Source organism: Comamonas sp. C24C (assembly GCF_053345995.1).
Genome location: NZ_JBKFBC010000004.1, coordinates 192,179 through 249,849, shown reverse-complemented (window position 1 = coordinate 249,849; position 57,671 = coordinate 192,179). Strand labels below are relative to the sequence as shown.

Sequence of the window (57,671 nt, the reverse complement as noted above, 5' to 3'; positions counted from 1 at the left end):
ACTGACATCGTGTGGTGCCAGGATGAGCCTCAGAACCAGGGTGCCTGGTTCTTCATCCAGCACAACATCCACGAGAACATGCGTGAAGGCCAGAAGCTGGGCTACTCCGGTCGCGCTGCGTCCGCTTCGCCCGCCGTTGGCTACGCACATCTGCACCAAGAGCAACAAAAGGCACTGGTGGAAGGCGCATTCGCCAAGCTCAAGGGCTTTGTCCTGACCAAGTAATACAGGCGACACCCCCTGTCCGAGGACAGGGGGCACAAGAAACATCTTTGGAAAGAATTCAAAATGGCAATCGTTGAAGTTAAAGTCCCCCAGCTGTCCGAATCCATCACGGAAGCCACCATGCTGACTTGGAAGAAGAAGGTCGGCGAGGCAGTGGCCATCGATGAAATCCTCATCGAAATCGAAACCGACAAGGTTGTGCTGGAAGTGCCCGCTCCTTCGGCTGGCGTGATCACCGAAATCCTGCAAGGCGACGGCGCAACCGTGGCTGCCGAGCAAGTGATCGCCAAGATCGACTCCGAAGCTGTCGCCGGTGCTGCTGCTCCTGCAGCCGCCCCCGCTGCTGCTGCGACTCCTGCTGCTGCCCCCGTGGCCGCGGCTCCTGCCGGCGCCGACAAGAGCGGCGTGGCCATGCCTGCTGCCGCCAAGATCCTGGCCGACAACAACCTGTCCGCTGCCAACGTGGCTGGCACAGGCAAGGACGGCCGCGTGACCAAGGGTGATGCTCTGGGTGCCATCAAGGCCGGCGCAGCCATCCCCACCGGCGCACCCAAGGCAGCTCTGCCTCAGGTGGCAGCTCCTGTGACCAAGGAAAACCTGGGCGACCGCCCCGAGCAGCGCGTGCCCATGACACGTCTGCGCGCCCGTATTGCCGAGCGTCTGCTGCAATCCCAGGCGACCAACGCCATCCTGACCACGTTCAACGAAGTGAACATGGCTCCCGTGATGGAACTGCGCAAGAAGTTCCAGGACCAGTTCACCAAGGAACATGGCGTGAAGCTGGGCTTCATGTCCTTCTTCGTCAAGGCTGCAGTGCACGCCCTGAAGAAGTTCCCCGCAGTGAACGCCTCCATCGATGGCAACGACATCGTCTACCACGGCTACTTCGACATCGGTATCGCCGTGAGCTCGCCTCGCGGCCTGGTGGTGCCCATCCTGCGCAATGCAGACCAGATGAGCTTCGCCGACATCGAAAAGAAGATTGTCGAATTCGGTCAGAAGGCCAAGGAAGGCAAGCTGGGCATTGAAGAAATGACCGGCGGTACCTTCTCCATCTCCAATGGCGGTACCTTCGGCTCGATGATGTCCACCCCCATCATCAACCCCCCTCAGTCCGCCATTCTGGGCGTGCACGCCACCAAGGATCGCGCTGTGGTCGAGAACGGTCAGATCGTGATCCGTCCCATGAACTACCTGGCCATGTCCTATGACCACCGCATCATCGACGGCCGCGAAGCCGTGCTGAGCCTGGTGGCCATGAAGGACGCGCTGGAAGATCCTTCTCGCCTCCTGTTTGATCTGTAATTCAGCAGATCGAGCTTCTACAAAGCCCACCACCAAAAGCGGTGGGCTTTTTTCGAGTTAAACAGAGAAAAGATTCAAATCATGAGCAAGCAATTTGACGTCGTCGTGATCGGCGCAGGCCCCGGCGGCTACATCGCTGCCATCCGCGCTGCACAACTGGGTTTCAACGTCGCCTGTATCGACGAGTGGAAGAACGCTGCTGGCGGCGCTGCTCCCGGCGGCACCTGCACCAACGTGGGCTGCATTCCCTCCAAGGCGCTGCTGCAGTCTTCCGAGCATTTCGAGCATGCCAAGCTGCACTTTGCTGATCACGGCATCTCCACCGGCAAGGTCGAGATGGACGTGGCCAAAATGATCGCCCGTAAGGAAGCGATCGTGAAGCAGAACAACGACGGCATCCTGTACCTGTTCAAGAAGAACAAGGTCACTTTCTTCCACGGCCGCGGCTCCTTCGTCAAGGCTGTCGAGGGCGGCTATGAAATCAAGGTTGCCGGCAAGGAAGAAGAAGTCATCACCGGTAAGCAGATCGTGGTGGCCACTGGCTCCAACGCCCGTGCTCTGCCTGGCGTGGCTTTCGACGAAGAAAACATCCTGTCCAACGACGGCGCTCTGAGCCTGGGCAAGGCTCCCAAGAAGCTGGGCCTTATCGGTGCCGGTGTGATCGGCCTGGAAATGGGCTCGGTCTGGCGCCGTCTGGGCACGGAAGTGACCGTGCTCGAAGGCATGGACAAGTTCCTGCCCGTGGTGGACGAGCAGATCGCCAAGGAAGCCAAGAAGGCTTTCGACAAGCAAGGTCTGAAGATCGAGCTGGGCGTGAAGATCGGTGAAGTCAAGTCCGGCAAGAAGGGCGTGACCGTGGCCTACACCAATGCCAAGGGCGAGGCCCAGACGCTGGAAGTGGACAAGCTGATCGTGTCGATCGGCCGCACCGCCAACACGATCGGCCTGAACGCCGAAGCCGTGGGCCTGGCCCTGGACGAGCGCGGCGCCATCGTGGTGGACGATCTGTGCAAGACCAACCTGCCCGGCGTGTGGGCCGTGGGCGACGTGGTGCGCGGCCCCATGCTGGCTCACAAGGCTGAAGAGGAAGCCGTGGCCGTGGCCGAGCGCATTGCCGGCCAGCACGGTCACGTCAACTTCGCCACTCTGCCTTCGGTGATCTACACCAGCCCCGAAGTGGCATGGGTGGGTCGCACCGAGCAGCAGCTCAAGGCCGAAGGCGTCAAGTACAAGGCAGGCTCCTTCCCCTTCCTGGCCAACGGCCGCGCGCGCGCCCTGGGCGACACGACCGGCATGGTCAAGTTCCTGGCCGATGCCGAGACCGACGAGATCCTGGGCGTGCACATGGTGGGTCCGATGGTGTCCGAGCTGATTTCCGAAGCCGTGGTGGCCATGGAGTTCAAGGCATCGAGCGAAGACATCGCCCGTATCTGCCACGCTCACCCCTCGCTGTCCGAATCCACCAAGGAAGCGGCTCTGGCCGTGGATAAGCGCACGCTGAACTTCTAAGATTTTTTCAGTCTTGCGCGCAGGTTTTGACATGGCTGTGAAGTGCCCGCGCGCAGGCTGAGTTTCTTTTAGAATTCCGCACAAAATGGCTGCTAACGCTTATTGCATAAGCGGTAGCAGCTATTGTTTTTTGAGCATCTGGAGACAAGACGGTGAATGTAAGACAAGCCTACGAGGCGGAGCTGGCCGCCAAGGGTTTCAAAAGCGATCCCGCGCAGCTGCGTGCAGTCGACGCTTTGCAACGCTGCGCTGACGAGTGGACTGTGTACAAGGGCAAGCGCTCCAATGTTCTCAAGAAACTGATCAATCACCCCGACCTGCCCAAGGGCGTCTATATGTACGGTGGGGTGGGGCGCGGCAAGAGCTTTCTGATGGAATGCTTCTTCAACGCCGTGCCCCTCAAGCGCAAGGTGCGTCTGCACTTTCACGAATTCATGCGCGAGGTGCACCGCGAGATGCACCTGATGCAGGGTACGCAGAACCCGCTGGATGCACTCGGCGCCAAGATCTCCAAAAAGTACAAGCTGATCTGCTTTGACGAGTTTCATGTGGCCGACATCACCGACGCCATGATTCTCTACAAGCTGCTCGAGTCGCTATTTGCCAACGGCGTGGGCTTTGTGACGACCTCCAACTTCGAGCCCGACGGCCTCTATCCTGGCGGCCTGCACCGGGATCGCATCCTGCCTGCGATTGCCTTGCTCAAGGAGCGCATGGAAGTGGTGAACGTGGACAACGGCACCGACTATCGCCGCCGCACTCTCGAAGACGCCAAGCTCTATCATTGCCCGCTGGGTCCGGAGGCCGATGCTGCGATGCAGGAGACCTTCGATCGCCTGGCCGAAGCCCATGACGAAGAGCCCGTGATGCAGATCGAGACCCGCAAGATCGCGGCCAAGCGCCGTGCCGGCGGCGTCGTGTGGTTTGACTTTCGCGAACTCTGCGGCGGCCCGCGCTCGCAAAATGACTATCTTGAAATTGCCACGCAGTTCCACACCATCTTGCTGTCCGATGTGCCAGAGCTGCATGTGAACATGGCTTCGGCCGCGCGGCGCTTCACGCTGCTGGTGGACGTGCTCTACGATCGCCACGTCAAGCTCATTTTGTCGGCAGCCGTGCCGCCCGAGAAGATCTACACCGAAGGTCCGCTGTCCCACGAGTTCCCGCGCACCGTCTCGCGCCTGAACGAGATGCGCTCCAAGGAATATCTGGCGCTGGAGCGCCGCGTGGTGGACACCAGCTTGACCTGATCGCCAGCGGGCAACTGCCTGCGGCTTTAAGATGCCAGCCTGTACTTCGAGTTCCGAGTTGATGACGATGCCCACTATCTTTGCCCAGCTGATCCGCCGCCGCATTACAGGCCTTGCACTGGCGCCTCTGGCCGCGGTCTGCCTGGCCTGCGCGCCGGCCATGGCCCAGGCTCAGACGGATGCGGCGGCGCAGGCCGACAAGCAGGTGCAGAAGGAGGCTGCCGAGAAGGCGCGCCAGCATCTGCACAAGCAGCGCGAAGCCGAGCGTGCCGAAATTCTCAACAAGCGTGCCGTTATCGAACAAGAGCGCGTGGCCGATGAAAAGCTCTGCTACCAGAAGTTTGCAGTGGAGGGCTGTCTGGCCGAGGCCCGCAGGGCGGCCCGTGAGAAAGACGCGCCGCTGCGTGCGCGCGAACTGGAAATCAACGACGCCGAGCGCAAGGAAAAGGCCGCAGCCAAGCTGCAGGCCATCGAAGAGAAGAAAGCCGAGAACGCAGCCGTGCCCATGAAGTCGCAGCAGCGCGACAAGAACGGCAGCAGCCAGCCCAAGGGCTCGGGAGCCAAGCCTGCGGTTGACGAGCAGGCGGCGCAGGCCCAGCGCCAGACCGAGGCCCAGCAGCGTGCTGGCAAGCAGGCGGACTATGTGCGTCGTCACGAACAAAACCGCGCGCAGGCCGACAAGGGGCGCGCCGAGCGCGAGGCCAAGGCCAAGGCGGATTACGACGCCAAGCTCAAGGCTGCGGCGGAGCACAAGGCCAGGGCTTTGCAGCAGGCGAAGGAGCGCGGTCAGACATCGGCGCCGCTGCCTGCTCCTGCACCCTGATGGATGGCTGAATCAGGCGCGCAGGGCCTGCGGCCCGCCATCACCTGCATGGCCGCCAGGCATGGGCTGTCTTAACCGGGGCTTTCTTCAGACGCTGGCTTCAGCGACCGAGGTATCCAGCTTGAGTATGGCCAGCGAGAGATTATCCCCACTGCCTGCTGCGCGCCGCCTGGCTTTCTCGATCAGAAATTGGGAGGCTTCGCGTGGCGACAGGCCGTCGAGCACCGTGCCCAGCTCTTGTGTGGTGAAGTAATGCCATACCCCGTCCGAGCAGGCCATCAGGCTGTCACCGGGCTGCAGTTTTTCGATCACATGGTGGGCCATGGGCGGTGGCGGCTCGGCACCCAGGCAGCCCAACAGGATGTTGGATTGGGGATGATGCTGGGCTTCGGTCTCGGTGAGTTCGCCACGATCGACCAGTGCCTGCACATAGGAATGATCAAGCGAGCGGTGCACGAGGGCGGCGCCGCGAAAATGGTAGAGACGTGAATCGCCGGAGTGCATGAAGTGGCAGCGATTGTCGGGCAGCACCACGAAGACCGCGATGGTGCTGTGGGGCTCCTGCTCTGCCGCGATGGCCGTAAGGCGGATCACGGTGTGGGCATCCTGCACAATGGTGCGTAGCAGGCGCGTGCAGTCTTCCTTGGCGGGCTCAAAGCGCTCGAAAAGCTGACGGGCCGTGAGCATGACCTGGTCGGACGCCTTGCGGCCGCCGCTGCGCCCGCCCATGCCGTCGGCTACCACGCCAAGAATGCAGCCCTTGGCATAGGGGTGTGCCATGAGCAGGACCTGGTCCTGCTGATATTCCCGGTCGCCGCGGTGAATGCCGGTGGCCGCCTGAATGCGGTAGCTGGATGACATGAGTGTGTGCGAATGCGTTCGCGGAGCGCTGTTTAACGTTGCGTTACATTTTATCGGCCCGAGGCCAGGCCTTGGCGAATATTCGAGATCTTATGTGAGGTCGTACTGACCTGGCTTGTGAGAAGGTGAAACGGTTTTGACTCAATTGCAGGAGGCGGTTGCGCAGGTATTTGCGCCGCAGGGCGGGCTCGCGTTGGCCGAGCCTGCGTTTACGCCGCGTCCGGGCCAGACCCGCATGGCGCTGGCGGTCGCTGGCGCCATAGAGGAGGGCCAGGTGCTGGTGGTGGAGGCCGGCACGGGAGTGGGCAAGACCTATGCCTATCTGGTGCCGGCCTTGCTCAGCGGTCAGCGGGTGCTGGTGTCCACGGCCACCAAGGCGCTGCAGGACCAGCTGTTTGCCCGTGACCTGCCACGCCTGGTTCATGGCCTGGGCCTGCCGCTGCGCATGGCCAGGCTCAAGGGCCGGTCCTCCTATCTGTGTGTGGAGCGGCTGGAGCGCGTGCGCCAGGGGCGTACGGCTCCTCAGGATCCGCAGGTGCTGCGGGCTGTGGCGGAGGTGGAGCGTTGGGCCAGAGTCACGCGCTCCGGTGACCTGGCCGAGCTGACGGCGCTGGACGAGCGCTCTGCCGCCCTGCCGCTGGTGACCTCCACCAAGGACAACTGCCTGGGCTCCGACTGCCCGCACTGGCAGGGCTGTCATGTCAATCACGCTCGGCAGCAGGCGCTGGAAGCCGATGTGGTGGTGGTCAACCACCATCTGCTGTTTGCCGATCTCGATGTGCGCGACAGCGGCATGGCCCACCTTTTGCCCAATACCGGGGTGGTGGTGATAGACGAGGCCCATCAGCTCAACGACATCGGTGTGCAGTTTGCGGGCGAGGCCCTGTCGAGCCAGCAATTGGTGGGTTACGCCCGCGATGCCCTGCGCCTGACCCAGGAGCATGCACGCGGCATGGCCGACTGGCTGGTGCTCTGTGGCACGCTGGAACAAGCCATGCGTGAGTTGCGCCTGCAGGCCGGCAAGCCTCCGGTTGGCGGGCGGCTGGCATGGCAGGCCGTGACTCCTCAGGGGTTGGATCCTGTGAAATGGCGGGCAGCCCTGGTGCGCCTGGGGCAGAGTCTGCGCGCCCTGCTGGTTCCGCTTTCCGCCCTGGAGGGGGCTGCCACCGATTTGCAGCGCCTGTACGAGCGCGGTGCAGAGTTGCTGGCCAGGCTGGCGCGCTTTGCATCTGCCGCTGACGACGAGTGCGTGCGCTGGCTGGAGGTCGGCGCGCAGTATCTGCGCATGCTGGAGTCGCCGCTGTCGATTGCCCGCATCATGCAGCAGCGGCTGCTTCAGCGCTCGCTGGAGGATGCCGGCACGAGCCAGGGCGAGGAGCTCGATCCGTCAAGGAAGAAGGCCTGGATCTTCACCTCGGCCACCTTGGGCAATGATGCCCAGCTGAGCTGGTTTGTCGATTCCTGCGGCCTGCGTGGCGCAAAGGTGCTGCAGGTGGAAAGCCCGTTCGACTACCACCGGCAGGCCGGTATCTATGTGCCCCAGCCCTTTGCTGCGTCCGGCAGCGCGCAGCACAGTGAGCAGGTCGCCCAGCTGGTGCTGGATGCAGCTCAGCGCCTGGGTGGCCGAACCCTCGTGCTGACCACCACCATCAAGGCCTTGCAGGCCATCAGCGCATCGCTGCGCTCGAATCTGGGACTGTTTGCCGATCTTGATGTGCTGGTGCAGGGTGAAGCGCCCAAGCTGGCCCTGATCCAGCGCTTCATGGCTGCCGGAGCCGGAGTGGGGCGAGGCGCGATTCTGGTGGCTTCCGCCACCTTCTGGGAGGGAGTGGACCTTCCCGGCGATGTGCTGCAGCTGGTGGTGATCGACAAGCTGCCGTTTCCGCCTCCCGACGACCCGCTGGTCGAGGCCCGTTCCCGGCTGCTGGAGAGTGTGGGGCGCGCGGCGTTTCACGATTACATGCTGCCCGAGGCAGCCCTGGCCCTCAAGCAGGGGGCCGGGCGCCTGATTCGCAGCGAAACCGATCGTGGTGTGCTGGTCATCTGTGACAGCCGCCTGGTCACCATGGGCTATGGAGCGAAGCTGATGTCGGCATTGCCGCCCATGCGCGTGCTGACCGGCTCGCCGGAGTTCGATGAGGCGCTTCAACTGCTGAAGGTGCAAGCCGGCCGCAGCGACAGCGAGGCGGGGGCTACGGCGAACTCGGAAGCGCGGAAATGAAAAAGGATGCGCACAGGCGCATCCTTTTGTTTCTAGGCCCGGCGGGCTCTGTTTACCAGAGCTTCCACCAGGATTCGCTCTTCTTTTCCACGCCTTGCTCGGCATTCGCGCCGTAGCTTTGCTCCAGCACGCGCTTGGCATCGTCGCGCAGCTGTGTCATGCCCAGAGCGTCATAGGACTTGACGAGAATGACCATGGCTTCGCGCACCGAGGGCACGTTCTGGTAGTCCTTGATGGCAGTCTGAGCACGGGCGATGGCTGCGACATAGGCGCCGCGGCTGTAGTAGTAGCGCGCTACATGGACTTCGTACTGGGCCAGCGAGTTCACGATGTACTGCATGCGCTGGCGGGCGTCATCCGAGTACTTGGAGTCGGGGAAGCGGGTCACCAGCTCGCGGAAGGACTCGAAGGAGTCCTTGGCGGCCTTCTGGTCGCGCTCGGACAGGTCCTGGCGCGTCAGCCAGCCGAACATGCCCAGGTTGTCGTTGAAGTTGACCAGACCCTTGAGGTAGAGGGCGTAGTCCATGGCGGGGCTGGCCGGATGCAGCTTGGTGAAGCGGTCCAGCGTGGCCAGTGCCTGCACTTTTTCGCCGGCCTTGTACTGGGCATAGGCTTTTTCCAGCTGGGCCTGCTGGGCCAGAGGCGTGCCGGCGGCACGGCCTTCAAGCTTTTCGAACAGCGGCACGGCCTTGTCATAGGCACCCGAAGAAGATTCGTCGCGCGCTTCGGTATAGATGCGCTCGGGTGTCCACTTGGCCGTCGGGTCGTCCTTGGTGCTGGAGCATCCCGCCAGCGTGGCGGCGATTAACACGGCAGGGACTAGAGTCAGGGAAATACGCGGCATGGTGGACAGTTTTCTGACAATCATTAGCGGTGATGGGAGGCTGGCCCGTCGCATCTGGCGGAAAGGCGCAAAACCCACACCATACACCACCCGGCCCGGACCTTCCTGAAAAAGGATCGACGCATTGTAATGGGCCGCTGCCCCGCGCCGGCGAGTTGACCGCGTCTTTACGCTGCGGCAGCGAATCTAGTGGCATTGAGCCCGCAAGGACGAAGCGCTCTTTCTACAATAGCGGCCATGTTTGTCCATCTGCGCCTGCACACCGAATTTTCCGTCGTCGACGGAACCACCCGCGTCAATGCCATGATCAAGGCTGCTGCCGAAGACGGGCAGGTGGCGATGGCCATTACCGACTTCAACAATCTGTTTGGCGGCATCAAGTTCTACCGCGAAGGTCGCGGCAAGGGCGTCAAGCCCCTGCTGGGAGCCGAGATCGTGCTCGAAGGGCTGGGCGATGCGCCGCCTTCGCGGGTCATCGTTCTCGTCCAGAGCCGCCAGGGTTACCACAATATCGCCGAGCTGCTGGCACGAGGCTGGACGCGCAATGTGGTGCGCGACCAGGCGCAGCACAAATGGGAATGGCTGCAGGAGCTGGGCGAGGGACTGATCGTGCTGTCCGGCGCGCAGGCCGGTCCCGTGGGCATTGCCCTGACGCGTGGTGATGAAAAAGGTGCAGCCGAGATTGCCCAGCGCCTGGCCACCATGTTTCCGCACCGCTTCTATATCGAGCTGCAGCGCGCGGGCCGTCCCGATGACGAGTCGCATGTGCTCGCGGCCGTGAAGCTGGCCAGCCGTCTGAACCTGCCGGTGGTCGCGACCCACCCGATTCAGTATGCCAAGCCCGACGATTACGAGGCGCACGAGGCACGGGTCTGCATTGCCGAGGGCGAGATCCTGGGCAATGCCAAGCGGGTGCGCAAGTTCACCCGCGACCAGTATTTCAAGACCGCCGCCGAGATGGAGCAGCTGTTCTCCGACATTCCGAGCGCGATCGAGAACACGGTGGAAATTGCCCGCCGCTGCAGCCTGACGCTGGAGCTGGGCAACCCGCAGCTGCCCAATTTCCCCGTGCCGGCCGGCATGAGCATGGACGAGTTCTTCCGCCACGAGTCCTACCAGGGGCTGGAAGAGCGTCTGGTGCACCTCTATCCCGATGCGGTCAAGCGCGACGCCCAGCGTGCGCGCTATGTGGAGCGGCTGGAGTTCGAGCTTGGCACCATCATGAAGATGGGCTTTCCGGGCTACTTCCTCATCGTGTCGGACTTTATCAAGTGGGCCAAGGCCAACGGTTGTCCCGTGGGGCCGGGCCGTGGCTCGGGTGCCGGCTCGCTGGTGGCTTATGTGCTCAAGGTGACCGATCTCGACCCGCTGGAATACAACCTGCTGTTCGAGCGCTTCCTGAACCCCGAACGCGTATCCATGCCTGACTTTGACGTGGACTTCTGCCAGCAGAACCGCGACCGCGTGATCGACTATGTCAAGGATCGCTACGGCCGCGATGCCGTCAGCCAGATCGCCACCTTCGGCACCATGGCCGCGCGTGCGGCCATCCGCGATGTGGGCCGGGTGCTGGACATGAGCTACACCTTCTGCGACGGCATCTCCAAGCTGATCCCGAACAAGCCCGGCCTGCATGTCACGCTCAAGTACCCGCCCAATCCGCCCAAGGAAGGCGACAAGTACACCTACGCCATCAAGGAGGAGCCCATCCTGGCCGAGCGCATCGAGCGCGAGGAGGACGTCAAGACCCTGATCGAGATGGCGCAGAGCCTGGAGGGCATGACCCGCAACATCGGCATGCACGCCGGCGGCGTGGTGATTGCGCCGGGCCGGCTGGCCGATTTCTGTCCGCTCTACCAGCAGCCCGGCAGTACCTCGGCCGTGGCCATGTACGACAAGGACGACGTGGAAGCCGTGGGCCTGGTGAAGTTCGACTTCTTGGGCCTGGCCACGCTGACGATTCTGGAGATTGCGCGCGAATTCATCATGAAGCGCCACAAGGGCCAGGAGAACTTCCAGTTCGAGAACATTCCGCTGGACGACTACCCGACCTACAAGCTGTTCTCCGATGGCAAGACCGAAGCCGTCTTCCAGTTTGAATCGCGCGGCATGCAGCAGATGCTCAAGGAGGCCAAGCCCTCGCGCCTGGAAGACCTGATTGCGCTGAACGCCCTCTATCGTCCCGGCCCCATGGACCTGATTCCCACCTTCATTGCCCGCAAGCACGGGCAGGAAGTCGTGGAGTACCCGCATCCGCTGGTCGAGTCGGTGCTGGCCGAAACCTACGGCATCATGGTCTACCAGGAGCAGGTGATGCAGACCGCCCAGGTGCTTGGCGGCTACTCGCTGGGCGGCGCCGACTTGCTGCGCCGGGCCATGGGCAAGAAAAAAGTCGAGGAGATGGTCAAGCACCGGGGCATCTTCCGCGAGGGTGCGGCCAAGAACGGACTGTCCGAGGAAAAGGCCGACGAGGTCTTCGACCTGATGGAGAAGTTCGCGGGCTACGGCTTCAACAAGTCGCACGCGGCAGCCTACTCCCTGCTGGCCTATCACACGGGCTGGCTCAAGGTGCACTACACGGCCGAGTTCTACTGCGGCAATATGACCGTGGAAATGGACAACACCGACAAGCTCAAGGTGTTGTACGAAGATGCGCTCAAGATGGGCATCACCTTCGAGATGCCCGATGTGAACCGCGGCGTGCACCGCTTCGAGCCGGTGACCGACAAGGTCATACGCTACGGCCTCGGGGCCATCAAGGGGACAGGGCAGGCGGCCATCGAAGCCATAGTGGCCGCGCGCAACGGCGAGGGCACGGGCCCCAACGGCCACGAGACGGGTCCGTTCAAGAGCCTGTTCGACTTCTGCCTGCGCGTGGACCGCAGCCGCATCAACAAACGGACGGTGGAAGCGCTGATCAAGGGCGGTGCCTTTGATTCCATCGACATGAACCGCGCATCACTGATGGCGACGCTGGACACCGCCTTCGGCTTTGCCGCCACCTCGATCGCCAATGCCGATCAGGGCGGTCTGTTCGACATGATGGGCGATGACGCGCTGGGTTCGAGCACGGCGGAGCCGCCCATGGCCGATGTTCTGCCCTGGGGTGTCAAGGAGAAGCTGACGCTGGAGAAGACGGCCATCGGTTTCTATCTGACGGGCCATCTGTTCGACGAGGTCGAGGCTGAAGTGCGCCGCTTCGTGCGCACTCCGATCGGCGAGATGCGCGACAGCCGCGAGCCGCAGACCATGGCCGGCATCATTGGCGGGCTGCGGACCATCAACGGCCAGCGCGGCAGGCTCAGCATCTTCACGCTGGACGACAAATCGGCGGTGATCGAGGCCTCGGTCGACGAAAAAACCATGGCAGCCTGTGCCGATGTGCTCAAGGAAGATGAGTTTGTCGTGGTTTCGGGGCGGCTTCAGCCCGACCGCTTCAGCGGCGGCCTGCGCATGAAGGTGCAGCAGATGTGGAGCCTGGCCGATGCGCGCTGCCGTTTTGCGCGCTATCTGCAGGTCAGCGTGGGGGAGAAGATGCCCGATGTGCCGGCGCTGCTGCGCCAGTTCCCGGCCAAGGTCGAGGAAACCGAGAACGGCAATCTCAATCATGGCGTCAAGGTGCGTCTGGACCTGATCTGCCGCGACGAGCGTGGTTCGGCCAGCTGTGAGCTGGCGCTGGGCGAGAGCAGCCGCTTCTATCCCACCGATGCCGCACTGGCCGCCTGGTATGGCTCGGCCGCGGCAGGCCAGGTCAAAGTGGTCTATGAATAGCCGCCAAAGGCTGCCGCTTCGGCAGCGCAGCGGCAAATGTCGGACGGGAGCTTGATTTTTTGATAGCGCATGGCGCTTGCTGGGTAAGGGATTTCCATGGATTTCCCGTGGTTTTGTCAAATTTGCTTCCGGCCGCCTTGAAATCCCTAACAATGCTATGCATATGCCAGCGCAAAAACATTGCAACGGCTCGCTAGAATGGATTTCATGGCTACCCAACCCCCATCAATTCCCCCGGTCTCGCCAGCGATCAGAACGCCTGACGATGGTGATTCCTTGGTGCTTGAACGCCGCCGCCAGCGGCTGCAGCCGCCACGCATGTACCAGGTCGTGATGCTCAACGACGATTTCACGCCCATGGAGTTCGTGATTGCCGTGCTGCAGGAGCTGTTCGGCAAGGATCGTGAATCGGCCACGCAGATCATGCTCAAGATTCACCTGGACGGCCGCGGTGTCTGCGGCGTCTACAGTCAGGACGTGGCGGCGACCAAGGTCGAGCAGGTGCTGCAGGCGGCCCAGAAAGCGGGTCATCCGCTGCAGGCCACATTCGAGCCTGTTGAATAAGCGCCGACCGCCCTCAGATTAGTTAGCAGAGAGTCAACCAAGCAAGCCGAAAGGAGTCGCACATGATCGCTCAAGAACTGGAAGTCAGCTTGCACATGGCGTTTGTCGAGGCCCGGCAGCAGCGCCACGAGTTCATCACCGTGGAACATCTGCTGCTCGCCCTGCTGGACAACCCCAGTGCAGCTGAAGTGCTGCGCGCATGCGCGGCCAATATCGACGACCTGCGTTCATCGCTGTCCAACTTCATCAAGGACAACACGCCGCAGGTGGACGGCACCGAAGAGGTGGATACGCAGCCCACGCTGGGATTCCAGCGTGTGATTCAGCGCGCCATCATGCATGTGCAGTCCACGGGCAATGGCAAGAAGGAGGTAACGGGCGCCAATGTGCTCGTGGCCATCTTCGGCGAAAAGGACTCGCATGCCGTGTACTACCTGCACCAGCAGGGCGTCACACGCCTGGACGTGGTCAACTACATCGCCCATGGCATCAAGAAGGGCGAGCCGCCCGAGCCCGCCAAGGCCGAATTTCCTTCGGAAAGCGAAGAAGGCGCTGCGGGCGAGCGCAATGAAAAAGCATCGCCGCTGGAGCAGTTCACGCTGAACCTGAACCAGGCCGCCAAGGAAGGCAAGATCGATCCGCTGATCGGGCGCGAGTACGAGGTGGAGCGCACCATCCAGATCCTCTGCCGCCGCCGCAAGAACAACCCGCTGCTGGTGGGCGAAGCCGGCGTGGGCAAGACCGCGATTGCCGAGGGTCTGGCCTGGCGCATCACCGAAGGCACGGTGCCCGATGTGCTCAAGGAAGGCGTGGTCTATTCGCTGGACATGGGCGCGCTGCTGGCTGGCACCAAGTACCGCGGCGATTTCGAGCAGCGCCTCAAGGGCGTGCTCAAGTCGCTCAAGGACAAGCCGCACGCCATCCTGTTCATCGATGAAATCCACACGCTGATCGGCGCCGGCGCGGCCTCGGGCGGTACGCTGGATGCGTCCAATCTGCTCAAGCCCGCGCTGTCCAGCGGTCAGCTGCGCTGCATCGGTGCGACCACGTTCACGGAATACCGTGGCATCTTCGAAAAAGACGCGGCCCTGTCGCGCCGTTTCCAGAAGGTGGATGTGGTCGAGCCTACCGTGGCCGAGACGGTGGACATCCTCAAGGGCCTGAAGTCCCGCTTCGAGGAGCACCACAGCATCACCTACGAGCAGGAAGCCCTGCAGGCGGCGGCCGAGCTGTCGGCCAAGTACATCAACGACCGTCACCTGCCCGACAAGGCCATCGACGTGATCGACGAGGCGGGCGCTGCCCAGCGCATCGCTCCCGAAGCGCAGCGCAAGCAGACCATCGGCAAGGCCGAGATCGAAGCCATCGTGGCCAAGATCGCCCGCATTCCGCCGGCCAACGTCAGCAACGACGACCGCAGCAAGCTGCAGACGCTGGAGCGTGACTTGAAGAGCGTGGTCTTCGGCCAGGACAAGGCGCTGGAAGTGCTGTCGTCGGCCGTGAAGATGGCGCGCTCGGGTCTGGGCAAGCCGGACAAGCCGATCGGCTCCTTCCTGTTCTCCGGCCCCACGGGCGTCGGCAAGACGGAAGCGGCCAAGCAGCTGGCCTATATCCTGGGCGTGGACCTGATCCGCTTCGACATGTCCGAGTACATGGAGCGTCATGCCGTCAGCCGACTGATTGGCGCGCCTCCCGGCTATGTGGGCTTTGACCAGGGCGGTCTGCTGACCGAGGCCGTGACCAAGAAGCCGCATTCGGTGCTGCTGCTCGACGAAATCGAGAAGGCGCATCCGGACATCTTCAACGTGCTGCTGCAGGTCATGGATCACGGCACGCTGACCGACAACAACGGACGCAAGGCCGACTTCCGCAACGTGATCATCATCATGACCACGAATGCGGGCGCCGAGACCATGAACAAGGCCACCATCGGCTTCACGAATCCGCGTGAGGCTGGTGATGAAATGGGCGATATCAAGCGCCTGTTCACGCCCGAGTTCCGCAACCGTCTGGATGCCATCGTCAGCTTCAAGCCGCTGGACGAGCAGATCATTCTGCGCGTGGTCGACAAGTTCCTGCTGCAGCTGGAGCAGCAGCTGGCCGAGAAGAAGGTGGACGTCACCTTCAGCGACGAGCTGCGCAAGCATCTGGCCAAGAAGGGCTTCGATCCGCTCATGGGTGCACGCCCCATGCAGCGCCTGATCCAGGACACCATCCGCCGCTCGCTGGCCGATGAGCTGCTGTTCGGTCGCCTGACCAACGGCGGACGCCTGGAGGTGGACTGGGACGACGCGGGCAACGAAGGCAAGGGTGATGTCAAGCTCACCATTACCGAGCTGCCCAAGGACGCTCCCAAGGCTGAGCCCGAGCAGGCGGTTGCCGACTGAGGCGGGCTGATTCAGGCTTTCGCCGGCGCCCATGAGGGGTGCTGAAAACAAAAAACCGGCAGTGGAGACACCGCCGGTTTTTTATTGCGCGCCCGGCCAGGATTTGCCTTCTTTTGTCCCGCGGCCCGTGACAGGGCCCTGCATGAACGCCGGGGCAGCGCTGCCTGATCAGTCGCGCAGGTACAGAAGCAGCATGAAGACCGGTGTGCCGATCAGAACGCCGACGATGCAGAACAAGGGGCCGTAGACCAGCAGGCTTATCTCCAGGGCGCGCATGCACCCCGAGATGCCCTCATTCAGGCAGCTGACCCCGTCGGGCGGCAGAAAGATGCTGTGAAACGGCAGAAAAAGCGCCGCCACGGCGAGGCTGGCAAGCAGTGCCAGAAAGGCAGAGAGAACAAGTCGGCCCAGGGTTTTCATGATGTGCATCTCCGTTGCCACTATAGATGGTGGCGGGCTGCTGCGAGAAGACGGTGCTGGATCCGGCGCCTGCCTAAGGCTTGCCTGCGGTACCGCGCGCGACCATGCTGACGAAATTGAGCGCGGCGACGATGATGCCCTTGCTCAGCGGCAGCAGGGCAAAAAACAGAAAGAAGAGGTGGTTCACCTGCCACAGTGGCAGGGTCCGCATATGCGCAAGCAGGCGCTGGCCATGTCCGCCGGCCACGATGAAGGCGACGGCTGCTGCGATCAGGGCCAGGAAGAGCAGCGCTGCCGCCCGGGCAGGCACTGGCGCGCGCTGGAAGGCGACACTGAGAGGGCGGATCAGGCAGCAGCCAAAGATCAGGGCGCAGAGAAAGGGCACCAGATGCACGGCTTCGCCGCGCACGAGCCAGGGCAGGGCCATCGCATAGGACAGAACCAGCAGAGCGAGGCCGGTGGCTCCCATGAGTCGGGGTTGCTGCTGCTTCATGGACGCCTGCCGGTGCGCGGGGACTCCGCCGCGAAGTCAATGAAAAAAGGAGCTGCTATTGCTTGCTGCATAACGATTTCAGATACTTTTGTATTTGAAAGGCAATGCTGAAGAGCGCAAGCAGCTATCAACATTGCTGTCTTGCTTGATGCCGGTCACTTGACCTGGCGCTTTTCCAGCTTGCGTGCCAGCGTGCGCCGGTGCATGCCCAGGCGGCGTGCGGCCTCGGAGATATTGAAGCCGGACTCGGCCAGGGTCTCGTGAATATGCTCCCACTCCAGCGTCTTGATGGAGGTGGTCTGGCTGCTGACTTCCACATCGGTGCGGCCCTCGATGCGGCCGAAGGCAGCTTCGATATCGTCGGTGTTCGAGGGTTTGGCCAGGTAGTGGCAGGCGCCGAGCTTGACGGCTTCCACGGCCGTGGCAATGCTGGCGTAGCCGGTGAGCACGACGATCAGCGCGTCGGGGTTGTGCAGATGCAGCATCTGCACGCAGTTCAGGCCCGAGGCATTGCCGGCCAGCTTCAGGTCCATGACCGCATATTGCGGCCGGTGCTGGGTCAGCAGCAGCTGCACTTCTTCGCCGCTGGTGGCATGCAGCACGCGGTAGCCCCGGCGCTCGAACGAGCGCTTGAGCGTGCGTGCAAATGCCGCGTCATCTTCAACCAGCAGCAGTAAACGGTCTTCTTCCATGCAAACAACAATGTCTTAAATCGCGAGAGCGGACTGGGGCAGGCTGACCTCCACCAGAGCGCCTCCGCCTTGCTGAGCCGGCAGATTGCCGGCATGAACGCGGCCGCCCAGGGCGCGGGCCACGTTGGTGACAAGAAACAGGCCCAGACCGCGACCGGGACGCTCCTGCTTGGTGGAGACATGGCACTGGCCCAACTGCTGCAGCACGGCGGCATCGAAGCCCGGACCATGGTCGCGCACCTGGATGCGTATCTGGTCGTGATCGCTGCTCAGGGTTAGCTCCACCCAGTCGGGCGAGGCTTCGAGGGCATTGTCCAGCAAATTGCAAATCATTTGCTGCAATGCAGTATCCGAGAGCATGGCGAAGTCCTTCACGCCCTGCTGGTGCAGCGCAAAGTGCTGCAGGCTGTTGTGGGCCTGCCAGTGGCTGACCACGCCCTGCACAAAGCTGGCAAAGGTGGTGCTTTCCGTGCCTTCGGCCCGGGTCTCGCCGGCCGACAGCAGCACGCCCGAGACGATGGACTTGCAGCGCAGCAGCTGGCGCTGCATTTCCTGCAGGTCCTCGCGCAGATCCTCGTCCCGCATGAGTGCCGGCATATGCTGCCAGTCGCCCAGGATCACGGACATGGTGGCCATGGGCGTGCCCAGCTCGTGGGCCGCGCCGGTGGCCAGCAGGCCCAGGCGCACGATGTGCTCTTCCTCGCTGGCGCGCTGGCGCATATTGGAGATGCGTTTGTCGCGGCGGCGCGTGTTCTCGACGATGCGGGTCAGAAAGACGATGGTCAGGATGCTGGTCAGTGCAAAGCTGATGAGCACACCCACCACGTAGAGGCTGGGCAAGCCTTCCTGGCTCACGAACTGCACATGCAGGGGCTGGTGAAACAGGGTCAGGCCCATGACGCCGACAAAGGAGGCTGCGACCACGCACCAGGTGTAGTGGGCGGGCAGCAGCACGGCACTCAGAATGCCCTGCAGCAGATACAGATAGATAAAGGGATTGCTGGCGCCGCCGCTCAGGTACAGCTGAATGGTCAGGGCCAGCACATCGGCCAGCAGCGCATAGAAGACGCTGCGCGAGGTCACGGGCCGGTGCAGGCCCTGGCTCCAGTAGATATAGGCCAGGTTGGTGGCCACCAGGGCCACGAGCACCAGCGCCATGGGCAGCAGGGGCAGGGCAATCTGAAAGCCGTAGTGCACCAGCGAGATGGTGACGACCTGGCCGACCACGGCAATCCAGCGCAGCTGAATCAGCAGCTGCATGTTCTGCCGCTCGGTCAGGCGCTGTACGCGAAACAGGGAATCGGAAATTTGGCTCACCGCGCAATTGTCACCGAGCGCGGCTGCCACGGACGCCTCTGGGGCTATGCGTTGCTGATGTAGGAACAGTTTGAGCGGGCCGAAAAAAAGCGCTCCGGGGAGCGCTTTTCAGGGAGGCATCAGCTTTTGGCAACTGCCTTGTCATGCCGGCGTACCAGCCAGGCAGCTCCGATCACCATGATGGCCAGCCCATACCAGGTCAGGGCATAGACCAGGTGGCTGTTCGGAAAGCGGATGACCGTCATGCCGGGGCGCAGGACTTCGGTGCCGGCCTCTGCCTTGGCATAGGCCGGGTTGCTGGCGGGCACGCCCTGGTCTATGAAGTAGGGGGCGGGCCTACTCAGGCCCTGGGCCTGGGCGATGGCGGCGACATCGCGCGAGTACCACTGGTCGTTGGCGGGATCGTTCTTGCGCAGAAAGCCGCCGCCGGGCTCGCTCATGCGCATCAGGCCGATGACGGTGACGGTCTCGGTAGACGGGCCGGCTTCGGCAATCTGCTTGAGCCATTGGCTGCGCAGCTTCTCGGGCGTGAAGCCGCGGTTGACCAGAATCTGTGTGCCATCGGCCAGCTGTAGCGGCGTCATGAGCCAGAAGCCCGCGCCGGCCTCGGTCAAGGCCTTGGCCAGCACGCTTTGCTTGTCCAGCCATTGGCCCTGCGCCTTGACGGGCAGGTATTCGTGGCTGGCCGCATTGATCTGCGGCCACTGGCCGGGCTCGGGAACCGCTACGGGGGCGCTGTGCACGCGCTGCTCCACGCGCTCGATGAGGTCAAGCTTCCAGGCGCGGCGCTGCACCTGCCAGGTGCCCAGAGCCATGAACCCTAAAAACAAGGCGATGCCCACAAACGCGAGCATCGCCTTGGCGAAGGGAGAGCGCTGCCGCGCAGCGCTCTGGTTCTTCATGAGGTCAGTCAAGGTGTGACAGCTGCGGGAGCCGTGTGACCTGAGTGATCTGCATGGCCTGCGGCCTGGTGCATTTCATGACCGGGCATCATGTTGGTGTTCATGTGGAACATGACCCAAAGCGTGCCGGAGATCGCAATCGCCAGGAAGATCACCGTGAAGATGGTGGACAGCATGGTCCAGCCGCCCTGGATCTTGCCGTTCATGTGCAGGAAGTACACCATGTGCACGAGCACCTGGACCACCGCGAACAGGCCCAGCACGGCCACGGCCGTGGTGCGGTCGGTGATGACGTTGTTCATGACCAGGTAGAAGGGGATGGCTGTCAGGATGACGGCCAGGATGAAGCCCTTCACATAGTCGCCCATGGTGACGTGCAGGTCGTCGTGATCGTGGTGATCGTCATGACCGGCGTGGATATCGTGTGCGCTCATTTACAGCACCCCCATCAGATACACAAAGGTGAACACACCGATCCAGACCACGTCCAAGAAGTGCCAGAACATGGACAGGCAGTTGATACGGCGCACGTTCTCGTTGATCAGGCCGTGCTTCTTGATCTGGATCATCAGGGTGATCAGCCAGACCAGACCGAAGGTCACGTGGATACCGTGGGTACCCACCAGCGTGAAGAAGGACGACAGGAAGGCGCTGCTCTGAGGCGTCGCACCCTGATGGATCAGGTGGTGGAACTCATAGAGTTCCACGGCCAGGAAGGCCGCGCCCAGCAGACCGGTGACGGCCAGCCACAGCAGAGTGCCGTTCACGTTCTTCTTCTGCTTTTGCAGCATGGCAAAGCCGAAGGTGATGGACGACATCAGCAGGAAAGCCGTGTTGACGGCCACCAGCGACAGATCGAACAGATCCTTGCCCGAGGGGCCACCTGCATAGCTGCGGCCCAGCACGCCATAGGTGGCGAACAGTGCGGCAAAGATCAGGCAGTCGCTCATCAGGTAGAGCCAGAAGCCCAGCGAGGTGCCGTTTTCCGGATGGGGCTCGTGCGCGAGGTGGTACTCGCGAGTAGCCAGGGCGGCTGCGCCGCCAGCGTTGATATGTGTATTAGACATGGGCTGCTGCAAGCTGCTTGGTACGTGCTTCTTCCGTTGTGGCCACTTCGGCCGCAGGGATGTAGTAGTCACGCTTGTAGTTGAAGGTATGAATGATCGAAGCCAGGATGGTCGCGACGAACGAAGCGATCGTCAGAGGCCACATATGCCAGATCAGAGCAAAGCCCAGAACGGTGGACAGGCCGGCAATCACCACGCCAGCGCCGGTATTGGCGGGCATGTGGATGGGCTCGAAGCCGCTCAGCGGACGCTGATAGCCATGCTTCTTCATGTCGGTCCAGGCGTCGATGTCGTGCACCACGGGGGTGAAGGCGAAGTTGTACTGGGGAGGGGGCGAGGAAGTGGCCCATTCCAGAGTACGGCCTTCCCATGGGTCGCCGGTCACGTCACGCAGCTCGTCGCGCTTCCAGATGGACACGGCCAGCTGGATGAAGAAGCAGCCGATACCGGCAGCGATCAGGGCTGCACCGCAGGCAGCGATGATGAACCAGATCTGCAGAGAGGGATCGTCAAAGTGGTTGGCACGGCGAGTCACGCCCATCAGACCCAGGATGTACAGGGGAGTGAAGGCAACCCAGAAGCCGACCAGCCAGAACCAGAACGAAGCCTTGCCCCAGAACTCGTTGAGTCGGAAGCCGAAAGCCTTGGGGAACCAGTAGTTGATACCGGCAAACACGGCAAACACCACGCCGCCGATGATCACGTTGTGAAAGTGGGCGATCAGGAACAGCGAGTTGTGCAGCACGAAGTCTGCGGGAGGCACGGCCAGCAGCACGCCGGTCATGCCGCCGATGGCGAAGGTGACCATGAAGCCCACCGTCCACAGCATGGGCACCGAGAAGCGGATGCGGCCGCGGTACATGGTGAACAGCCAGTTGAAGATCTTCGCGCCCGTGGGGATGGAGATGATCATCGTGGTGATACCGAAGAAGGTATTCACGCTGGCACCCGAGCCCATGGTGAAGAAGTGGTGCAGCCACACCAGGTAGGACAAGATGGTGATACACACGGTGGCGTAAACCATCGAGGTGTAGCCGAACAGACGCTTGCGGCTGAACGTTGCCACGATTTCGGAGAACACGCCGAAGCAGGGCAGGATCAGGATGTAGACCTCGGGGTGGCCCCAGATCCAGATCAGGTTCACGTACAGCATGGGGTTGCCGCCCAGCTCGTTCGTGAAGAAGTTGGTGCCGACGTAGCGGTCCAGCGACATCAGCACCAGGGCTGCGGTCAGCACGGGGAAGGAGGCCACGATCAGGGCGTTGGTGCACAGGGCAGTCCAGGTGAAGACGGGCATCTTCATCAGGTTCATGCCGGGAGCGCGCATCTTGATGATGGTCACGATCAGGTTGATACCTGACAAGGTCGTGCCCACACCGGCGACCTGCAGGCCCCAGATGTAGTAATCAAGACCCGTGCTGCCGCTCTGGTGCCCCAGATTGGACAGTGCCAGCCAGCCGGAGGTGGAGAACTCGCCCAGGAACAGGGAGATCATCACCAGCACGGCGCCGCCAGTGGTCATCCAGAAGCTGAAGTTGTTCAGGAACGGGAAGGACACGTCACGTGCGCCGATCTGCAGAGGAACCAGGTAGTTCATCAGGCCGGTCACGAAGGGCATCGCCACGAAGAAGATCATGATCACGCCGTGGGCCGTGAAGATCTGGTCGTAGTGGTGAGGAGGCAGGTAGCCCATGTTGTCGCCGAAGGCCATGGACTGCTGCAGACGCATCATCACGGCATCGGCAAAGCCGCGCAGGAACATGACCAGACCGAGGATCATGTACATGATGCCGATCTTCTTGTGGTCGATGGAGGTGATCCAGTCGTTCCACAGCGGAGCCCAGAGGCGGAACTTGGTGATGCCGCCGACCACGACGAGGCCACCAAGCACCACGGCAATAAAGGTCAAGAGCACGATGGGCTCATGCGTCATGGGAATCTGGTCCCATGTGATACGGCCCAACAGCCAGTGGGAGGCCGGGGTTGTTGTTTCAGACATGTTGAGTCTCTTTTGTCGTATTGGAGCGGCTGAGCGGTGAGCGCATCCGCACCGTGAACTACTTATTGCTGTGCGACAGCTCCGGAGGCGGCGACTTCGTCGAGCAGGGCGACAACGCGGTCAGCGTCTTTGGAAGTGCAGACATCCAGGGGCAGGGTCACGCTGGAGGTCTTGCCGTGGTGTGCAGGTGGCTTGCCGCCGGCAGCGTCGATGGCCATCATTTCGTTCATGCACATCTTGCCGTCTTCCACGCAGCGGTTGAGGACCTTGTTGTACAGGCCTTCGTCCACGCTGGCGAAGCGTTCAACGGGGTTGCGCTCGCTGGGCTTGGCCAGGTCGAGGTAGGCGTCGCGCGTCAGGGTCTTGCCTTCGCTCTTGGCCTGGGCCACCCACTGGTCGAACTGCTGGTTTTCCAGACCGTGGAACTTGAAGGTCATGCCGGCAAAGCCAGCGCCGCTGTAATGGGAGGACTTGCCGCCATAGACACCGGGCTTGTTGATCACGGCATTCAGTTCGGTCTGCATGCCGGGCATGGTGTAGATCATGCCGGCCAGATCAGGAACGTAGAACGCGTTCATGGTGTTGGTGGAGGTCAGCTTGAAGCGGATGGGGCGGTCCACCGGGGCAGCCACTTCGTTGACGGTGGCGATGCCTTGCTCGGGGTAGAAGAACAGCCACTTCCAGTCCAGGGACACGACCTGAATCTCCAGGGGCTTGACGTTGGGGTCCAGCGCCTTGGTGGAGGAGATGCGGTCCAGAGGACGATAGGGGTCGAGCTTGTGGGTGCTGATCCAGGTAATGGCGCCCAAAGCGATGATGATGAGCAGGGGAACCGTCCAGATCACCAGCTCCAGCGCAGTGGAGTGGTGCCATTCGGGGTCGTACTTGGCTTCGGTGTTGGACTGGCGGTATTTCCAGGCAAACAGCAGCGTCAAAAAGATGACGGGGACGATGATGAGCAACATCAGCAAAGTGGCCGTAATGACCAGATCGCCTTGCTGCTTGGCGACATCGCCAGCTGGGTTGAGGACGACGGCCTTGCTGCAACCGGCGAGGGTTGCGGTCAAAGCGGCCGCTGAGAGCCACGCGGGCCCACGGATTTCCTTGATTTTTAACATGCTTTAGGCGTGACAAAGTCGCGCTTAGGTGTAAACGCGGATTACTGGATCTCGGCAAATGTAATACCAAACCGGGGGTTGTCCATTGGACATTTTGTCCAAGGTCAAGGGCCTGGTCTTGAAAATACGCTATGCGACAAGGGTTTAGCGCCTTTTAAAGGCGCGCAAACTTTGCGCTGACAGGGCTTGAAATTGTCAAATTTGCCCCATCAGGCCCCCTCTGCCGAGGGCTGGGCTGACAGGGTTCAGGGCAAAAACTCTATTGCAGCTGCACATGCTTGGGCGTAGAACGGAAAGCGTCCCCGGGACTGAAAAGTAAGACAAGGAGTTGTACCTTTATGACAAGCATGAACCCGTCCGTTGGTCTTACTCAGCAAGACTATGAGAACTCGGAAACCCTGGCCTATGCGGAAACCGATGAGGATGTGACCCCTGGCGAGATCGCGGTGGGCGTGATCATAGGGCGCTCTTCCGAGTACTTTGACTTCTTCGTGTTCGGCATCGCCTGCGTGCTGGTGTTTCCCTCGCTGCTGTTTCCCTATCTGTCCAAGCTCGACGGCACGCTGGCCGCGTTTGCCATCTTCTCGCTGGCCTTCGTGGCCCGCCCTGTAGGCACGGCGCTGTCGATGGCCGTGCAGCGGGTCTGGGGGCGTGCCACCAAACTGACATTGGCGCTGCTCCTGCTGGGCGTCTGCACGGTGGGCATGACCTTTTTGCCCAGCTATGAGGTCGCCGGCATGAAGGCCGTCTGGGCGCTGGTGGTCCTGCGCATCGGCCAGGGCCTGGCGCTGGGCGGCTCCTGGGACGGCTTGCCCTCGCTGCTGGCCATGTCCGCACCGCCGAACAAGCGCGGCTGGTACTCGATGATCGGCCAGCTCGGGGCGCCGCTGGGCTTCATCATTGCGGCAGCGCTGTTTGCCTATCTGTACTCCAGCCTGTCGGCGGACGAGTTCATGAGCTATGGCTGGCGCTATCCCTTCTGCGTGGCTTTTGCCATCAACGTGGTGGCGCTGTTTGCCCGCCTGCGTCTGGTCGTGGGGCAGTCCTATACCCAGCTTCTACAGGAGCGTGAGCTGGAGCCCATCAGCGTGACCAGTCTCATGGCCAACGAAGGCCGCAATGTGATGATCGGTGCTTTCGCCGCACTGGCCAGCTTTGCGCTGTTCCACTTGGTGACCGTGTTCCCGCTGTCCTGGATCTCCATGTACTCCGATCAGTCCATGACTGAAGTGCTGGTGGTGCAGATCATCGGCGCGCTGCTGGCTGGCGGGGCCATCATGCTGTCGGGCTGGCTGGCGGACCGGGTGGGTCGCCGCAACACCCTGGGCACTATGGCCTGCCTGATCGGTATCTTCAGCTTCCTGGCGCCCTGGCTGCTGGGCAGCGGCAGCACCGGCAACAATGTGTTCATCCTGGTGGGCTTTGTGCTGCTGGGCCTCTCCTACGGTCAGGCATCGGGCACGGTGACCTCCAACTTCTCGTCGCGCTATCGTTACACCGGCGCGGCCCTGTCCACGGACATGGCCTGGCTCATCGGTGCGGCGTTCGCTCCACTGGTCGCCCTGGGCGTCTCGGCCAAGTTCGGTCTGGTGGCTCTGGGTATCTATCTGCTGTCTGGCGCCTTGTGCACGCTGGCTGCCCTGGGCATCAACCGTGCCATCGAGGCCCGCGATCAATAAGAAGGTTGCTCGCTTCTCTGCAAAACGCCCGGTGCTGCGCATCGGGCGTTTTTTCTGATGCTGCAGCGCATGAAAAAGCCGCCTTCAAGAGGCGGCTTTTTCATTGGTAGGCGGGCTGGATCAGTCCAGAGCCAGACCGGCCTTCTTGATCACCTCGCCAAAGCGCTTGCTTTCGGAGGCCATGAAGGCCTTGAATTCGGCAGGCGTGGGGTTGAAGGACTCGTAGCCGAAGGCAGCGAACTTTTCCTTCACGTCCTGGCCGGTCAGCGCCTGGCGGACATCGGTGCGGATCTTCTCGACCACGGCCGCAGGGGTGCCGGGGCGCACGGCCAGGGCGTTCCAGCCGATGGCCGCGAAATCCTTGGGGCCACCCGATTCGGACACCGTGGGCACGTTCTCGAAGCCGGCAATGCGGCTGGGAGCAGCCACCGCCAGGAAGCGCAGCTTGCCGCCACGTACCAGAGGACCTGCAGTGCCCAGAGAGCCCAGGGCAAAGGTCAGCTCGCCATTGGCAACGCCCTGGTACAGCTGGCTGGTTTCCTTGTAGATCACGTGCTCCATCTTGGTGCCGGTCTGGTTTTCCAGCAGCGCCGAGCCCAGGTGCACGGGGTTGCCCACGGACCAGGAGCCGTAGTTCAGCTTGCCGGGATGCGCCTTGGCATCGGCGATCAGGTCACCGATGGTCTTGTAGGGGCTGTTGACGGGCACGCAGACAAAGAAATAGTTGCGGAACAAGGGCATCAGGATGTCGAAGTCCTTGTTCAGGTCGTAGGGCAGCTTCTTGAACAGGTGGGGGTAGGCCGCGATATGGACATTGTCCAGCTGGATCATGTCCGTGCCGTCGGTCGCGCCACGCTTGAATTCGTTGATGGCGATGAAGCCGTTGCCGCCGGGACGGTTTTCCACCACCACGGGCTGGCCCCAGGCACGGCCCAGCTTGTCGGCCACCAGGCGCGAGATGCCATCGGGACCGCCGCCTACGGGGAAGGGGTTGATGATGCGCGAGGACTTGGTGGGCCACTTGTCGCTCTGGGCGAACGAGGGGGCTGCCACGGCTGCGGCAATGGCGCCGAGTGCGAATGCAGCTTGGCGACGGCTCATGTTGAGCTTATGGGTCATTTTGTCTCCCTGGAAGGATGTCGATGATGAATTGCGTGTGGACCACGCATTGTTGATATCGTCGGCTGTTATTTTTAGATATTCAGGCCCAGTTAATTACATTGTGTCACTTGGGGCATAAACACCTAGGTCTAGCTGAGGCTAGCAGCTATAGCAAAATAGCATAGCTTGTTTTGAAAGGTGTGAGCATGAATCTGCAGCAGATAGAGACCTTTGTTCGGGTGGCCGAAGTGGGGAGCTTCAGCAAGGCTGCGGTACTGCTGGACACCGCCCAGCCGGCGCTCAGCCGTCAGGTACGGGCCCTGGAAACCGAGTTGCGCGAGACCTTGCTGATACGCACCGGGCGCGGTGTGACGCTGACCGATGCGGGGCGCCGCCTGCTCGAGCATGGGCACGCCATCATGCAGCGCGTGGCCATGGCCAAGGAGGATCTGGGCAGTCAGCGCGACGAGCCCGTCGGGCGCATCACCGTGGGCCTGCCGCCGAGTCTGGCGCGGCGCCTGACCCTGCCCCTGATCGACGGCTTCAGCCGGGAGATGCCCAAGGCCAGGCTGGCGGTGGTCGAGGGTTTTTCCATGAATATCTCGGAGTGGCTGACCTCGGGGCGCATGGATCTGGGTCTGGTCTACACGCCGGAGCCGCATCCGCAGATCGAGGTCTCGCCCGTGCTTGAAGAGCGTCTGTGCCTGATCGGCCCGGCCAGCACGCTGGCAGGGCGCACCAGCATTCCGTTCGAGCATCTGGCCGAATTCCCGCTGATCATGCCCCAGCACGGGCAGATTTTCCGCAAGCTGATGGAGGCCCAGGCCACGCTGTCGCAGGTCAAGCTCAATGTGGTCTGGGAGGTTTCCAGCGTGCCCGCCATTCTGGATCTGGTGCGCGGCGGCTATGGCTATGCGGCGTTGACCGACAGCGCCATGCACAGTCATGCCACAGATGCATCGCTGGTGGAGGTGCCCATCAAGTCGCCGCATATCGTCAGCACCTTGTGCCTGGTGCAGCCCGCCAAGAAGAAGTCCACGCCCCTGATGCGCCGCACGGCCGAGTTGCTGCGCCGTCTCAGCATGCAGGTCTGCTCGGTGGAAAGCGGCCATATCTGAACGACTGGCCTGTTCCGGGGCATGGCCGCTGCTGGTTCATGCTCCTGTTGGGGTAGCTGGTTGCGCTTGTTTAATAAGGATTTCAAAGTTATTTGTACCTGAAATCAATGAAGGGCAAGCGCAATAAGCTTTGATATTAATAGCGTCAAAGCTGGGGGCGCAAGGTTCTCGCGGCTTCCTGCAGCAGCGGCAGTATTTCCTGCTGCATGGTTTGCGGGCTCATGCGCTTGGCCGATGTCACCACATTCAGCGCTGCCACGGTGCGCCCGCGCATATTGCGCAAGGGCACGGCCACGGCCTGAATCGCCAGTTCATGCTCTTCGAGTGCCATGCAGTAGTCGAGGCGGCGCACCTCGTCGAGCAAGGTCTTCAGCGCCGCACCGTCGGAGACCGTGTGCGCCGTCAGCTTGGGCAGGTCATAGGTGGCCAGCCAGTCGTCGAGCTCCGGGCCCGAGAGCGAGGCCAGCAGCACCCGGCCCGTGGACGTGGCATGCGCCGGCAGGCGCGTGCCCAGATGCAGTCCGTGGGCCATCAGCCGCTCGCCCTTTTCATGCACGGCGCTGCGCGCGACGATGACGACTTCGCGCCCCTCGCGCACCACGCAGGAGTAGGACAGCCCGGTCTGCGCGGCCAGCCTATGCAGCACGGGCTGCACGATGCGCGGCAGCCGGGCCGAGGCCAGATAGCTGCCTGACAGGCGCAGCACCTTGGGCGCCAGCCAGAAATAGCTGCCATCGGACTCCAGATAGCCGAGATAGGCCAGAGTGAGTAGATGGCGCCTGGCGGCAGCGCGCGTGATGCCCGCGCGCTCGGCCGCCATGGTGGCGTTCAGGCGCTGGCGCTCGGTGTCGAAGCTCTCGAGCACGGCCAGGCCCTTGGCCAGGCCGGCAATGAAGTCCGCCGCAGCGATGGTAGGGGTGCCGGGTTCACTCATGCTCGGTTCCGTCGTTCTTGTTTTGCGCGATCATCGTTCTCATTGTGCGATTATCGCGCAAACATCGATTCTCTCCTTTGTCTTGATGCAGCACAAAACTTAGTCTTGCTGCACAGCGCAATCGGCGTCGTCACGCGCGCCGATCGACAGGTTTTTGAGCCATAACAAGGAGTCATATTCATGCGTACACAAGTCGCCATCATCGGTGCCGGTCCCTCGGGTCTGCTGCTGGGGCAGCTGCTCTACAAGGCGGGCATCGACAACATCATCATCGAGCAGCGCAGCGCCGACTATGTGCTGGGCCGCATCCGCGCCGGCGTGCTGGAGCAGGTGACGGTGGATCTGCTCAAGCAGGCGGGCGCCGACAAGCGCATGAATGAGGAAGGTCTGCCTCACGACGGCATCGAGCTGCTGTTCAAGGGCAAGCGTCACCGCATCGACCTCAACGGCCTGACCGGCGGCAAGCGCGTGATGGTCTACGGCCAGACCGAAGTCACCCGTGACCTGATGGAAGTGCGTGCCCAGGAGGGCCTGACCACGGTGTACGAGGCCAGCCACGTGCAGCCCGTGGACTTCGAGAGCGACAAGCCCAAGGTGCGTTACGAAAAAGACGGCCAGGTGCACGAGATCGAATGCGACTTCATCGCCGGTTGCGACGGCTTTCACGGCATCTGCCGCGCCAGCGCGCCTCAGGACAAGATCAAGACCTTCGAGAAGGTCTATCCCTTCGGCTGGCTGGGCCTGCTCTCCGATACGCCGCCCGTGTCGCACGAGCTGATCTATGCCAACACCGAACGCGGCTTTGCCCTGTGCAGCCAGCGCAGCGCCACGCGCAGCCGCTACTATCTGCAGGTACCGCTGACCGACAAGGTCGAGGACTGGAGCGACGAAGCGTTCTGGGAAGAGCTCAAGAAGCGCCTGGACCCCGAAGCGCGCGCCAATCTGGTGACCGGCCCCTCGCTGGAGAAAAGCATTGCGCCGCTGCGCAGCTTCGTGACCGAGCCCATGCGCTTCGGCCGCATGTTCCTGGCCGGCGACGCCGCCCACATCGTGCCTCCCACCGGTGCCAAGGGCCTGAACCTGGCGGCTTCTGACGTGGGCTATCTGTCGCAAGCCTTTGTCGAGTACTACCAGCAGCAGTCCGAAGCCGGTATTGATCGTTACTCCGAGCAGTGCCTGCGTCGGGTCTGGAAGGCCGAGCGCTTCTCCTGGTGGATGACCTCCATGCTGCACAACTTCCCCGAGGCTGGTGAATTCAACACCAAGGTGCAGGAAGCCGAGCTGGACTACATCGTCCACTCCGAGGCCGGCTCGACCTCGCTGGCCGAGAACTATGTGGGTCTGCCTCTGGTTTAAGCCCCAGACCGCCTGGCCTTCGTCACTGTGGTGATGAAGGCCAGGTGTTCGATCCCAGCGCCTTGCGCTCTGCCTGCCTTGTTGTGCGCGATGCAGGCATTTTTTCATCCATGCAATTTGGTTGATGCTGCCTTGCGTAAATTTTGATGCCGGGGCGCAAGCCGCAAGGGCCTGTGAGGAGTAAGCTTGCCGACCTTATGGCGCACATCATGTTTTCCCCTCCCTATATTGCCGCTGCCGAGGCAGCCCTGTCCTTGCGCACGCGCGGCTATGCCGTGCTGCAGCCTGAGGACTTCGCCCAGTGGATGGGCCTGAGTGTGAGCGATCTGCATGCCATGGATGCGGACTGGCAGGGCCTGCCGCCCGACGCCTTCCTCAAGGACGGCGGCCGTTATCGCCGCCGCCGCCATTCCTGCTTTGTCAGCGAAGGCGATCAGGTGCAGCAGGTGCCTCACCGCGCCCACTGGCAGCCCGTGGAATACAACGCGCTGCATGGCGGCATGCAGCGCATGTTCGAGCCCATGCTGGACAGCACGACGACGAGCGCGGCATGGCTGGAGATGATCAATGCTCTGGGGCAACTGGCCGATCAGGTGTTCTGCACCGACGAGCGGCATGAGCGCTGGTTTGTCGAGGCGCACCAGTTCCGCATCGACACCACGGACGGCATCGGACGTCCCACGCCCGAAGGCGCGCACCGCGACGGCGTCGATCTGGTCGCCGTGTTGCTGGTGGGGCGCAAGGGCGTCAAAGGGGGCGAGACCCGCGTGTTCGAAGCGACCGGCCCCAATGGCCAGCGCTTTACCTTGACCGAGCCCTGGTCCGTGATGCTGCTCGACGACGCACGCATGATTCATGAGACCACGCCGATTCAACCTGCCGAGCCCGGCGGTGTGCGCGACACGCTGGTGCTGACCTATCGCCGTGGCAACTTCCAGGGCGCCGAGCTTCAGGAGCAGCCGGCTCAGGCTTCCTGACGGACTCGGGCGAGCGTCGCTTCGGAAAATTTGGGCAAAACTGTAACGTTCTCAATGCATCAAAGTGACGCCCTGGACACTGCATGATGCGGGCTCGTCGCGACGAAGTTCTCACATCGCCGCGTAAGCTCTCCTCCAGGCAGCCAGGTCCACTGCCCCACACCACGCCCTGCAAGGCGTGGTTTTTTTATATGAATCGCTTCTACGCCCTTAGCATTTCCGTGCTGACCGCTCTTGCCACGATAGCGGCCTGCCAGCCCTTCGAGGATCGCCCTGCGCAGGCGGCCCAGATCAAGGAACCCACGATCTATTTTCGCAACGGGCTGGAAATCTCCCTTGGCGATATCTCGGTGCCGATTCACGGTGTTCAGGAATGTCCCTATGGCCTGGCGGCGCCCGCCGGAGCCGTCGTAGAGATGAATGATGCCAAGTGCATTCGCCTTTCCGACGACACCGAGCAGATCGTCGTGATGCTGGACATGCCGGGCGGCATCGTCCAGGAGGCTTGGACCGTGCGCCGCGATGCGCCCAGCAAGCCGCATGAGCCGGCCTTCAAGAACGTCTCCCTGCTGCGCCCCGACGGCACGCGCATCACGATCACCGACAAGTCCGACAGGCTGCTGGACAAGTGCTACGAATACGAGGCGGCGCATGTCTGCATCTGAGATGCGTTGAACTTTGGGGTTGATTCATGTCAACACGCTGAGGCATGATGAAGGCAGACTGCATGCTATTCCAAGAGCGGCATCTGCCCCGGGTCTCTGGCCTGAGGTTCATGTCGCCTGCAACTCGAAAGGAGAAACATATGTCCATGTTCAATCACATTCTGGTTCCGGTCGACGGCTCCAAGCCTTCCATGCTGGCGGCACGCAAGGCCGCCGAGCTCTCCAAGGTCTTTGGCAGCGCCGTGACGGCAGTGTATGTGGTCGATCCCTATCCTTTCACCGGCGTCGGTGCCGACTTTGCCTATGGGCAGTCGCAGTATCTGAGTGCTGCAACGGCCGAGGCCAACACTGCACTGGATGCGGTCAAGGCCATCATGGACGAGGCAGGTGTGCCGGTGAAGACCCTGGTGGGCGAGGGCCATGCCGTGCATGAAGGCATTGTGCGCACCATGGAAAGCGTGGGCGCCGACTTGGTCGTCATGGGCTCCCAGGGACGGCGCGGCCTTGAGAAACTGATGCTGGGCAGCGTCACCCAGCGCGTGCTGGGTGCCGTGCGTGTGCCGGTGCTGGTCGTGCGCGAGTGAGCGCAGGCGGCTGTCCACGTAGCAACGGCTCCCCAGGGAGCCGTTTTTCTTGTGGGTAAGCGTCGTGCTCAGCGATTGAGCAGCCGTGCCAGCCAGCCTTTCTTTCTGCGCTGCAATTCCAGCTCCTGCAGCACTTCGGCCTTGAGCTGCTCCTTCTGTGCGGAGTGTCCGCTTTCCTTGGACATCATGCGCAGATAGACCTTGGCCGAGTCCACATAGCCATGGTCTTCGTTGCGGATGTGGTTGAACAGCCAGCGCGAGAGCATGCCGTGCAGTTCTGCTGCGACATCCTCGCCCGCATCGAAGCGGGTCTGCATCTCGATCACACGGCGTGTGAACAGCTCGTGCACCTTTTTGTGGGGCCCGGCGAACATATAGCCGGCGCTCTCGATCAGGCTTTCCTCGAAGACGAAATGCGAGACGGTGTAGTCGATCATCTCGCCGATGACATCGCCCAGACCTTCGCGGTCGGGAGAGCTGCGCAGTTCGTAAAGCCGGTTGATGTAGTCGACGATGCGGCGGTGCTGCCGGTCGATCTCTGCAATCCCGGTGTCCAGCTCGGGGACCCAGACCAGCAATGCCATGATGTTCTCCAGAAATTCAAGGATTTCCGCAGAAGTATTCATGAGCTTGTCATATGCCGCATTGATGCAGATCAGGTCGATCCGCTGCGGTAGCGCGGAGGATGCCGATCCTCCGCGCATTGCGGCGTCACTCGATCTTGGCGCCCGAGGACTCCACGATCTGCTTGGACTGCTTGAAGTCGGCCTGGAACATCTTGTCGAAGTTGGCGACAGTCATGGACTGGGGCTCGGCGCCCTGGGTCAGAATGGCTTCGCGCACTTCGGGCATGGCCAGCAGCTTGTTCACTTCGAGATTGACCTTGGTCACGATGGACGAGGGCGTGCCTTTGGGCATGAACAGGCCGTACCAGGTGCTCACGTCAAAGCCCTTGAGGCCCGATTCGGCCAGCGTAGGTGTGTCCGGCAGCGAGCTGGAGCGGCTGGCCGAGGTGACGGCAATCGCGCGCAGCTTGCCGGACTTGATCTGGCCGATGGCCGATGGCACGGACGAGACCAGCAGGTCCACGTTGCCGGCCAGCGCATCCATCATCGCTGGGTTGGAGCCCTTGTAGGGCACGTGGGTCAGGTGAATGCCCGAGGCCTTTTCCAGCATCACGCCCGCGAGGTGGATGCTGGTGCCGTTGCCGGGCGAGCCATAGGTGATCTTGGACGGATTCTTCTTGGCTGCAGCCACCACGTCGGCCAGCGTCTTGTAGGGCGAGTTGGCGGCCGTGGCGATCACGATGGGGGTGTAGGCCACATGGGCCACGGGGATCAGGTCCCTGGTGGGGTTCCAGGGCAGGTTCTTGTAGAGATAGGGGCCGAGGACCACGTTGTCCTTCTGGCCCATCACCATGTCATAGCCCGTAGGGGCCGCTTTCACCGCTTCGGTGATGCCGATGGTGCCGCCTGCACCCGCACGGTTGTCGGGCACCACGGTCCACTTGCTGACTTCGGTGAGCTTGTTGGCAATCACGCGCGAGAGGATGTCGGTGCCGCCGCCGGGCGGGAAGGGCACGATCATGCGCACGGGCTTGTTGGGGTATTCGGCTGCGGGGTCTTGTGCAGCGGCGGAAAAGCTCAGGCCCGCGCTTGCGATCACGGCTGTGCTGATGAGGATTTGGCGAAACATGAAAAAGAAACTCCAGAGACGAACGGGGGAGCGCTGGCCCGCAGAAAAGGGCGGCGCAGTCGCGGCTGGTGTCTGAGTCTTGAACTCAGAAGCCAGAGTCACGGAAGGTGGGCTTTTCGATGATCGGGGAGGGTGGTTCCGCCATCAATGGGTATTTGTCTTTACCGGGGAGCGCGAGCCATGCTGTACGGACATGATCGCCATCCGCACGCGCTGCACCGCAGGGTTGCTGCAGTTGCTAGCACGGAGGCAGCGTACCGATCAGGTGTCGCTGCCGATGTGGCCCACGGGCGCGGATTGCGGCTCTGCGTACGGCGTTGAGGCGGTTGCAGAGCAGTCGAAACATTTTGCCACGCATGGCCGAGGTACGAAGGCTTGGTTCGTGAATAGGCCGGGCCTGTACCCCGGCTTTGCGGGGATTCGGCAGTGCAGCCAAGCTTTGGATGCCGACGGCTGCGAATGAAGGCTCAGGCCTGACGTACGTCGGCAATCACCTGGTCGCCGAAATCGGGCCGCGCCAGCCAGGCCAGCACGCGGTCTGCGGCATCGTCGGCCGAGGTCAGCTGGCCGTTGCTGTGCAGACTGGCAAAACGGGCCACATCCGGAAAATCGGCCGAGGCCGCGCTGCGCAGCTGCACCTGCATATCGGTGTCGATGACGCCGGGGGCCAGGGACACAATGCGCGCGCCGTTGGGTTTGGCCGCTTCTTCCAGCGCCACGCAGCTGCTGAATTGGTCCATGCCTGCCTTGGCCGTGCAGTAACTGGCTTGCGAAGCCATGGCGCGGCGGCCCAGACCCGAGGAAATATTGAGCACCTTGCGGGGAATTGCCCAGCTCTCGGTCGCGCCGAGAAAGGCTCCGGTCAGGGCCATGGGTGCTTCAAGACCCACGCGCAGCGCATGGATCATATCGGCCGCAGGCACTTGAGACAGCGGTGCAATCTGCGGAATGACACCGGCGTTGTTGATCAGGGTGATGCTGGCCCATGCGCTGTGGTCCTGCGTTTCCAGCCAGGTCGTGAGGCGTTGCGCGGCCGCGGCGCTTTGGGCCAGATCCTGCTCCCATTGCAATAGCAGTTCGGGCTTGCTGGCGCTGGAAGCGAGGGTGGTGCTGCTCTTGCGGGCAATGCTCAGCAACTGATGGCCTTGTTGCAGCAGCCGCTGTCCCATGGACAGGCCCATGCCACGGGAGCCGCCTGTCAGAATCGTTAAATGCTTGGTCATGCCGGGCATCTTACGGTCGATTCAAGGCCGAAAAGAACAAGCCCCGCAGGACTGGCGTCCGGCGGGGCCTGCTGCAGGGTTAACGGGCGATCAATGACCCAGGTAGGCCTTGCGCACCTCGTCATTGCTCAGCAGGTTGACGCCGCTGTCCTCCAGCACCACCTTGCCGGTTTCCAGCACGTAGCCGCGGTCGGCAATCTGCAGGGCGCGGTTGGCGTTCTGCTCGACCAGGAACACCGTCACACCTGCTGCGCGAATGGTCTGGATGATCTCGAAGATCTGCGCGATGATGAGCGGCGCCAGACCCAGCGTGGGCTCGTCCAGCAGCAGCAGGCGCGGCTTGCTCATCAGCGCACGGCCGATGGCCAGCATCTGCTGCTCGCCGCCCGACATGGTGCCTGAGCGCTGTGCGGCACGTTCCTTCAGGCGGGGGAAGAGCTTGAACACATGCTCGATGCCGTCGGCAATCTCGGTCTTGTTCAGGAAGAATCCGCCCATCTGCAGATTCTCGGTCACCGTCAGGTCCTTGAAGATGCGACGGCCTTCGGGCGAGATGGCGATGCCGCGGCGCATGATGTGGTGGGTGGACATCTGGGTGATGTCCTCGCCCTCGAACAGAATGCGTCCGCCGCTGGCGCGTGGATTGCCGCACACCGTCATCAGCAGCGATGTCTTGCCCGCGCCATTGCTGCCGATCAGGGTGACGATCTCGCCCTGATCGACATGCAGGCTGGCATGATTGACCGCGCAGATCGCGCCGTAATGGGTGGAGACCTGCTCCAGTTGCAACATATGCTGGCTCATCAGGCCTCTCCCAGATAGGCCTTGATGACCCGTTCATCATTGCGAATCGCCTCGGGCAGGCCCATGGCGATGGGCTTGCCGTATTCCATGACCAGAATGCGCTCGGACACGCCCATGACCAGGCCCATATCGTGCTCGATCAGCAGCACGGCGACGCCGTACTGTTTGCGCAGCTGGTCTATCAGATGCTGCAGGTCTTTCTTCTCCTGGGGGTTGAGGCCGGCAGCGGGTTCGTCCAGCATCAGCACGCGGGGCTTGGTGATCATGCAGCGCGCGATCTCCAGGCGGCGCTGGTGACCGTAGGCCAGATTGCCGGCTTCGCGGTTGGCGAACTGGCGCAGGCCCATCACGTCCAGCCACTGGAGTGCGTTGTCGATCTTTTCCTGCTCGGCGCGGCGATAGCCGGGGGTGTTGAAGAGGCCACCGAGCAAGCTGGCACGCGACTGGCGGTGCTGGGCGACGAGCAGGTTTTCCAGTGCCGTCATGCTCTTGAAGAGACGCACGTTCTGGAAGGTGCGCACCACGCCGTGGTTGGCGGCATGATGGCTGCTCTGGCCCGCAATGCTCTGGCCGTCCAGCACCACGGTGCCGCCCGAAGGCTGGTAGAAACCGCTGATGCAATTGAACACCGTGGTCTTGCCCGCGCCGTTGGGGCCGATGATGGCAAACACTTCCTGTGGGCGTACGTTAAAGCCCACGTTGTCCACGGCCAGCAGGCCGCCGAAGCGCATGCACAGGTCTTTGACTTCTAGCAAATACTCGCTCATGCGTTTGCCCTGCCTGTGGTTGTAGTTATTGAAATGATAGCGTTCAGGTGTGGTTTCATGACTTCACCTCCACCTGATGTCGCTTCATGGGCAGCAGGCCCTGGGGGCGCCAGATCATCATCAGAATCATGACCAGGCCGAAGATCAGCATGCGGTACTCGGAGAATTCGCGCGCCAGCTCGGGCAGCACGGTCAGGATGATGGCGGCGACGATCACGCCTAGCTGCGAGCCCATGCCGCCCAGCACCACGATGGCCAGGATCAGGGCCGACTCGATGAAGGTGAAGGACTCCGGATTGACAATGCCCTGGCGTGCGGCAAAGAAGGCACCGCCGAAACCCGCGAACATGGCGCCCAGCGTGAAGGCCGAGAGCTTGATCTTCATGGGGTTCAGACCCAGGGAGCGGCAGGCGATCTCGTCCTCGCGCAGGGCTTCCCAGGCGCGGCCAATGGGCATGCGGATCAGACGGTTGCTGATGAACAGCGTCACCATGGCCAGCAGCAGCGCCATCAGGTACAGCGCGATCACCATGTGCATGGAGTTGAACTCCATGCCGAAGAACTGGTGAAACGTGGTGCCGCCCTCGGTCAGCGGCGTGCGTGTCATTGGCAGGCCCAGCACCGAGGGCTTGGGGATGCTGGAGATGCCGTCGGGGCCGCCCGTGAAGCTGGTCAGGTTGACCAGCAGCAGGCGGATGATTTCTCCGAAGCCCAGCGTCACGATGGCCAGATAGTCGCCGCGCAGGCGCAGCACGGGAAAGCCCAGCACAAAGCCGAACAGCGCCGAGGCCGCGCCGGCCAGCGGCAGCGCTTCCCAGAACGTCCAGCCGGCCCAGTGGAACAGCAGCGCGTAGGTGTAGGCACCTACGGCGTAGAAGCCCACAAAGCCCAGATCCAGTAGGCCGGCAAAGCCGACCACCACATTCAGGCCCAGGCCCAGCATGACGTAGATCATGGCCAGGGTGGCGATGTCGACGGCATTGCGCCCGGCGAAGAAGGGCCAGGACGCGGCCATCATCAGCACCACGAAGATGACGACGTTGCGGGTGCCCGACTTCATCTGCGGCACGGCCGGCAGATTGAGCTTTGGCAGCTTGCCGGCGAACAGGGGCTTGAGCATCTGCACGACGAAGATGGCCAGGCAGGCCCAGCCGGTCATGCTCCAGTCGGGTGCAATGACGGTGCGCACACCGGCGCGCTCCAGGTGCAGGCTGAAGATGGGCGTGACGACGATGGCCGTCATCACGGTGGCGATCAGCGCATCGCGCAAAGCGGCAGAAAAGCTGTACTTCATCAGACTTTCTCCACTTCAGGTTTGCCCAGCAGGCCCGAGGGGCGGAACATCAGGATGGTCACCAGCAGGCCGAAGGCCACGATGTCCTTGTATTCCGACGAGATATAGGCGGCGGCAAAAGTCTCGGCCACGCCCAGAATCACGCCGCCCAGCATAGCGCCGGGGATGGAGCCGATGCCTCCAAGCACGGCAGCGGTGAAGGCCTTGATGCCGGCCAGAAAGCCGATGAAGGGATTGAGCTTGCCCACAGCCAGCGCAATCAGCACGCCGCCTACGGCGGCCAGCACGGCGCCCAGCACAAAGGTGAAGGAGATGACCTTGTTGGTGTCGATTCCCAGCAGATTGGCCATGTGCATATCCTGCGCGCAGGCACGAGAGGCCCGGCCCATGCGCGAATGCTTGATGTACATGGTCAGCGCGATCATCAGCACCACGGTCACGGCAATGATGAGCACGCGGGTGTAGGGGATGAAGACTTCGAAATCACCCATGTGGAAGTTGATGGCGCCGGGCAGCAGCGAAGGCACGGCCATGTCGCGTGCACCCTGGCCCAGGGCCACCCAGTTCTGCAGGAAGATGGACATGCCGATGGCAGAGATCAGCGCCACCAGGCGCGGGCTCTGGCGCACGGGCTTGTAGGCCACCTGTTCGACCACCAGGCCGTAGACGCCGGTGACGAAGACGGCCACGACCAGCATCAGGCCGATGATGGCCCAGACCGGCAGGCCGCTTTGCGTGCCTATGGCAGAAAGCGTGACCAGGCCTATATAGGCTCCGATCATGTAGATGTCGCCGTGTGCGAAATTGATCATGCCGATGATGCCGTAGACCATGGTGTAGCCAATGGCGATCAAGGCGTAAATGGCTCCGAGTGAGAGCCCGTTGAAAAGCTGTTGTATCAGCTGGGGGAGAATGTCTGACATGTAACGCCACCCTTGAAACAGGAAAAGGCCCGAGGGCCAGATAGCAAATATCCGGAGGCATGGCCCCTGCCATTGCCCCCGGAAGAAGGTGGTGGAATTACTTTGCGAGCGACTTGCTGCCGTCCTTGTGCCACTGGAAGACCTGGAAGTCGAAGGAGTTCAGGTCACCCTGCTTGTTCCAGGAGACGGGGCCCAGCACGGTGTCCACACCGGTGGACTTGTGCATCCAGTCCGCAACCTTGGCTGGGTTGTCGCCAGCGGCCTTGATGGCGGCCAGCAGAGACTGGGTGGCGGCAAACGAGGTCAGCTGGAAGGCGCCCGAAGCATTGCGCTTCTTGTCGGCGAAAGCCTTGACCACGGCGGCGTTCTTGGGGTTGGCGGCAAAGTCGGCGGGCAGGGTCACCAGCATGCCTTCGACGGCAGGGCCTGCGATGGCGTTGACTTCAGGATTGCCCACGCCCTCGGGGCCCATCATCTTGACCTTCAGGCCTTGCTCGGCAGCCTGACGCAGCAGCAGGCCCATTTCGGGGTGGTAGCCGCCGTAGTAGACAAAATCCACGCCTGCGCCCTTGAGCTTGGTGATGACGGCGGAGTAGTCGCTGTCGCCGGCGTTGATGCCCTCAAACAGGGCCACGTCGATCTTGGCCTTCTTCAGGTCGTCACGCACGGAGGAGGCAATGCCCTGTCCATAGGACTGCTTGTCGTGCAGCACGGCAACCTTCTTGGGCTTGAGCTTCTCGGCAATGAACTTGGCGGCTGCGGGGCCTTGCTGGTCATCACGGCCGATGGTGCGGAAGATGAAGTGGTAGTTCTTGCCGTCGGTCAGTGCGGGGGAGGTGGCCGAGGGAGTGACGACCACTACGCCTTCGTTGTTGTAGATGGGCGCTGCGGCAATCGAGGCACCCGAGCAGACGGGGCCGACCACATAGCCGATCTTGCTGTTGACCACGCGGTTGGCTGCAACAGGGCCTTGCTTGGGCTCGCAGGCATCGTCCACGGGCACCAGTTCGATCTTCTTGCCGTTGATGCCGCCAGAGGCGTTGGCCATTTCGACGGCGGTGGTCGCGCCTTCCTTGACCATGTCGCCGTACTGGGTCAGCGCACCGGTGGTGGGGATGACCAGGGCGATCTTGATTTGGGCATGCGCGGTGGAGACCAGGGCGGCACCAGCCAGGCCCAGGGCGGCAACAACGGTTTGCATGCGGAACGGAATGCTCATGAGGACTTCCTTAATCTCGAGAGATGTTCGAAAAGCGCGATTGCTGCCATAGCAGTTCGCGCAAAGAAGCACAGATTAATCGAGTGGTAAATGAAGGCAACAGGGTATGCAGGGGCTGGTGCAGGCTTTCGGTTTTTGCTACGTCGTGTATAGCAGCTATTACCCAGGGGCTATGGCTTGACCTTCATTTGTGATGTATAGGGACAGTCGAAGCTGGAACTGTGCTGCAAGTGTCTGTATCGGCGCTCTTTGGGGTCGATTTTTGGGTGTGCCGGGTGCGAGCTTGAAGGGTCTTTGTTGCAATGCAGCAACTATTGCCGCTTGACGGCTGCATCAGATTTGATGCAGCTTAAAAGCCAGGCTCGCTTTTAAGCATCAGCAAAGCACCGGTGACCGGATGTACCAGCTCCAGTGCCGTCGCATGCAGCAACAGCCTCGGGCTGGCGCTGGCCACCATGTCGTCGGCATAGAGCGCGTCGCCCAGGATGGCGTGGCCCGAGGCGGCCATATGCAGGCGCAATTGATGGGTGCGGCCCGTCAGCGGACTCAGCAGGACGCGGGTGCAGGTCATCTCCTGCTGCCTAGTCTGCTCCAGCACCTGCCATAGTGTCTGGCTGCTTTTGCCGGTTTCGTGGTTGATGACTCGCAGCGGACGGCGTTCCCAGTCGGCCGCGATCGGCAGATCGATCAGCTGCCAGCCCTTGGCATCTGCGGTTTCCGGACCCGCCTGCAGATTACCGGCCACCACGGCGATATAGCGTTTGTCGACCTGGCGTTCGGCAAAGGCCTGGCCGAGCTGCCGCTGTACGCCCGGATTGCGCGCCATGATGACCAGGCCCGAGGTGGCCTGATCGAGACGGTGCACCACCAGCGCATCGCCGAAATGCTGCAGGGCGCGCTGGCTCAGGCAATCTTGCTTGTCCGGGCCGCGACCGGGCACGCACAGCAGGCCCGAAGGCTTGTCCAGCACCAGCAGGTGCTCATCTTCATAGACACAGTTCAACGGACTCATTCAATCATCTGCCAGTGGTTTCAGGGGTTCAGCAACTCATGAACGGTGGCGCAGAACTCCTGCACGTCGTTGGGCTTGTGGATCAAGGCCCGGGCTCCGGCTGCAATCGCTGCCTGCTCGATCTCGGCCGTCACATAACCGGAGGCCAGCGCCACGGGCAGTTGCGGGCTGATCTGCAGTGCCTGTCTGAGCAGGTCCAGGCCGCTGAAACCAGGCATGTTGTAGTCGGTGACGATGAGGTCGAAGCGCTGGGGCTCGCTTTCCAGGGCAGCCATGGCCTCACGCGGGTCGGTGAAGCCCGAGACTTCATAGCCGCGACGGCGCAGCAGGCGCTGGAACAGAAAGACCAGGGCCTGGTCGTCATCCACATACATCACATGGCTGGCGCGCGTGGCCTGGACCGGCTCGGCCAGCGGCGCTTCGGGCTTGTCCGTGCGCAGCGGTGCCTGAGCCGGGTGACTGCCGCTCGGCTCGCCGAGGGGGAAGTACAGCGTGAAGCAGCTGCCCTGGCCCAGCTCGCTGTGCACGTCGACGGCCCCGCCATGGGTGCGCATCACGCCATGTACCACCGAAAGACCCAGGCCCGTGCCCTGACCCACCGGCTTGGTGGTGAAAAAAGGCTCGAAGATACGCCGCTGGGTCACGATGTCGATGCCGGGGCCCGAGTCCTGCACCATGAAGACCAGGTATTCGGCCACAGGCAGGCCCAGCCGCTCGCATTGGTAATGGTCGGGCGCGATGCGCATGGCACGCATCTGGATGAAGCCGCGCTGGTTGCCAATCGCCTGCATGGCGTTGTTGCAGAGATTGAACAGCGCCTGCTCCACCTGGGTGGGGTCGGCCATCAGTGGCGGCAGCTCCTCGCTCTCCTGTACCTGCAACTCTATGGAAGGCGGCAAGGTCACGCGCAGCAGGCGCGCCGTGTCCGACATGACCTCCTGCACCTGAACGGGGCGGCGCTCGGGCAGGTCGTTGCGGCTGAAGGTCAGAATCTGGCGAACCAGATCACGCGCACGGCGACCGGCTTTTTCGATCTCGCGCAGGCTTTCCATGGCAGCCGGGTTGTTGGCACTGTCGACTTTTGCGAGTTCCACATTGCCCAGAATGGCGCCCACGATGTTGTTGAAGTCATGGGCGATCCCGCCGGCCATGGTGCCCACGGCCTGCATCTTGTGAGATTCGCGCAGCTGGGTTTCCAGCGCATTGCGCTGGGCTTCGGCACGATTGCGGCTGGTCAGGTCGCGCGCAAAGATGGTGGTGGTGTCGCCGCTGCTGTGGTGCTCGAAGGAGACGCTGATTTCCATGGGGATCTCGCGTCCCGCCATGGTCAGTCCCGTCATCTCGCCCAGCACGGCCTGTGTGGTCAGCGAGGAAAAGGCCAGAGCCCGCGCAGCATCGGGCAGAAAGCGTTCCAGCGGACTGCCCAGTGCATCCTGGGGCGAGCACAGAAACAGGGCTGCCGCCGTGGGGTTGAAGACGGTGATGCGCTGGTACTGGTCGACGCAGATGATGGCATCCAGCGCAGAGTTGATGACCGACTCCAGCCGTCTTTCGCTGGCATAGAGCTGCTGGTTGCGTTCCTGCAAGGCCTTGCGCTCGGCCAGCAGCGGGCCCTGGTTGACCACGGCGCACAGATACTGCCAGGTGGCCGGGCCGCTTTGCTGTGGCACGACCACGCCCGCCACATGCAGGTCGCCGCAGAGTTCGAATTCGTCGGTGATCTGGAACAGCACCTCGTGGACTTCGGCACGCCCCAGCGCCTTGGCCTGCTCGAAGGCCGTGGTCACGCGCTCCGCATCCTTGAAGTGCACAAAGGGCCTGAAGTTGATCAGCAGCCGATCTTTCTCGGTGGGCTGAAATGCGCGGTGGGCCATGGCATTGGCCTGGACCACCATATCGTATTCATCGACGACCAGCAGCGGCAGCGGAATGCTGGCAAACAGCGTCTCGAAGCGTTCGGAGGCGCTTTCGGCCACGGCCTGGCTGTAGTTGAGCACCTCGTTCTGCAGCTCCAGCTCATGCTGGTAGTTGCGCAGCTCTGCCACCAGAGCCTGCAGCGGGTCCTCATCGTCGGGCACCAGGGGCTGGGTGCTGGCGTTCAGCCCCAGCGGGGCGGCGCCCGGGGCCAGCAGGGCATGCAGGGGCAGACCGCCGTCGATCACAGGCAGCAAGGGTGGGGGCGTGGGTTCGGAGGAGCTCATGAAACAGGCAGAATTCCCGGCAGTGTAAGCCGGTCCCGGCTCCTGCCCTAGAAAAAGCGGATCGTTGCTCATCATTGGCCCATTCAAGACCATGTCCCGCAGCAGCCCTGGAGAGGGCATGGACCTTGGGCGCTCGTTCACTGATGGCAGGGCGCGGCCTGTTGCCGGGTGCGTGGGCTTGAATCGGGATGAAAAAAGCCAGTGCGACGGCAGTGCACTGGCTTTGGCGGCGGAAGGCCGGTCTCGGGCTATCAGCTAGCGTAGGCATCCATGGGCACGCAGCTGCAAAACAGATTGCGGTCACCATAGACGTTGTCCACGCGGCCCACGGGGCTCCAGTACTTGGCGCGGCGCAGCGCCGGCAGAGGATAGGCAGCTGTCTCGCGGCTGTAGCCATGTTGCCAATCTGCTGTCAGCAAGGACTCTGCCGTGTGGGGGGCGTTCTTGAGCGGGTTGTCGTCCCGCGGTAGTCTGCCGGCCTCCACTTCGGCAATTTCGGCGCGGATGGCGATCATGGCCTCGACGAAGCGGTCCAGCTCATACAGGCTTTCGCTCTCGGTCGGCTCCACCATTAGCGTGTTGGGCACGGGAAAGGACAGCGTCGGTGCATGGAAGCCGTAGTCGATCAGGCGCTTGGCAACGTCCTCGGCCATCACGCCACAGCTGTCCTTGAAGTGGCGCAGATCCACGATGCACTCATGGGCCACGTGCCCGTATTCGCCCGCGTACAGCGTGGGGAAATGCTCCTTGAGCCGCGCGCTGATGTAGTTGGCATTGAGGATGGCGGTCTCGGTCGCCAGCTTCAGGCCCGGTTCGCCCATCATGCGGATATACATCCAGCTGATCGGAAGAACGGCTGCATTGCCCAAAGGCGCTGCGCTGACAGCCCCCACTTGGCGGACATCACCTGCGGTGGCATGCCCCGGCAGAAAAGGCACCAGATCCTCGACCACGCACACGGGGCCGACGCCGGGGCCGCCGCCGCCGTGGGGAATGCAGAAGGTCTTGTGCAGGTTCAGGTGGCTGACATCCCCGCCGAACTCGCCGGGCGCGGCAAGACCTACGAGGGCGTTCATATTGGCGCCGTCCACGTAGACGCGGCCGCCATGGCTGTGCACCAGCTGGCACAGCTCCTTCACCTCGGTCTCGAACACGCCGTGCGTGCTGGGGTAGGTGATCATGATGCAGGCCAGATTGGCGCTGTGCTTCTCGCAGGCCAGCTTCAGATCCGCCATGTCCACGTTGCCGTTGTCGTCGCACTTGGTGACCACGACCTGCAGGCCCACCATTTGCGCGCTGGCCGGGTTGGTGCCGTGGGCGCTGCTGGGAATCAGGCAGATATTGCGGTGTGCCTCGCCGCGTGATTCATGGAAGGCCTTGATGGCCAGCAGACCCGCGTATTCGCCCTGGCTGCCCGCATTGGGCTGCAGGCTGATGCCCGCGTAGCCCGTGGCCTGACACAGCCAGTCGCGCAGCTGCCGGTCCAGCTCGGCATAGCCTTGCAGCTGCTCGGAGGGCGCAAACGGGTGGATGTCGGCGAACGCTGGCCAGGTGATGGGAATCATCTCGCTGGTGGCGTTGAGCTTCATGGTGCAACTGCCCAGCGGGATCATGCTGCGGTCCAGTGCCAGGTCCTTGTCGCTGAGGCTGCGGATATAGCGCAGCATGGCGGTTTCGGAGTGGTGGGTGTTGAAGACCGGGTGGCTCAGATAGGCTGTGCTGCGCTGCAGGGATTCGGGGATCAGCGAGGTCGGGCCTTCGTCCATGGCCTCGATGGTGGGCAGAGCCTGGCCCTCCTGGGCAAAGATGCTCCAGAGCAGCTCGACATCGGCCCGGGTCGTGGTTTCGTCCAGGCTGATGCAGAGATATTCATCCCAGGCCTTGCGCAGATTGACGCCTCGGGATACGGCACGGGCTGCCAGGGCATCGGTTGCCTCCCGGGTATGCAGGCTCAGTGTGTCGAAAGCCGTGTCGTGGTGATGGGCGCTGAAGCCCAGCTGGGCCAGACCCCGGCTCAGGATCGCCGTCAGGCGTGCCACCCGCTGGGCGATGCGCTTCAGCCCCTTGGGGCCGTGGTAGACGGCATACATGCTGGCGATCACTGCCGGCAGGACCTGGGCCGTGCAGATATTGGAGGTCGCCTTTTCGCGGCGGATATGTTGTTCGCGCGTCTGCAGCGCGAGGCGGTAGGCGGGCTTGCCATGCACATCGACGCTGACGCCCACCAGGCGACCAGGCAGGCTGCGCTTGTATTCGTCGCGGCAGGCCATGAAGGCTGCGTGTGGGCCGCCTGCGCCCATGGGCATGCCGAAGCGCTGGCTGTTGCCAACGACAATATCGGCACCCCATTCTCCGGGAGGTGTCAGCAGGGTCAGGGCCAGCAGGTCGGTAGCCACGATGGCAGCCGCCTGCTTGGCGTGAATGGCCTGCACATCGGCCTTCCAGTCCACGATCCAGCCGCTGGACGCGGGGTACTGGATGACCGCGGCAAACAGATCGCCAGCCAGGGCCGTTTCCCACTCCTGCTGGCTGTTGGCGATCACCACTTCGATGCCGATCGGCCGGGCGCGTGTCTGGATGACTTCAATCGTCTGCGGGTGCAGATCGCCGGCGAGCACGATGCGATGGCTTCTGGATTTGACAGAGCGCCTGGCCAGCGTCATGGCCTCGGCGGCCGCCGTGGCTTCGTCCAGCATCGAGGCATTGGCGATAGGCATGCCGGTCAGGTCGGTCACCATGGTCTGGAAGTTGACCAGCGCTTCCATGCGCCCCTGAGAAATCTCGGCCTGGTAGGGGGTGTAGGCTGTGTACCAGGCGGGATTCTCGAGGATGTTGCGCAGGATGACGCCCGGCGTGTGCGTGCCGTAGTAGCCCTGGCCGATAAAGCTCTTCAGCACCTGGTTCTTGCTGGCGATGGCCTTGAGTTCGGCCAGCGCAGCGGCTTCGGTAATTGGCGCCGGAAGATCCATGGGCTTGGCGCGAGCGATGGAGTCTGGCATCACATCGCGAATCAAGGCGTCCAGCGTGGGCTTGCCGATGGCGGCCAGCATTTTTTGCTGCTCCTCGGTGTCCGGGCCTATATGGCGGGGGATGAATTCGTGGCTGTTTTCCAGCGCTTCCAGCGAAGCGACGGGGGCGGGAGGCGACATCAGCATGGGAGGGACCTATTCTCAAATACTGTGACTGACGGTTTGCATGCCAGGCATGCGTGAATGCCGTATGCCCGCAGGCATACAGCCGGTGCTTCAAGCAGCGCTGGCCTGTTCCAGCGCGGTGTTCATCAGGGCCAGGCGTTCGCTTTCCTGGTCGGCATATTCCCAATCGGGATATTTGCTGCGTGCCACGGTGTTCAGCCATTGCTGGCAGGCCAGGGCAAGCAGTGCCTGCTGGTGCAGATCGGCATCGATGCTGCCCGTGATCTTGAACTGGCCAAAGGCCGTGGCCACGTGGGCGCGGCAGACCGAGCGCAGATAGCTCTGGTTCATGTCGTCGCTGGCCAGCCATTGGGCCTTGGCCGCATCGTCATGAGCCAGCATGTCCTCGGGCACTGGCAGATCCCAGTCGCTCAGTTGCTGGTGCAAAAAACGCAGCGCCCTGGCGGGCTTGCCGCCCGTCTGCTCCTGGTACCACTCTTCAAGTGCGGCCAGTGTGTCGCTGCCCTCATCGTTGCCGAAGGGGCTGAAGTCGTCACCGCAGTCGTAGTAAAAGTCCTGGGTCGCGATGCGCACAAAGGCCGGGTGGCTGGTCTCGCGGGCGAGACCTACTTCCGGATCGTCGAAATACTGGATGGTGCTCATGGCTGCATGCAAAAACGGCCTTCGCAAAGCGAGGGCCGTTGATATGCTTAGTTGTCCTTGGCGAAGTCGTTGTAGGCGGTCTCTTCCATCAGACCTTCGAGCTCGCCCACATTGCTCATCTTGACCTTGAAGAACCAGCCTGCGGCCAGCGGATCGCTGTTGGCGAGCGACGGGTCATCGCGCAGGGCTTCGTTGACTTCGACGATCTCGCCGGTCACGGGCATGTAGACATCGGCGGCGGCCTTGACGGATTCGACCACGCCCGCGACATCGCCGGCCTTGAAGGTGGAACCCACGGCAGGCAGGTCCACAAACACCACATCGCCCAGCGCATCCTGTGCGTGTACGGTGATGCCGACGATGGCGGCATTGGTGTCAGCGGCGTTGATCCACTCGTGTTCTTTGGAATACTTGATGCTCATGAAAAGCTCCAGATGGGGGATTCAGGGGAATCGGGTGTTGTTTGAGAAAGGTCCAGCTCGCACTTTAGCGGTGTTCTGGCCGCTGTTCGGCAAACTGGCCCGTCTCATCCGCGGCGGCAGACCTAGCCGCGGTGATAGCGGGTGGGAACGAAGGGCGTGGCGACCACCTTCATGGGCACGGGCTTGCCGCGCACCATGGCGAAGATTTCCGTATCGATGGCGGCGTAGTCGGGCTCGACATAGGCCAGCGCCACGGGCTGGTTGAGCGTTGGGCTGAGCAGGCCGCTGGTGATGTGGCCGATATGCTGCCCGTCCATGTTCTCCAGCACGGCGGGCTCGCGCACGGGAATGCGCTCCAGCGCAATCAGGCCCACGCGCTTGCGGCGCAGCGATTGCGGGTTCTGCAATTGCTCCAGCACGATGGCTGCACCGGGAAAGCCGCCCTCGCGCTCTCCGCCGCTGCGGCGCACCTTCTGCATGGCCCAGTTCAGTGCGGCTTCGACGGGCGTGGTGCTGGTGTCGATGTCGTTGCCATACAGGCAAAGTCCGGCTTCAAGGCGCAGCGAGTTGCGCGCGCCCAGACCGATGGGTGCCACCTCGGGCAGGGCCAGCAAAGCCTCGGCAAAAGCTGTTGCCGCTTCGCCGGGCAGGGAGATTTCAAAGCCGTCCTCGCCCGTATATCCGCTGCGCGTGATGTAGAGCGCATGGCCTTGCCAGTCGAAGTGGTTGCCGGTCATGAAGACCAGAGCTGTCACACCGGAAATCAGGCGCGCGAGGGCTGTGGCGGCCTGCGGGCCTTGCAGGGCCAGCAGGGCGCGCTCGGGCAGAGGAATGACCTCGCAGCGGCTGGCGATGCGGCTCTGGATATGGGCGATATCGGCCTCTTTGCAGGCGCCGTTGACGATGAGGAACAGATCTTCGCCACGGTTGACGAACATCAGGTCGTCCAGAATGCCGCCTTGCTCATCGAGCAGCAGGCCGTAACGCTGTTTGTGCAGGCCCAGGTCCATGACATCGACGGGCATCAGCGATTCGAGCGCGGCGGCGGCGTCGGGGCCGCGCAAAAGCAGCTGGCCCATGTGCGAGACATCGAACAGGCCGGCGGCCTTGCGGGTGTGCAGGTGCTCGGCCATCAGGCCTTGAGGGTATTGCACGGGCATGGAATAGCCGGCAAAGGGCACCATGCGGGCACCCAGTTTCTGGTGCAGGGCAAACAGCGGTGTGGAACGCAGATCGGAAGAGGTGTCAGCAGCAGTCACAGGCAAGCGCTCCGGTGGTCAAACCAAAATGAGTGGCCATGCATCGCTGGGCCATGCGTGGCGGGCTTGCCCTGCTGTCCGCTTTACCTGAGAGATTCACTGCCCGCATTGCATCGGGCAGCTTGCTCCTTCGGTGGATGCCGGCGCGCATATGAAATGACGGCCTGCATCTCTCTCCAGCAAGGGACGCTGCAGGTTTGCACACCTGGCAGCGCTTGTCAGTCCTTTTGCCTGAGCGTTTTGACTCCGGGTGGGGGTCTGCGCCTTCGGCGGTGCAAGGCAGCTTCAGCTGCGGGCACTCTCTCCTGACGTTGGCGATTCTAGCGGTGGGCAAGGGGCTTGTTTCACCGAATCGGATGGATTTTGGGGTTTTCGAGCATGCATCATCCGCTCCGTGCTTGCGTCCTCACTGCGGAGCGGTGTTCAAGGCCGGCTTGGGCTCGGGATAGATCTCCTGCGCACTCGGAAACACCAGTTGGTAGCGCTGCTCGAAGCAGGCCGTCACGGGCTGACCCTGGCGCATGGCGGGCTTGAACTGCCAGCGTTCGAGCGAGCGCAGTATGGACTTCACGATGCGGGGATCGGTATCGGCGGGCTGGTAGGCCACACGGCCGAGCTGACCTTGAGCCGTGACTTCCAGGCGGAAGACCACCGTGGTCTCCAGCCCGTTCGGGAACCAGTGGTGACTGACGTGCGGCGTGGTGTGGCGGCGTGGCCGGGGTTGCTGGTCGAGCTGGGCAGGGGGCGTGCAATCTGCCTTGATCCAGGCAGGCCACTCCGTGCTCCGTGGCGGCTTGGACTGCGCATCCAGGGGGGCAACCGGAGCCGGCGACAGCTCGGGCTGCGCAGAAACGATAGCCGGTGCGTCGGCCGCCGGATCCGGTTTGAGTCGGCTGCCATCAAAGAGGTGGGTGCAGCCCCCGAGCAGCAAGCTGGTCAGAGCAGCGGCGCAGGCGGCGGCAAGGTGTGAGGTGCGCGAAATGTCCATGAGGCCATTGTCGGCCATGCGGGCTGCACCTTCAGGGTTGTGCCGGGCGCAGATCCAGTCTCTTGCTGTCTGCCTCGGCGCAGGCGCGCCACCAGGCCGAGCCCGCATGCGGAGCGCCCAGGTCCAGGCGCTCGCCCATCATGGGGGTGGCAATCTCTATGCCGTGCTGTCTGCCCAGGCTCAGAATCTGCTCGAACGGGTCCCACCAGGTATGCATGGCCAGGTTGAAAGTGCCGTTGTGTATGGGCAGCAGCCATTGGCCACCGAGATCCCGGTGAGCCTGCACGGTCTGCGCCGGGTGCATATGGACGTAGGGCCAGTGGGCGTCATAGGCGCCGGTTTCCATCAGCGTGACATCGAAGGGGCCGAAGCGCCTGCCGATTTCGGCAAAACCGTCGAAATAGCCGCCATCGCCGCTGAAGAAGACGCGCAGCGGCCTGTCGGCCTGACGGTCTTCTATGGTCCAGGACGCCCAGAGCGTACGGTTGCCGTCGCGCAGGCTGCGCCCCGAGAAATGCTGGGCTGGCGTGGCCGTGAAACGCAGGCCGTCGACCTCGCTGTCCTGCCACCAGTCGTGCTGCACGATCTTGTCGGCCGGAACGCCCCAGGCCGCCAGTCTGTCTCCCACTCCCAAGGGGCAGAGAAAAATGCCCACCTTGGGCGCAAGCACGCGGATGGTGGCGCGGTCCAGGTGATCGTAGTGATCATGCGATAGCAGCACGCCGCGCAAGGCGGGCAACTCGTCCAGGGCGATCGGCGGGGCATGAAAGCGCTTGGGGCCGGCAAACGACAGTGGGGAGGCACGCTCGGAAAACACGGGGTCCGTCAGCCACCAGCCGCCGCGCAGCTTCATCAGCAAGGTCGAATGGCCCAGGCGATACAGGCTGCGCTCGGGCGCGAGGTCCAGCTCGGCCGTGCTTAGCGGCAGAACGGGCAGTGCCTTGCCAGGCTCGGAATCGGCCGGTTTGTTGAAGAAGAACTTCCATAGCGTCCCGGCATCGGGCTTGGGGCTGTTGGCCGGACGTGGATGCGTGTTGCGAAAGCGCCCGCCCGAGTATTGAGGCGAGTCCTCGTAGTCGGCGATGGGGGTGGTGAGGCTTGGTTTGCTAAACAAGATCGGGCGCCTGAGTGAGACATTGGCTGCAGTTTGGGACGGTTTGCAGCGCTGCAAGAGCCGATTTGCAAGAGGCCGTATCGCGGCAGCGGCCATTCCCATGATCGGATGCGGCGAATGCGACACTCGCTGCCTGAGGAGCAAATACACATGAATCCCATGGTTCGCAATCTGGAGAGCATGCTGGCAGCCGGCAAGGACGGTGCGCTGCTGCGCTATACCCTGGGCAAGGCCTATGCCGACGAGGAGCAGATGGCCGTGGCGCGCGAGCATCTGCGCAAGGCCACGGCGCTGGATGCCGAATACTCCGTCGCCTGGAAGCAGCTGGGCAAGGTGGAGCTGGCGCTGGGCGATACACAGGCAGCGCGCGCTGCCTGGCAGCAAGGGCTGAGCTGCGCCCAGGCCAAGGGCGATGCCCAGGTCGTCAAGGAGCTGCAGGTTTTTTTGCGGCGCCTGGACAAGCAGTCTGCCGGCACGTAGAACTATCAAAAAAATAGCTGGAAGCGATTGTGGGTCAATCGCTTCCAGCCAATTCTGTCTGAGGTTTGTCAGTGTGCGCCGGCGGCCGCGTCGGAGGCTCCTGCGGCGGAGGCCGGGCGCTTGGTGAACCAGATCAGCACGATCAGGCTCAGGAACAGAAAGGACGACGCCAGAAAGATGTCGTCGGCGGCCCGCGTGAAGGCCTGCTGATCGATCAGCCGGTTGATCTGGGCATAGGCCTGCTCGGCACTCATGCCTGCTGCCTGCAGATTTCTGACCGTGCTGGCAAACGTGCCCTGGCCCTGCACCAGCAGCTCGGTCAGATGCGCATGGTGCATGGAAGCCCGGCTTTCCCAGAGCGTGGTGGCAATCGAGGTTCCCATGGCGCCCGCCGTGATCCGCACGAAGTTGGACAGACCTGCGGCGGCAGGAATGCGATCCGGCGTCAGCCCGCTCAGCGTGATGGTGGTCAGCGGAATGAAGAAGAAGGCCATGGCGCCCCCTTGGATCAGCGTGGGAATCAGGATGTGGGCGAAGTCGGTCTCCACGGTGAACTTCGAGCGCATCCACAGCACCATGGCAAACACGATGAAGGCAATCGTGGCCATCTTGCGCGGATCCCAGACACCGACCTTGCGACCCACCATGGGCGTGAGCAGGATGGCCAGCAGGCCCACCGGCGCCAGGGCCAGGCCGGCCGAGGTGGAGGTGTAGCCCATCCATTGCTGCAGCCACAGCGGCAGCAGCACCACATTGCCGAAGAACAGACCATAGGCGATGGACAGCGCGATCGAGCCGGCCGCAAAGTTGCGTCGCTTGAACAGGCGCAGATCGACGACGGGATGGGCGTCGGTCAGCTCCCAGACCACGAACACGGCAAAAGCCACGACAGCGATCACCGCAAAGGCGATGATTTCATTGGAGGCAAACCAGTCCAGTTCCTTGCCCTTGTCCAGCATCAGCTGCAGCGCCGCCACCCAGAGCACGAGCAGGGATAGGCCCACGGTGTCGATTGGCAGCTTGCGCGTGGGCGTTTCGCGGTTGCGGTAGATGCTCCAGGTCATGAGGGCCGAGAGCAGGCCCACGGGCACGTTGATGTAGAAGATCCAGGGCCAGGAAATATTGTCCGTGATCCAGCCGCCCAGCAGCGGTCCCACCACGGGTGCGACCAGCGTGGTCACGCCCCAGAGCGATAGCGCCACGCCGGCCTTGGCGGGCGGATAGCTGGACAGCAGCAGGGTCTGCGACAGCGGGATCATGGGACCGGCCACGGCGCCTTGCAGCACGCGGAACAGCACCAGCATCTCCAGCGAGGAGGCAAAGCCGCAGAGCCAGGAGGTCAGCACGAACAGCAGCACGCTCATGATGAACAGGCGCACGGCGCCGAAGCGCTGGGTGAGCCAGCCCGTCAGCGGTACGGAGATGGCATTGGCCACACCAAAACTGGTGATGACCCAGGTGCCCTGGCTGGGGCTGACGCCCACATCGCCGGAGATGGCCGGAATGGCCACGTTGGCGATGGAGGAGTCCAGCACGTTCATGAAGGTGGCCAGCGATAGTGCCAGCGTGCCCAGAGCGAGCTGCGCGCCCTTGAGCGGGGCGATGGCTGGCGGCATGGGGCGGGCCGGCGCAGCCGGTGGCGAGGCGCCCGCTCCGGGGTCGTCAGAGGTCGTGGAAGTCATGGCTGATTCCGCGTCTTATTGCGCAGCTTGGGCTGCGGACTGGGCGGGCTGAGCGGTTGCGGCCGGGGCGGGTAGATCGGCCAGCTGGGTCAGCGCCGGCAGCTTGTCGCCCGCGATGATGTGCTGGATGCGCTGCTCGGCCTGGGCCAGGCTGCCGTCATAGACGGTGGTCTGGGCCACGGGCTCTGTGCGCGGCGTGCTGGCCAGGGCCTGGCCGTCCTTGTCGCGGATATCGACCTTCACGTCCATGGACAGGCCCACACGCAGCGGGTGCTGCTTGAGCGCTTCGGGCTCGAGGCTGATGCGCACGGGAACGCGCTGCACCACCTTGATCCAGTTGCCGGTGGCGTTCTGCGCGGGCAGCAGCGCAAACGCCGCACCCGTGCCCGCGCCCAGGCCCACGACCTTGCCTTCATAGCTGGTCTTGTCGCCGTAGACATCGGCGGTCAGCTCCACCTTCTGGCCCATGCGCAGATCGGCCAGCTGGCTTTCCTTGAAGTTGGCATCCACCCAGAGCTTGTGCAGATCGACCACGGTCAGCAGCGGCGAGCCGGCGGCCACGCGCTGGCCCAGTTGCACGCCGCGCTTGGCCACAAAGCCGTCCACGGGTGCGATCAGTCGCGTGCGCTGCAGGGCCAGATAGGCCTCGCGCACCTTGGCTGCGGCCGCCATGACGGCGGGGAAGTCCTCGGCCGTCGTGCCCTTGGTCTGGGCTTCGGCGGCTGTCAGCTGGGCCTTGGCAGCACGCACGGCGGCTTCTGCGGCTGCCACGGCGTTGCTGGCGGCCGTGGCCAGGGCCTTGGCATGGTCAAACTCTTCCTTGCCCACGGCGCCGGTGGCCGTGAGCGGGCGGCGGCGTGCCACATCGTCGTTGGCCTTCGCGGCATCGGCCTTGAGGCGCAGCAGATCGGCTTCGCGCTGGGCCACCTGGGCGGCCAGCGGGGCGTTGTTGGCATACAGGGTGCGGGTCTGGCGCGCGGTCTGGGCCAGCTGAGACTCGGCCTGGGCCAGCTGCACCAGATAGTCGGCAGGGTCCAGTTGCACCAGCAGCTGGCCGGCCCGGACATAGTCGGTATCGTCGGCGCCGATGCTGATCACGGTGCCGCCGACCTGGGGCGTGATCTGCACCACATTGCCGGCCACATAGGCGTTGTCCGTGGTCTGGTAGTTGCGGGCCACCATCCAGTGCCAGCCGCCCCAGGCGATGGCGGCCACGGCGACAGCGGCCGCCACGATGGTCAGGCCCTTGCGGCGGCCCGCAGGGTTGGCGCTGGGCGTAGCTGCCGCAGGAGCTTGGGGAGCGTTCTGAGTAGGCTTGGTGTCGGTCATGATGTTGGCGCTTTGTTATCTGTGAAGCGGTTTTGCGCTATTGAAAAAGAGGAGCTGCTAGCGCCTGCCAATAAAAGAATTGAGAGTGTTTTTGCCTTGAATTTGATGGCAGTAAAGCGGTAGCAGCTATTGATTTTGTTGAACCCGATGTTTATTGCAGGGCAACAGCCGGGGTGTCGTCGCTCCAGCCGCCGCCCAGGGCTGCGGCCAGGGCCACGCGGGTGTCGAGCTCGCGCGCCTGCAGGTCCACGGCCAGACGGCGCTGGTTGATGAGCTGGGTTTCGGTGTTGAGCACGGTGATCTGGCTGCCCAGGCCGGCCTGATAGCGCTGCACGGCAAAGTCATAGGCGCGCTCGGCCTTGGACAGCGACTCGGTTTGCAGCTGCTGCTGGCGCTGTAGCGATTGCACGGAGGCAATCGCGTCGCCAGCCTGCTTGACGGCATCGAGCACGGCGCCGTTGTATTGGGCGATGGCGGTGTCGAGGTCGGCCTGTTTGCCGCGCAACTGGGCGCGCAGGCGCTTGCCGTCGAAGATGGGCAGGCGCAGCGCAGGCGTGATGCCCATCTGGCGCGAGCTGCCCTGCAGCAGATTGTCCAGACCCAGCGCGTTCAGGCCCACAAAGGCGGTCAGATTCACATCAGGGTAGAAGTCGGCCCTGGCGGATTCAATGCCTTGCGTGGCCGCTTCCACGCGCCAGCGCGCTGCCACCACATCGGGGCGGCGGCCCAGCAGATCCGCGCCCAGAGCCTGGGGAACGGGCTGGATGCGCAGCACCGACAGTCTGGGCGAGAGCGCATTCTGTGCATCGGGCGCCTGGGCGCAGAGCACGGCAATCGTGCGGCGCGCCAGCGTGATCTGCTCGCCGAGCATCTCGATCTGGGTTTGGGCATCGGGCATGCCGGCCTGGGCCTGGGTCAGTTCCACCTGGCTGTCGAGGCCGGCCCGGGTGCGCTGCTCGCTCAGGCTCAGCAATGACTGGCGCTGGCCCAGCGTGCGTTCTGCCACTTCCTTCTGGGCAATCAGCCGCGCCAGGGCGATATAGCTGCGCGCCACCTGTGCGGCCAGCTGGTTGGCGGCAGCAGCGCTGTCGGCCCTGGCGGCGCGCGCCTGGCCCAGCGCGGCCTGCAGGTCCGCGGCATGCTTGCCGAAGATGTCGGGCGACCAGGACAGGCCGGCCTGCAGATTGCCGCTGTTGTAGATATTGCCCGCGATGGGGGCGGGAATCATGCCGTTGGCCGTGTAGCGTTGGCGTGTGGCGTCGGCGCTCAGCGTCCCGCGCACATCGCTGGCCGTGCTGCTGGCGGTGGCCAGGGCTGCGGCTTTTTCAAAGCGGGCGTTGCTGGCGGCCAGGCTGGGGCTGCCGGCCAGGGCCTGATCGATGAGTTGATTGAGCTGGGCATCGCCCAGACCTGTCCACCATTGGGAGGAGGCGAGTGCCGTGGCATCTGCAGTGCTGAGGCCGGCCGAGTCGTTCAGGCCGACATCGGCCGAGCCCAGTCGCGCCAGCGGCTGGTGTGCCGGCCCTTGCGAGGCACAGCCTGCCAGTGTCAGCGCAGCGGCCAGTGCTGCGGTTGCCAGCAGCGGGCGGCCAGGGGCGCACTCGGTGGCGGGTTTGCGTGAAGGTCTAGAGGTCATGGAAAAGTGCCAGTGGTTTTTATTGAAATAGGGCGGTGAAAAAAGTAGGCAGCAGGCCAGCCTAGTCCCCGGGGGCGCGGCCTGCCTCGTTCGTTTGAATGGGGGGCTTGGCGGGCTCCTGGGTAAGGGCCTCGCGCAGCGCATCGCCATTGACCAGCATTCGCTGCAGCATGGACAGCATCAGCGTGCATTCGCTGTGGCTGAAGCCGCGCAGATGGCCGTTGAGCACCTTGGTCAGCACCTTGGGCACCTGGGTGGCGACGCTGCGTCCCTCCTCGGTGAGCACCAGATGCACCACGCGCCGGTCGGTGGTGGAGCGCTCGCGGCGCAGCAAGCCCTTGGCCTCGATGCGGTCCAGCGCACGCGTCACCGAAGCCGGGTCCATGCCCAGGTCCTTGGCCAGCGTGCTGCTATTGGTGTCGGCGCAGACCAGCAGCTTGTACAGCGGCAGCCACTGCACATAGGTCAGTCCTTGCTCGGCCAACTGGGCGTCGGCCAGCTGCAGGATGGAGCTGAGCACACGCCGCATGAGAAAGCCAATGCTTTTGTCTGGCGCGTAGACCCCTGCCTGGTAGAAGAAGCTGGATTCGTCCTGCGGGTCGATGATGGGGTCGGTCTGGTTTTGCAATGGCGCCACCAATATTTGCTTGGTCAATGATTGAGTCGGCAATTATTGTGCAGCTGCAAAAAAATGTCAGCAAGGTTTGAATGAGATGGGCGCTGCCTTTGCACCAGCTGATCTTTTTGCTATGAAAACAAAAGCAGTTTGCGCATTGTTGGTTTGTGCCAGAGCCTTGTCGGACCCATAAAAAAAGCCCGGTCATGAGGACCGGGCTCGCAGAAGGCGACAGCCGGCTCAGAGCGGTACGCGCAGCACGACCACGATCACCAGGCCCAGGGCCAGATTGAAGGAGACCCATTTGCGGATGCTCTCCAGCGCCTTGCCGCCTGCGGGCCAGTCCTTGAGCTGCACGGCCGCATTCAGGCGCTTGAACAGTGCGAAGCGGATATGAGCGAACACGGCCATCATCACCAGGCCCAGAATGCTCATCACGATCCAGTTGACCGGCATGTTGAACTGGCCGCCGGCCTGGGCGGCCATGGCATGAATGCTGCCAATCATGCCGATGCCGGTGGCCAGCACGACGACCACCAGCACCATGACCCAGGTAAAAAAGCGCTGCAGCACGCCATGCATCAGCGTCACGCGCTCGGGCGGCTGCAGACCCTGGACGGCAGGGCGCAGAAAGAAATGCGCGAAAAACATGCCGCCCACCCAGATGATGATGGCCAGAAGGTGCAGAAGTTTGAACAGGATGAAAAGCATGGTTGGTGGGGCTTTATTGGGAAACATCGCAAGCCTAACGGAGATCGGGAACACACAGGCTGAAATAGCAGGGCTTTCGCGAGCCCGGACCTGATCGGACTTGGCTGCAAGCCATAACCGTCAACAACAGCGAAGGAGTTCTGATGTCGGAACAAGCCACTGTCGTCGCCTTCAAGCAGTCTTCCGGACGGGGCGCCTTGCATACCGGCGATGGCTGTTTTGTGCTGGCCGAGCGGACGGATTCCTGCGCGCTGCGCGAAGGGCTGGGTCTGAGCGGCAGTATGAGCGAGCTCCGCCCCGAGGTCTGGAGCGATGAC

50 protein-coding genes and 2 riboswitches (1 of these 52 cut by a window edge) are annotated in these 57,671 nt (G+C 62.9%); of the genes, 16 read left to right on the top strand and 34 right to left on the bottom strand.

Translation table 11 applies throughout. From position 1 onward, the window contains the following. The 5 genes from ACLBXN_RS09970 to ACLBXN_RS09950 form a co-directional block, all read left to right on the top strand. Positions 1–225, top strand: partial view of a 2-oxoglutarate dehydrogenase E1 component gene (locus ACLBXN_RS09970; RefSeq protein WP_447612009.1) — the final stretch only. It extends 2,655 nt beyond the left edge of the window; only the last 225 of its 2,880 coding nucleotides appear in the window; its start codon lies off the left edge, out of view; it ends in the stop codon at positions 223–225. 63 nt (positions 226–288) lie between these two features. Beyond that, the gene (gene odhB / locus ACLBXN_RS09965) at positions 289–1,530 is read left to right on the top strand and encodes a 2-oxoglutarate dehydrogenase complex dihydrolipoyllysine-residue succinyltransferase (protein ID WP_003079542.1); all 1,242 of its coding nucleotides are present in this window, start codon (positions 289–291) and stop codon (positions 1,528–1,530) included. Positions 1,531–1,611: 81 nt separating this feature from the next. Further along, positions 1,612–3,039 (top strand): dihydrolipoyl dehydrogenase, encoded by a 1,428-nt coding sequence (gene lpdA, locus ACLBXN_RS09960; protein WP_034352346.1) that lies wholly within the window; start codon positions 1,612–1,614, stop codon positions 3,037–3,039. 152 nt (positions 3,040–3,191) lie between these two features. Further along, positions 3,192–4,289 (top strand): cell division protein ZapE, encoded by a 1,098-nt coding sequence (zapE, locus tag ACLBXN_RS09955; protein WP_447612008.1) that lies wholly within the window; start codon positions 3,192–3,194, stop codon positions 4,287–4,289. A 67-nt stretch (positions 4,290–4,356) separates the two neighbouring features. Next, complete coding sequence (locus ACLBXN_RS09950; RefSeq protein WP_447612007.1) at positions 4,357–5,112, top strand: hypothetical protein; 756 nt, start codon at positions 4,357–4,359, stop codon at positions 5,110–5,112. 87 nt (positions 5,113–5,199) lie between these two features. Here the strand turns inward: ACLBXN_RS09950 and ACLBXN_RS09945 are convergent, their stop codons facing one another. Next, entirely contained in the window at positions 5,200–5,973 is a 774-nt protein-coding gene (locus ACLBXN_RS09945) for a PP2C family protein-serine/threonine phosphatase (protein WP_343678570.1), read from the bottom strand. A 136-nt stretch (positions 5,974–6,109) separates the two neighbouring features. Here ACLBXN_RS09945 and ACLBXN_RS09940 point away from each other — a divergent pair, with 136 nt between their 5' ends. Next, positions 6,110–8,194: an ATP-dependent DNA helicase gene (locus tag ACLBXN_RS09940; protein WP_447612006.1), complete on the top strand. Its 2,085-nt coding sequence runs from the start codon at positions 6,110–6,112 to the stop codon at positions 8,192–8,194. Between the two features lie 52 nt (positions 8,195–8,246). On the opposite strand, the gene ACLBXN_RS09935 is transcribed toward ACLBXN_RS09940, so the two are convergent. Further along, on the bottom strand, positions 8,247–9,038 hold the full coding sequence (locus tag ACLBXN_RS09935; protein ID WP_029158697.1) for an outer membrane protein assembly factor BamD: 792 nt from the start codon (positions 9,036–9,038) through the stop codon (positions 8,247–8,249). A 237-nt stretch (positions 9,039–9,275) separates the two neighbouring features. Here ACLBXN_RS09935 and dnaE point away from each other — a divergent pair, with 237 nt between their 5' ends. From dnaE to clpA, 3 genes are all read left to right on the top strand, one after another. Then, entirely contained in the window at positions 9,276–12,809 is a 3,534-nt protein-coding gene (dnaE, locus tag ACLBXN_RS09930; protein ID WP_447612005.1) for a DNA polymerase III subunit alpha, read from the top strand. Positions 12,810–13,007: 198 nt separating this feature from the next. Next, a complete protein-coding gene (gene clpS, locus ACLBXN_RS09925; protein ID WP_029158698.1) occupies positions 13,008–13,373 on the top strand; it encodes an ATP-dependent Clp protease adapter ClpS in 366 nt (121 codons plus the stop codon). A 62-nt stretch (positions 13,374–13,435) separates the two neighbouring features. Then, positions 13,436–15,760, top strand: a complete 2,325-nt coding sequence (gene clpA, locus ACLBXN_RS09920; RefSeq protein WP_447612004.1) for an ATP-dependent Clp protease ATP-binding subunit ClpA — start codon at positions 13,436–13,438, stop codon at positions 15,758–15,760. A 168-nt stretch (positions 15,761–15,928) separates the two neighbouring features. On the opposite strand, the gene ACLBXN_RS09915 is transcribed toward clpA, so the two are convergent. From ACLBXN_RS09915 to cyoA, 9 genes are all read right to left on the bottom strand, one after another. Next, positions 15,929–16,180: a hypothetical protein gene (locus tag ACLBXN_RS09915; RefSeq protein ID WP_447612003.1), complete on the bottom strand. Its 252-nt coding sequence runs from the start codon at positions 16,178–16,180 to the stop codon at positions 15,929–15,931. A 73-nt stretch (positions 16,181–16,253) separates the two neighbouring features. Next, complete coding sequence (locus ACLBXN_RS09910; protein ID WP_447612002.1) at positions 16,254–16,673, bottom strand: polymerase; 420 nt, start codon at positions 16,671–16,673, stop codon at positions 16,254–16,256. A gap of 155 nt (positions 16,674–16,828) precedes the next feature. Then, positions 16,829–17,365, bottom strand: coding sequence for a response regulator transcription factor (locus ACLBXN_RS09905; protein WP_003055506.1), 537 nt, complete (start codon positions 17,363–17,365; stop codon positions 16,829–16,831). 15 nt (positions 17,366–17,380) lie between these two features. After that, on the bottom strand, positions 17,381–18,682 hold the full coding sequence (locus ACLBXN_RS09900; RefSeq protein ID WP_343678576.1) for an ATP-binding protein: 1,302 nt from the start codon (positions 18,680–18,682) through the stop codon (positions 17,381–17,383). 119 nt (positions 18,683–18,801) lie between these two features. Then, the gene (locus ACLBXN_RS09895; protein WP_447612001.1) at positions 18,802–19,584 is read right to left on the bottom strand and encodes an SURF1 family protein; all 783 of its coding nucleotides are present in this window, start codon (positions 19,582–19,584) and stop codon (positions 18,802–18,804) included. 8 nt (positions 19,585–19,592) lie between these two features. Beyond that, a complete protein-coding gene (cyoD, locus tag ACLBXN_RS09890) occupies positions 19,593–20,018 on the bottom strand; it encodes a cytochrome o ubiquinol oxidase subunit IV (RefSeq protein WP_447612000.1) in 426 nt (141 codons plus the stop codon). Beyond that, on the bottom strand, positions 20,019–20,651 hold the full coding sequence (gene cyoC, locus ACLBXN_RS09885; protein ID WP_003055501.1) for a cytochrome o ubiquinol oxidase subunit III: 633 nt from the start codon (positions 20,649–20,651) through the stop codon (positions 20,019–20,021). It abuts the gene before it with no gap. After that, a complete protein-coding gene (gene cyoB / locus ACLBXN_RS09880) occupies positions 20,644–22,650 on the bottom strand; it encodes a cytochrome o ubiquinol oxidase subunit I (protein ID WP_003055500.1) in 2,007 nt (668 codons plus the stop codon). The genes cyoC and cyoB overlap by 8 nt, the downstream gene beginning before the upstream one ends. 62 nt (positions 22,651–22,712) lie before the next feature. Beyond that, positions 22,713–23,768 carry a ubiquinol oxidase subunit II gene (gene cyoA, locus ACLBXN_RS09875; protein WP_148729290.1) on the bottom strand — a complete coding sequence of 352 codons (1,056 nt, stop codon included), beginning with the start codon at positions 23,766–23,768 and terminating at the stop codon, positions 22,713–22,715. Positions 23,769–24,115: 347 nt separating this feature from the next. Between cyoA and ACLBXN_RS09870 the strand changes: the two genes are divergently transcribed. Then, complete coding sequence (locus ACLBXN_RS09870) at positions 24,116–25,447, top strand: MFS transporter (protein WP_447611999.1); 1,332 nt, start codon at positions 24,116–24,118, stop codon at positions 25,445–25,447. A 120-nt stretch (positions 25,448–25,567) separates the two neighbouring features. On the opposite strand, the gene ACLBXN_RS09865 is transcribed toward ACLBXN_RS09870, so the two are convergent. Further along, positions 25,568–26,566, bottom strand: coding sequence for a Bug family tripartite tricarboxylate transporter substrate binding protein (locus tag ACLBXN_RS09865; protein WP_003055494.1), 999 nt, complete (start codon positions 26,564–26,566; stop codon positions 25,568–25,570). A 188-nt stretch (positions 26,567–26,754) separates the two neighbouring features. Between ACLBXN_RS09865 and ACLBXN_RS09860 the strand changes: the two genes are divergently transcribed. Continuing rightward, complete coding sequence (locus ACLBXN_RS09860; protein WP_003055493.1) at positions 26,755–27,666, top strand: LysR family transcriptional regulator; 912 nt, start codon at positions 26,755–26,757, stop codon at positions 27,664–27,666. Positions 27,667–27,811: 145 nt separating this feature from the next. On the opposite strand, the gene ACLBXN_RS09855 is transcribed toward ACLBXN_RS09860, so the two are convergent. Beyond that, a complete protein-coding gene (locus tag ACLBXN_RS09855) occupies positions 27,812–28,600 on the bottom strand; it encodes an IclR family transcriptional regulator domain-containing protein (RefSeq protein WP_211456149.1) in 789 nt (262 codons plus the stop codon). 180 nt (positions 28,601–28,780) lie between these two features. Between ACLBXN_RS09855 and pobA the strand changes: the two genes are divergently transcribed. The 4 genes from pobA (at position 28,781) to ACLBXN_RS09835 (ending at position 32,182) form a co-directional block, all read left to right on the top strand. Continuing rightward, positions 28,781–29,956: a 4-hydroxybenzoate 3-monooxygenase gene (pobA, locus tag ACLBXN_RS09850; protein ID WP_211456150.1), complete on the top strand. Its 1,176-nt coding sequence runs from the start codon at positions 28,781–28,783 to the stop codon at positions 29,954–29,956. Between the two features lie 197 nt (positions 29,957–30,153). Continuing rightward, positions 30,154–30,933, top strand: coding sequence for a 2OG-Fe dioxygenase family protein (locus tag ACLBXN_RS09845; protein WP_167001813.1), 780 nt, complete (start codon positions 30,154–30,156; stop codon positions 30,931–30,933). Between the two features lie 191 nt (positions 30,934–31,124). Further along, positions 31,125–31,598 carry a hypothetical protein gene (locus ACLBXN_RS09840; protein WP_211456151.1) on the top strand — a complete coding sequence of 158 codons (474 nt, stop codon included), beginning with the start codon at positions 31,125–31,127 and terminating at the stop codon, positions 31,596–31,598. Positions 31,599–31,744: 146 nt separating this feature from the next. Then, the gene (locus ACLBXN_RS09835; protein WP_029158699.1) at positions 31,745–32,182 is read left to right on the top strand and encodes a universal stress protein; all 438 of its coding nucleotides are present in this window, start codon (positions 31,745–31,747) and stop codon (positions 32,180–32,182) included. 68 nt (positions 32,183–32,250) lie between these two features. On the opposite strand, the gene ACLBXN_RS09830 is transcribed toward ACLBXN_RS09835, so the two are convergent. From ACLBXN_RS09830 to ACLBXN_RS09755, 16 genes are all read right to left on the bottom strand, one after another. Then, positions 32,251–32,808: a bacteriohemerythrin gene (locus tag ACLBXN_RS09830; RefSeq protein ID WP_085960130.1), complete on the bottom strand. Its 558-nt coding sequence runs from the start codon at positions 32,806–32,808 to the stop codon at positions 32,251–32,253. Positions 32,809–32,893: 85 nt separating this feature from the next. After that, entirely contained in the window at positions 32,894–33,877 is a 984-nt protein-coding gene (locus ACLBXN_RS09825; RefSeq protein ID WP_043002945.1) for a Bug family tripartite tricarboxylate transporter substrate binding protein, read from the bottom strand. A gap of 467 nt (positions 33,878–34,344) precedes the next feature. Then, positions 34,345–35,109, bottom strand: a complete 765-nt coding sequence (locus ACLBXN_RS09820) for an SDR family NAD(P)-dependent oxidoreductase (RefSeq protein WP_447611998.1) — start codon at positions 35,107–35,109, stop codon at positions 34,345–34,347. A gap of 81 nt (positions 35,110–35,190) precedes the next feature. Then, the gene (locus ACLBXN_RS09815) at positions 35,191–35,904 is read right to left on the bottom strand and encodes an ABC transporter ATP-binding protein (protein ID WP_447611997.1); all 714 of its coding nucleotides are present in this window, start codon (positions 35,902–35,904) and stop codon (positions 35,191–35,193) included. Then, positions 35,904–36,671, bottom strand: coding sequence for a high-affinity branched-chain amino acid ABC transporter ATP-binding protein LivG (livG, locus tag ACLBXN_RS09810; RefSeq protein ID WP_447611996.1), 768 nt, complete (start codon positions 36,669–36,671; stop codon positions 35,904–35,906). The genes ACLBXN_RS09815 and livG overlap by 1 nt, the downstream gene beginning before the upstream one ends. Before the next feature lie 55 nt (positions 36,672–36,726). Continuing rightward, complete coding sequence (locus tag ACLBXN_RS09805; protein ID WP_447611995.1) at positions 36,727–37,965, bottom strand: high-affinity branched-chain amino acid ABC transporter permease LivM; 1,239 nt, start codon at positions 37,963–37,965, stop codon at positions 36,727–36,729. After that, entirely contained in the window at positions 37,965–38,888 is a 924-nt protein-coding gene (livH, locus tag ACLBXN_RS09800; RefSeq protein WP_003055478.1) for a high-affinity branched-chain amino acid ABC transporter permease LivH, read from the bottom strand. Before livH ends, ACLBXN_RS09805 begins: the two co-directional genes overlap by 1 nt. A 97-nt stretch (positions 38,889–38,985) precedes the next feature. Beyond that, entirely contained in the window at positions 38,986–40,107 is a 1,122-nt protein-coding gene (locus tag ACLBXN_RS09795; RefSeq protein WP_003055476.1) for a high-affinity branched-chain amino acid ABC transporter substrate-binding protein, read from the bottom strand. Positions 40,108–40,456: 349 nt separating this feature from the next. After that, positions 40,457–41,119 carry an RluA family pseudouridine synthase gene (locus ACLBXN_RS09790; RefSeq protein ID WP_447611994.1) on the bottom strand — a complete coding sequence of 221 codons (663 nt, stop codon included), beginning with the start codon at positions 41,117–41,119 and terminating at the stop codon, positions 40,457–40,459. Between the two features lie 20 nt (positions 41,120–41,139). Next, a complete protein-coding gene (locus tag ACLBXN_RS09785) occupies positions 41,140–43,320 on the bottom strand; it encodes a PAS domain-containing hybrid sensor histidine kinase/response regulator (RefSeq protein WP_447611993.1) in 2,181 nt (726 codons plus the stop codon). A 251-nt stretch (positions 43,321–43,571) separates the two neighbouring features. Then, entirely contained in the window at positions 43,572–46,475 is a 2,904-nt protein-coding gene (gene gcvP / locus ACLBXN_RS09780; RefSeq protein ID WP_447611992.1) for an aminomethyl-transferring glycine dehydrogenase, read from the bottom strand. Between the two features lie 90 nt (positions 46,476–46,565). Next, positions 46,566–47,117, bottom strand: coding sequence for a MolR family transcriptional regulator (locus ACLBXN_RS09775; RefSeq protein WP_447611991.1), 552 nt, complete (start codon positions 47,115–47,117; stop codon positions 46,566–46,568). Positions 47,118–47,164: 47 nt separating this feature from the next. Continuing rightward, positions 47,165–47,539, bottom strand: coding sequence for a glycine cleavage system protein GcvH (gcvH, locus tag ACLBXN_RS09770; RefSeq protein ID WP_043002936.1), 375 nt, complete (start codon positions 47,537–47,539; stop codon positions 47,165–47,167). Between the two features lie 122 nt (positions 47,540–47,661). Beyond that, positions 47,662–48,798, bottom strand: a complete 1,137-nt coding sequence (gcvT, locus tag ACLBXN_RS09765; protein WP_447611990.1) for a glycine cleavage system aminomethyltransferase GcvT — start codon at positions 48,796–48,798, stop codon at positions 47,662–47,664. Between the two features lie 64 nt (positions 48,799–48,862). Next, positions 48,863–48,988: riboswitch (glycine riboswitch) on the bottom strand. Positions 48,989–49,007: 19 nt separating this feature from the next. After that, positions 49,008–49,116, bottom strand: a riboswitch (glycine riboswitch). A gap of 88 nt (positions 49,117–49,204) precedes the next feature. Continuing rightward, complete coding sequence (locus ACLBXN_RS09760; protein WP_447611989.1) at positions 49,205–49,804, bottom strand: energy transducer TonB; 600 nt, start codon at positions 49,802–49,804, stop codon at positions 49,205–49,207. 13 nt (positions 49,805–49,817) lie between these two features. After that, a complete protein-coding gene (locus tag ACLBXN_RS09755; RefSeq protein WP_447611988.1) occupies positions 49,818–50,900 on the bottom strand; it encodes an MBL fold metallo-hydrolase in 1,083 nt (360 codons plus the stop codon). A 150-nt stretch (positions 50,901–51,050) separates the two neighbouring features. Between ACLBXN_RS09755 and ACLBXN_RS09750 the strand changes: the two genes are divergently transcribed. Then, complete coding sequence (locus ACLBXN_RS09750; protein ID WP_407716105.1) at positions 51,051–51,380, top strand: hypothetical protein; 330 nt, start codon at positions 51,051–51,053, stop codon at positions 51,378–51,380. 68 nt (positions 51,381–51,448) lie between these two features. Here the strand turns inward: ACLBXN_RS09750 and ACLBXN_RS09745 are convergent, their stop codons facing one another. The 5 genes from ACLBXN_RS09745 to ACLBXN_RS09725 form a co-directional block, all read right to left on the bottom strand. Further along, the gene (locus tag ACLBXN_RS09745; RefSeq protein ID WP_447611987.1) at positions 51,449–53,062 is read right to left on the bottom strand and encodes a DHA2 family efflux MFS transporter permease subunit; all 1,614 of its coding nucleotides are present in this window, start codon (positions 53,060–53,062) and stop codon (positions 51,449–51,451) included. A 15-nt stretch (positions 53,063–53,077) separates the two neighbouring features. Further along, complete coding sequence (locus ACLBXN_RS09740) at positions 53,078–54,391, bottom strand: HlyD family efflux transporter periplasmic adaptor subunit (protein ID WP_447611986.1); 1,314 nt, start codon at positions 54,389–54,391, stop codon at positions 53,078–53,080. 151 nt (positions 54,392–54,542) lie between these two features. Further along, positions 54,543–56,027, bottom strand: coding sequence for an efflux transporter outer membrane subunit (locus tag ACLBXN_RS09735; RefSeq protein WP_447611985.1), 1,485 nt, complete (start codon positions 56,025–56,027; stop codon positions 54,543–54,545). Between the two features lie 61 nt (positions 56,028–56,088). Next, a complete protein-coding gene (locus tag ACLBXN_RS09730) occupies positions 56,089–56,664 on the bottom strand; it encodes a MarR family winged helix-turn-helix transcriptional regulator (protein ID WP_447611984.1) in 576 nt (191 codons plus the stop codon). A gap of 219 nt (positions 56,665–56,883) precedes the next feature. Then, positions 56,884–57,354 (bottom strand): CopD family protein, encoded by a 471-nt coding sequence (locus ACLBXN_RS09725; protein WP_447611983.1) that lies wholly within the window; start codon positions 57,352–57,354, stop codon positions 56,884–56,886. Between the last annotated feature and the right edge of the window lie 317 nt (positions 57,355–57,671).

Coding starts and splice junctions, on each gene's coding strand:
- ACLBXN_RS09735 (WP_447611985.1), bottom strand. CDS start 56,027: ATGACCTCTAGACCTTCACGCAAACCCGCCACCGAGTGCGCCCCTGGC.
- livH (WP_003055478.1), bottom strand. CDS start 38,888: ATGTCAGACATTCTCCCCCAGCTGATACAACAGCTTTTCAACGGGCTC.
- ACLBXN_RS09840 (WP_211456151.1), top strand. CDS start 31,125: ATGAATCGCTTCTACGCCCTTAGCATTTCCGTGCTGACCGCTCTTGCC.
- ACLBXN_RS09865 (WP_003055494.1), bottom strand. CDS start 26,566: ATGACCCATAAGCTCAACATGAGCCGTCGCCAAGCTGCATTCGCACTC.
- ACLBXN_RS09785 (WP_447611993.1), bottom strand. CDS start 43,320: ATGAGCTCCTCCGAACCCACGCCCCCACCCTTGCTGCCTGTGATCGAC.
- pobA (WP_211456150.1), top strand. CDS start 28,781: ATGCGTACACAAGTCGCCATCATCGGTGCCGGTCCCTCGGGTCTGCTG.
- ACLBXN_RS09805 (WP_447611995.1), bottom strand. CDS start 37,965: ATGAAGTACAGCTTTTCTGCCGCTTTGCGCGATGCGCTGATCGCCACC.
- ACLBXN_RS09835 (WP_029158699.1), top strand. CDS start 31,745: ATGTTCAATCACATTCTGGTTCCGGTCGACGGCTCCAAGCCTTCCATG.
- ACLBXN_RS09750 (WP_407716105.1), top strand. CDS start 51,051: ATGAATCCCATGGTTCGCAATCTGGAGAGCATGCTGGCAGCCGGCAAG.
- ACLBXN_RS09745 (WP_447611987.1), bottom strand. CDS start 53,062: ATGACTTCCACGACCTCTGACGACCCCGGAGCGGGCGCCTCGCCACCG.
- dnaE (WP_447612005.1), top strand. CDS start 9,276: ATGTTTGTCCATCTGCGCCTGCACACCGAATTTTCCGTCGTCGACGGA.
- ACLBXN_RS09870 (WP_447611999.1), top strand. CDS start 24,116: ATGAACCCGTCCGTTGGTCTTACTCAGCAAGACTATGAGAACTCGGAA.
- ACLBXN_RS09905 (WP_003055506.1), bottom strand. CDS start 17,365: ATGGAAGAAGACCGTTTACTGCTGCTGGTTGAAGATGACGCGGCATTT.
- ACLBXN_RS09815 (WP_447611997.1), bottom strand. CDS start 35,904: ATGAGCCAGCATATGTTGCAACTGGAGCAGGTCTCCACCCATTACGGC.
- livG (WP_447611996.1), bottom strand. CDS start 36,671: ATGAGCGAGTATTTGCTAGAAGTCAAAGACCTGTGCATGCGCTTCGGC.
- ACLBXN_RS09915 (WP_447612003.1), bottom strand. CDS start 16,180: ATGAAAACCCTGGGCCGACTTGTTCTCTCTGCCTTTCTGGCACTGCTT.
- ACLBXN_RS09895 (WP_447612001.1), bottom strand. CDS start 19,584: ATGAAGAACCAGAGCGCTGCGCGGCAGCGCTCTCCCTTCGCCAAGGCG.
- clpA (WP_447612004.1), top strand. CDS start 13,436: ATGATCGCTCAAGAACTGGAAGTCAGCTTGCACATGGCGTTTGTCGAG.
- ACLBXN_RS09740 (WP_447611986.1), bottom strand. CDS start 54,391: ATGACCGACACCAAGCCTACTCAGAACGCTCCCCAAGCTCCTGCGGCA.
- ACLBXN_RS09775 (WP_447611991.1), bottom strand. CDS start 47,117: ATGAGCACCATCCAGTATTTCGACGATCCGGAAGTAGGTCTCGCCCGC.
- ACLBXN_RS09935 (WP_029158697.1), bottom strand. CDS start 9,038: ATGCCGCGTATTTCCCTGACTCTAGTCCCTGCCGTGTTAATCGCCGCC.
- gcvP (WP_447611992.1), bottom strand. CDS start 46,475: ATGCTGATGTCGCCTCCCGCCCCCGTCGCTTCGCTGGAAGCGCTGGAA.
- ACLBXN_RS09790 (WP_447611994.1), bottom strand. CDS start 41,119: ATGAGTCCGTTGAACTGTGTCTATGAAGATGAGCACCTGCTGGTGCTG.
- cyoA (WP_148729290.1), bottom strand. CDS start 23,768: ATGTTAAAAATCAAGGAAATCCGTGGGCCCGCGTGGCTCTCAGCGGCC.
- ACLBXN_RS09820 (WP_447611998.1), bottom strand. CDS start 35,109: ATGCCCGGCATGACCAAGCATTTAACGATTCTGACAGGCGGCTCCCGT.
- ACLBXN_RS09860 (WP_003055493.1), top strand. CDS start 26,755: ATGAATCTGCAGCAGATAGAGACCTTTGTTCGGGTGGCCGAAGTGGGG.
- ACLBXN_RS09725 (WP_447611983.1), bottom strand. CDS start 57,354: ATGCTTTTCATCCTGTTCAAACTTCTGCACCTTCTGGCCATCATCATC.
- ACLBXN_RS09945 (WP_343678570.1), bottom strand. CDS start 5,973: ATGTCATCCAGCTACCGCATTCAGGCGGCCACCGGCATTCACCGCGGC.
- ACLBXN_RS09760 (WP_447611989.1), bottom strand. CDS start 49,804: ATGGCCGACAATGGCCTCATGGACATTTCGCGCACCTCACACCTTGCC.
- ACLBXN_RS09830 (WP_085960130.1), bottom strand. CDS start 32,808: ATGAATACTTCTGCGGAAATCCTTGAATTTCTGGAGAACATCATGGCA.
- cyoD (WP_447612000.1), bottom strand. CDS start 20,018: ATGAGCGCACACGATATCCACGCCGGTCATGACGATCACCACGATCAC.
- odhB (WP_003079542.1), top strand. CDS start 289: ATGGCAATCGTTGAAGTTAAAGTCCCCCAGCTGTCCGAATCCATCACG.
- gcvH (WP_043002936.1), bottom strand. CDS start 47,539: ATGAGCATCAAGTATTCCAAAGAACACGAGTGGATCAACGCCGCTGAC.
- ACLBXN_RS09950 (WP_447612007.1), top strand. CDS start 4,357: ATGCCCACTATCTTTGCCCAGCTGATCCGCCGCCGCATTACAGGCCTT.
- ACLBXN_RS09855 (WP_211456149.1), bottom strand. CDS start 28,600: ATGAGTGAACCCGGCACCCCTACCATCGCTGCGGCGGACTTCATTGCC.
- ACLBXN_RS09910 (WP_447612002.1), bottom strand. CDS start 16,673: ATGAAGCAGCAGCAACCCCGACTCATGGGAGCCACCGGCCTCGCTCTG.
- ACLBXN_RS09845 (WP_167001813.1), top strand. CDS start 30,154: ATGGCGCACATCATGTTTTCCCCTCCCTATATTGCCGCTGCCGAGGCA.
- lpdA (WP_034352346.1), top strand. CDS start 1,612: ATGAGCAAGCAATTTGACGTCGTCGTGATCGGCGCAGGCCCCGGCGGC.
- clpS (WP_029158698.1), top strand. CDS start 13,008: ATGGATTTCATGGCTACCCAACCCCCATCAATTCCCCCGGTCTCGCCA.
- ACLBXN_RS09825 (WP_043002945.1), bottom strand. CDS start 33,877: ATGTTTCGCCAAATCCTCATCAGCACAGCCGTGATCGCAAGCGCGGGC.
- cyoB (WP_003055500.1), bottom strand. CDS start 22,650: ATGTCTGAAACAACAACCCCGGCCTCCCACTGGCTGTTGGGCCGTATC.
- ACLBXN_RS09795 (WP_003055476.1), bottom strand. CDS start 40,107: ATGAGCATTCCGTTCCGCATGCAAACCGTTGTTGCCGCCCTGGGCCTG.
- cyoC (WP_003055501.1), bottom strand. CDS start 20,651: ATGTCTAATACACATATCAACGCTGGCGGCGCAGCCGCCCTGGCTACT.